Below are 57671 nucleotides of genomic sequence, written 5' to 3'. Positions count from 1 at the left end.
CAGTGGCATTTGTCACCGCGGTCGTCATCTGGATGATTGGCGTGCTGTACAACTGGCGGTTCAAGCGCGCGGGGGTGCTGGGCAACCTGATGGTCGCCGTCTCCGTGGGGATGACGTTCATCTTCGGCGGCATCACCGTCGGGCGGCCGTTGAGCGTGCACGCCTGGTGGTTCGGCGCGATCGCCTTCCTGATGGACCTCGGCGAGGAAATCGCGGCCGACGCAATGGACGCCGAGGGCGACACGCTGATTGGCTCCTCGTCGCTCGCGATTCTGTACGGCCGCGCCGTTGCGCTGCGGGTGAGCACCGGCATCTTCGGCGCGCTGGTGCTGGTCAGTGTGGTACCGTTCCTGCTGCGTTTGGCGGAACCCGTCTACCTGGCCCCCATCGCGATCATGGACGTGGTCACACTGTATGCGGCCATCCGGCTGCTCGATGCGCGCCTCGCGAATCCGCGCGGGCATATTCGGGCGATCTATTTAAGCGGATTGGCAGCGGTGGTGATTTTCCTCGTGATTCGTTTGACGCGCTGACCGTCTTCCTCAGTCCCTCACTTACCTCATCGGCCATCTCATGCGTATCGCATTGCTGCCGGCTCTCGGCGTTCTCGTCCTGTTCGGCTCCGCGTGTCACTTGACCGGTCGCCCGCGGACGACGACGGCGCCCTCCAAGGGTACGCCCGTCATCGTCTGGCAGCCGTCGCACCAGACGGATACCGGGAAGGACTTCAACGAGGCCGAGGTGAGCAACGGCATCGCAGAGGCGGCGATGAAGACGCCGCCGGCGCTGAATGAACACAAGGTGTGGAGCTACGGCATGGCGGGGCTGCACCACGCGAACGTCGGCAGCAACACGATGATCGAGCACACGTCGGCCGTGGTGGACGGCCAGCTCTCGGGCTACGCGTACGAGCTGCAGCAGGCCAACAAGCTCTCGCCCACCGTGTTCATCGCGCTCCACAACAATGGCGGCACCAATCGCCATGCCATCTGGGGCTACGTGCACGATGGCGATTCACTGGAGGTGGAGAACCGCGCGCTGGCGGCGCGCCTGGTGGCGGCGGTCGCGTCGGTGACCGACCTCGAGAATCGCGGGGTGCTGCTGGACAGTTCGACGGGGCGAAACAACTACCGCTGCGCGGTCACGGGACGGCTGGGGTTCTACAGCCTGGATGAGAACGTGAACAAGGCGCCGTACCGCGTGCTGCTCGAGATCGGCGACAACGGCGTGAGCCGCGCCTTGCTGCAGGACCCCGCCAAGCAGCAGGCGATGGGGGCTGCCATCAAGAAGGAGCTGGCGGCGTGGCTGGGGGAGCGGAGGTAGAGCCAGCCCCCAGTTCGCAACCGACGCATACACACCCTTGGCGATTATGCACATCTTGACAGATAGCGGCGAGTTTTGTACCGTGTGGCATCTCAGAGCCGGAGGGGTGAGAGATGGCGCGAGCGCGCGTGAAGCAGATGACGCTCCCGCAGTTTGAGGCGGCGTTTCCCGATGAGATTGCCTGTCGGGATTACCTGATTGCCCGACGCTGGCCGGATGGCCCGAAGTGTCCGCGCTGCGGAAATGCGTCCGTCTATGCATTGCCGTCGAGGGCGCACCATTGGCAATGCCACAAGTGCGCGCCCAAGGGCTACCGCTTCTCGGTGCTGGTCGGGACGATCTTCGAGAACACCAACTATCCCCTGACCGTCTGGTTCAAGGTCATTTACCTGATGATGACCAGCAAGAAGGGGATATCAGCACTGCAAATCCAGCGGATGCTCGGAATGGGTTCCTATCGCACCGCGTGGTCAATGTGCCATCGCATTAGGGCAGGGATGGCGGACGAGGGATTCCGGCAACTCGTCGGCTTCGTCGAAGTGGACGAGACATTCGTTGGCGGTAAGGAGCGCAACAAGCACCGCAACAAGCGCGACGGTGGCGGTGGCCCAATGTCAGGCGGCAAGGCAATTGTCGTTGGTGCGGTTCAGCGCGGCGGGAATGTCGTGGCGCGCGTGGTGGACAGCATAGACGGCAACGTGCTTGGCTCGTTCATCCGCGAAGTGATCTCCGACAGAGTGTCACTCTTGTCAACGGATGATGGGCGCGGGTATCCGAAACGCTGGCCATTCCCCTATGGCAAGGTCAATCACTCAAAGGGTCAATACGTGGTCGGCGCGGTCCACACGAACACGATTGAAGGCTTCTGGTCACAGTTCAAACGCGGGATTGTCGGCACCTTCCACAAGGTCACGCCGAAATATCTCCCGCTCTATGTGGCCGAGTTCGAGTTCCGGTACAACAATCGCCTAAACGCGGACATCTTCGGCGCGGCTGTGGGGACTGTGTAATGTGGTACTTCACTCGCCGTTCCGTTGTTGTCGCCTCACTCGCCGCCGTATCGCTGACCGCCTTCGCTCTTACTCCATACAGCCCACATCACGGAATACAGAAATCCACCCCCAAGAACGCCGAGCAAGAATCCCCAGAGATCGCGCTCGCTCGGTATACCCTCTGGTTGACGGTATTCACGGGGTTTTTGTCTCTGACTGGAGCCCTCCAGATCATTCTCTTGGTTCGGTCTGAACGAACCGCCAAGGAACAGCGGGACGTGATGGACTCTCAGCAAATCGCAATGGAAGTCCAGGCGGAAGCAATGGGGCAGATGGCGTCGGCCTTGTCCGCGAGCGCCGAAATTGCGCGGCGCGGACACGTCGAGGCCTATCCGCCGAAGCTTGTTCTCAGGCAGGCTTCCATTTCTTCCGGCGAGAAGGGAGAGGCCCCGATCATTACCTTTCGCATCTACAACGAGGGCGGCTCCGATGCGACGATACTGCATAGCCGGGTTAGCGATTGGGTTTTTGACCCCGACAAACCCCGGAGGCGCGGCCTTCTGAACTATGTGGGACCGAGAGATGATCAGCCCGACCTGACCAATATCTGCATCAAAAAGCTGGAATACGCCGAAGCTGCCCACCCGTGCGGAGACATTGAGAACGCCGACGTTCCCCCGGCCCGAACCTTGCGCGAGCTTATGGTCCCGATCCCGGTAGTACCACCCGCGTTCCCAGAAAAGCCCTCTGTCCGGTTCAATCTCTGGGTGGCAATCACCTATGAAGATGAGGTCGGCGCGGTCAACTCGGTGAGCCTCGAAGCAATCTGCAAGCCTCCGTCTCGCGTATTTGAAAGCAGTCCCGCCTAAAATACAATTAGGCGAGGCCCACAAAAGAGAAGGGGACGAGAGATCATCTCTCGTCCCCTTCTGGGCTTGATAAGCTCCACCGCCTACAATCACCCTCGGCCTATCCTGCGGGGGTGTCAGCCCCAGCCGCTGGTAACCATCGAACACTACGAACATAGGCCCCACTTCGCAACTGGCCAACGAACGGTGGAGCTTATCGGAGTCGAACCGATTCCTTCGGAGTGACAGTCCGACGTGCCAACCGTCAACACCTAAGCCCCTGCAACAGCCTGTCTTGCCTTCCAGAGTGTTGCAAGCAACGGCCGGTTCCCCGAACCGTTCCACCTTTCCCGAAATGCTATGATCGAGAGAGGTGAGGTGCAATGAGGCCAACAGAAGAAAGATCATTTCTCTGTCAAATTAGGCATAATCGCCACACCCTTGCACTTTCGGGTTTTATTCGGTAATTGTAAAGCCCGTCTCCCGTTGGTGTGCCTGTGTCCATTGCCGTCCTGCGCCAGCAACTCGCCGAAATCGTTGAAGGCGCGCGCCCGGCCATGCCGGGGTTGCCCACCGGGCTGGCCGCCCTCGACGCGGCGCTCCCGGGACACGGTCTGCCGCGCGGTCGGCTGACCGAAATCACCGGCACCCCGGGGAGCGGACGCACCACCTTTGCCCGCCAGCTCGTTGCCGCCACCCTGCAGGCGGGATGGTGGGTGGCGTACGTGGACGCGGCGCGCACCCTCGCCGCGCGCGACTGGGCCGCGCTCGGCGCGCCCGACGACAGCCTGTGGGTGGTGCGCCCCGAGGATCCCAACCGCGGCGCCTGGTGCGCCGACGTGCTGCTGCGCAGCGGCGCCTTTGGCCTCGTCATTCTCGACGGCGCCCCTGCCCTGTCACGCCCGGTGGCGGTGCGGCTGGGGCGCCTCGCGCGCGCGAGCGACGCGGCGTTCGTGCTGCTCACTCCCGACGGCCAGCACGCGGGAGTGGCCGGCGCGCTGCAACTGCGCGTGCAACGCGTGCGCGCCAAACGAAAAGCTGAACCGCTCGATTTGACCGCGCGGCTGGACGGGCAATCCCGTGCCAGTGCCCGTGCCCCGGCGCGGCCTGAGCCGCGCCGCTTGCTGATCTCGATTGAAAAAGGTGGCCCCCCAGAGCGGGTGGAGGTGGAGTGTGCCGGCGACGAGTCGCAGTACGTCACGCGAACGGCCGCGCATCGCGTGCGTGAGGATTCCCAGGTTCCCGATCGGCGCGGTGTGGCTCGACGCGATGCGCACCGGCGCAGCGCACGCGCCGGCGGCGGTGCCGCCGCATTGGGACGAGCAACTGCTCGCCCTGCGTGATGGGCAGCGGCTGCGCGCCGTCACGGCCGCGGCGGCGCGCCTGCACGTGCGTGCGGGGATGACGGTGGCCGCCGCGCGCGGACGGTGCGCGGCACTCGAGGTGCGCGACTGGGACGACGTCTGCGTAACCCGCGAGATCGCGCGCACGAGCGCGGCCTTTCTCTCGGCAAGTCCGCAGGTCGCGCCAGCCGTTGGCCTCCCCGGCACGTGGTGGGTGGGGGCCGCGGGATTCGATGCGCTCGGTGGGGAGCGCACGCTGGCGGAGACGCTGCAGAAGATGGCGAGGGTGTGGAATCCCGGTGCCCGAGTTTGCATTGCAGATTCTTGCGTTGCAGCGCGAGCGGGGACGTGGGTGGACGATAGTGATGGCAGATGGCCGATGGCCGATGGTGGATACAGCGTGCCGCCGGGGGGCGACGCGGCATTTCTCGCGCCGCTTCCGCTCGCGCTCATTCCTATGGACGCCGAGGTGCGTGAGGCGCTGGTGGCGCTGGGGCTGGGGACGTGCGGCGCGCTGGCCGCGCTGTCGAGCGGCGATGGCGAGCGGCGCTGGGGAGCGGCCGGACTGTCGGCGTGGCGGCTCGCGCAGGGCATCGATCCGCGGCGGCCGGTGCTCGCGCCCATCGCGGCGCCGCGTCAGGCGCACGCCGAGCTTGCGATGAGCACCACCAGCGCCGAGCCCGTGCTCTTTCTCGTGCGCGGCGCGCTCGAGCGATTGATGGCCGACCTGGTGCGCGACGGTCGCGCGGCCGCCGCCGTGTCGCTCACGCTGACGCTCGACGACGGACGCGGCGCGCTCCCGTCGGGCGGCGCCCCGCACACCATCACGCGCGAAGTGCGCGCGCCACGCGCACTGGCGCGCGTGGCGCCCTGGTTCGAGCGATGCCGTGCCCTGCTCGACACGTGGACGCTCACCGCCCCAGTGAGCGCGGTGACCGTCGCCATCACCGCCGTCGCCCCGCTCGGCGCCGAGCAGGGCGACCTGCTCGCCCCCGCCTGGCGCGATCCCGCCGCCGCCGAGGCCGCGTTCGAGCGGCTGCGCAGCACGCTGGGGGCGCAGGGTGTGGTGAGGCCGGTCGCGGTGGATGCGTACTGTCCCGAACGGGAGGGCGCTTGGACGGTGATGGCAGATGGCGGAGGGCGGATGGCAGACACAGCGCATGACCGCGCAAACCGTGCCTCATCCGCCATCTGCCCTCCGCCATCTGCCATCACTCTCCGTTTGCTCGAATTCCCAGAGCCGGTCAGCGTCATCGCCTCACCACAAGGCGACCCTCGCGCCCTCCACTGGCACGGCCGGCGCATCCCGATTGCGCGCTCGCACGGCCCGGAGCGGCTGTCCGGCGCGTGGTGGACCGCCGCGCCATTTGCGCGCGACTACTGGCGCTGCGAGAGTGACGACCTGGAGCAGGAGTTCCTGCTCTACCGTGATCCGCAGGGGTGGAAGTTGCAGGGGTGGTACGATTGAGATGGCAGATGGCGGAAGGCGGATGGCGGATGCCGCGCATCATCGGCCATCGGCCATCCGCCATCTGCCATCACGTCGAAGGGCGCGCGAATCCCTCTCGTTGCATCACCCCCCATCCCCGATCGCCGCGCATCACCTTCCAGAACGCGTGCAGCCGGTAGTACACGGTGAGCTGCCGGTAGCCGATCCCCTCGATGACCGCGAAGAAGAGCAGTCGCCAGAGGTCGCGGCGATGGTTGTAGCGGCGGAAGGTGACTTCCTCGAGGACAATCGCCCACATCGACAGCAGGATGCCGTAGCCGACGGCCACCGCGAGGAACGCCATCGCAAACGGCCGGTTCACCGCGCCGAACATCAGGCCCAGAACGAGGCCGATGTAGCCGAGCAGTTCGACGACCGGCGCCAGCATTTCGCCAAACGTGAAGAACGGCAGCGCCACCATCCCCACCGATCCGTAGCGTGGATTGAACAGCATCTTCCGGCGCTCCCACACCGTGCCAATGAGCCCGCGATGCCAGCGTTCGCGCTGCCGGTGCAGGATCTTCCGCGACGCCGGCACCTCGGTCCACGCCACGGGATCGGGAATGAACGGCATGGCCGCGTCGATCTGGTGCTCGCGCAGGTAGACGTGCAGGCGCACCGCGAGGTCCATGTCCTCGGTGACGTTGCCGGTCTGGTAGCCGCCGATGGCCAGCAGGTACTTGCGCGCAAACAGGCCGAAGGCGCCGCTGATGATCAGGTTGCCGCCGATGCGGTTCCAGCCGAGCCGGCCGAACAGGAAGGCGCGCAGGTATTCCACCGTCTGGCAACCGGGGAGCCAACGCGAGTCCACGCGCGCCTCCACCACGCGACCCAGGGCCACCTGGCATGCATTGACGACGCGGATGGTGCCGCCGATCGCCGCAATCTCGCGCCCCAGCAGGAACGGCCGCGCGAGTCGCAGCAGCGCGTCGGGTTCGATGAGCGTGTCGGCGTCACAGGCGATCACGTACGGAAAGCGCGCGGCGTTGATGGCCGCGTTCAGCGAGTCCGCCTTGCCGCCGTTCTCCTTGTCGATCACCAGCAGGCGCGAGTAGGTGCGCGACCGGTAGACGGCCCGGATGGGGGCGCTGGGGATGGTGCGCGGGATGGCCGGCGGGATCTCGTAGAGATCATACGCCCGGACCAGTTCGTCCATGGTCCGGTCCTTCGACCCATCGTTCACGAGCACGACCTCATGCCGCGGATACTGCAGCGTGAGGAACGAGAGCACGCTCGACGCGATGCTGACTTCCTCATTGTACGCGGGCACGAGGATCGAGATGGGCGGCAGCGCGTCGGTGGACAGGGCGCGCGCAAAGTACTCGTCGTCGGCGAGCTGGAAGTGCGTAAAGAGCTCGGGAAACGACAGCACCAGCAGCAGGGCGTAGAACGAGTTGAGCAGGATGAAGTAGACCAGGATCGCCCACTCGAGCGCCTGCAGCGATTGCATGACGGCATGGATCATACGTCGCCAAGCTCCAGCACGGCCCCTTCGGAGAGGCCTGACGTCATCACCGCCATGTCGCGCGCATAGCGGTCGGGCGACTGGCGGGCGCGGCGCAACGCGGCACGCCCGGGTTCGCCAAGCAGCGCCAGCGCGAGCGAACAGCGAAAGCGCACCCACCAGGCGCTGTCGGCGAGGCCGCGCTCGAGCCGCGCCTGCGCTTCGGTGGCCCGCAGCGCGCCGAGCGCCTGCGCGCTTGCGGCACGCACGAAGTCCTGCGGGTCGTCCAGCAACCCCATCACGGTCTCCACTGATTCCGCATGCGGATAACGCCGCAGCGCGCGGGCCGCGGCCGCGCGCACCTCAGGGTCCGCGTGCGCGGCGAGGGGCGTGATGGCCGTGCGCAGCGACGGCAACGCGAGCGACTCCGCGAGGGCGAGCCATGCGGCCACGTGCTTGCCGGGTGCCCGGCGGTCACCGAGGAGCTCTCGCAACGGCGACTCGGCGAGTTCCCACACGAGTCGCAGCGTGCTCGTGGTGAAGAGTCGCACGGCGAGCGGCTGGCTGGGATACTGTTCCACCGCGACGCGCACCAGCGTGGGATCCGCCACCGCGGCCAGCGCCTCGGCGGCGGCCAGACGCACCGCCGAGTGCTTGTCGGCCAGCAACGGTCGCAGGAGGGCCACATCGGCGGGCGTGCCCACGATCCCCAGGGCGCGGGCCGCGTCGAGCCGCCGCCACCAGCGCCGACTCGCGGCCCCGCTCATCGCCCATGCCGCCCACCGCTCACCGCGCATCGCCTGGCCAAGCGACGCCCGCTGCGCGACGGGAACGCGCACATCGTGCAGTTCGGAGGCAAAGGCCAGCGCCGCGTCCGGCGGCAGGGCGCGCATTCCCTGCACCAGGTCCTGCACGGAGCCCGCACCGACGAGCCAATGGGCCAGCGGGTGGCTCAGGCGCGCCCGGCCGCGCGCGACGCGGCGCTTCCGCTCCAGCAGCCGTTCGCGACGCACGACGACAAACACGCCGAGCATGACCACGAAGATGACCTGCGCCACGGCAATGACGCCGAGTACGAGCAGCAGGCTCACCGTTCGCTCCGCGACCTGCGGACCCAGCGGGGAAGCTTCGACAGCAGCACGCGCAGGCTAACGGGCTTCACCAGGTAGTCGGCCGCCCCGGCGCGCAGCGCGCGTATCTGGTCGGCATCGCCCGCGTGCGCGCTGAGAAAAACGGTGACGAAGTCGCGCGGCCGCTCAATCTGCAACTGTTCGTGGACGGCGTGCCCGTCGAGCCCCGGCAGGTCGAGATCGAGCAGGATCACCGGCCGCTGCGACGTCACCGGCATTGCCCGCAGCGCGTCGAGTGCGGCCGGCCCCGTGCGCAGCACGCGGTACGTGTACCCTTCCTGCCGGAGCGCATACTCCAGCAGGTCGGAGAACGCCGGATCGTCCTCGACGATCACCACATCCGGCGCGCGCGTCGAGTCCTCCGGGGTCCAGACGTGGTTGTCCTGCCGCAAGGCGATGGCGGCGGCCGCCGCATCGGCGGCGGCGTGCCAGAGGTCTTCGGCATTCGTGGCCTGCACCGCGGAGACTTCCGCCAGGCCGAGCACCCAGCTCGGCTCCACGCCCTCGAGATCGGAGGCGCGCAGCACGTTCAACGCGCGCAGCATCGGATAGTACCCATCACGCACGGTGGCCACGAGCGAGACGTTGTCGTAGTGCGCGAGGGCCGCGCCCGTGTCGCGCAGCGCGCGCGACACCGTGGCGCACAGGCGCGGCCAGCGCACCTCGTCGCTGGCGTCCCGCAAACGAATGATCGCGGCGCTCAGCGCCCCGCCCTCGCGGCGCAGCGCGCCGAACTGCTGCTCGGCCTCACGCAGGCCCACTTCGTGTTCGGGGAGCGCCGTGGCCGGATTCAGGCCCGCCGCCAGCCGCGTCTGCCGCACCTGCTCGATGCGGGCCAGCAGCTGCGTCCGCAGCTCCGCCGGCGCCACCGGCTTCGGCAGAAAGCCGTCGGCGCCGGCCACGATGGCGCTCTCGCGCGCCTGCTGGCTGGTGTCGGCCGAGAAGAGCACGACCGGCAGGTCGCTCCAGTCGGCGCTCGCGCGGATGCGGCGCGTCAGTTCGAAGCCCGTCGTGCCGGGCAGCTGCACGTCCATCAGCAGCACGCTGGGACGTTCGTCCTCGAGCGTCATGAAGAGCAGCCCCGGTTCCGCGATGGTGAGCGCGCGCAGGCCGGCGCTTTCGCAGATGGCGCGCACCAGAACGAGGATCATCGGATCGTCATCGAGGATGACCACGGAGCCGCCGGTGACGGCCGTGCGCTGGGCCACCTTCTCGATGATGACCGCCAGGTCATCGGTCGAGATGTCGTGATCCACCACCATCACGGAGCCGAACGAGCGCCCCGACGGCGCCACGGCCTGCGCGGACGACGCGAGCAGGACGAGCGGCATGCCGTCCGGCGCGTGCAACCGGCGCCCGACATCAATCGGCGCGATCGCCGCGTACGGTCGTTCCTTGCGCTGCACACGCTCGGCGAAATCCGCCATGGACATCGGCGTCAGCCGCATCGCGGTCGACGCAGTCAGCTTGCTCCACTCGGCCATCCGTCCCGCGGGCGGCTCGACGCACCAGACGTCGCGGACCTCCGTGTCGATGGGATGCGCGGGGGCGGTGCCGTAGGCCGTGTAGAGCGCATCGACCGCCCGGCGGAGGATCACGCCGCGGTTGGCGGCGTCGAGCGTCGAATCGAGCGCCCAGGTCCGGGCGCGCTGCTCCATCTCGGCCAGGCGCTCCCCGGCCTCGGCATAGCCGTAGGACCCCGATGAGCCGCGCAGGCGATGCAACTCGCGCCGCAGGGTGTCGAGCACGTTGCCGTCGCGCGGATCGATCTCGAGCAGCGCCGCATACTGGTGCATGCGCTCGAGCGCGGCGTGCGCCGAGCCAAGGAAGCGTTCGCGCAAGGCGTTGGGCGGCGTGGGCATTCGCCTAGAACTTGCGCCGGAGGCCCGCGGTCACCGTCACGCTTCGGCGGGTGTTGCCGGGTCCCAACTGCTCGGCGTCATGACCGACCAGCCACGTGGCGAGGAGGTTCGACGTGAGTCCCGTCGAGCCGGTGATGGCCACCGAGAAGGTCTTGTTCAGCGCCACGGCGTCGGGCGTGACGCGTTCCGTCGGACTGTTGCCGTAGGTCGCGGTGCCGCCCACCCAGTGGTCGCCATCGGCGAAGTAGCGGCGCGCCATCAGCGAGGTGGTGGCGGACGTCGTGCCATCCCGTGAGCGAATGTAGGGACGCAAGGAGAGCCAGTAGTTGCCGACATACTTGCCCAGCGCCCCGGTGAACATCGTCACCGGTATCCCATTGAAGCGCAGCTGCCGGTAGCCGATCGAGGCCTCCCACGCATCCGGGAGTGAGGAGAAGAGTTCAGCGCCCGACCGCCACGCCGGAAAGACCGATGCGCTCGAATACCCGGCGTCGAGGTACAGGTACAGCTTGTCGCTCACGCGCGGGTATGCTTCCACTTCGGCCTGCACGCCGTCGGTCGCGTAGCGATTCGCGTAGTTCACCTTGGCGATGAACGTGCCCGCCCGGGAGCGGCGCCAGAACGCAACCGTGCCGAGGCGCCAGGGATCCATGTCCCCCTGAAAGGACTGGAGGCTCGCCTCGGCCGCGATGAACACACCCGGCTTCACGCCGCCTTGCACGGCAGTTTCCTGGGTGCGTGCAACACGCGGCGCCGCGACGGCGGCCAGCGCGCCAAGTCCTGCCAGAAGAAGACGACGGTTGATGATCACGTTGTGAAAGTACCGGATGATGAAGAGGCCGGGTAGAGAGTGCGCTCCGCGGCGCGATTGCGTTCGCCTCAGGATGCCGGCGCGAAGCGCGCCATCAGTGCGTCCACGTCATCGCGGCCGAACAGCCGCCATCCGGCGGCGGTGAACTGCGCAACGTCGGCATCGGTGGGGAACGAGTAGTACGCGCCGGCGTTGGGATCCTGCGGCTTGGTCGGCAGCGCACGATCGGTTTCGAGGGCGAGCACCGCGCGTTCCATGGCGTGCATGCCGGGTGGATAGAGCGCCAGGATGTGCCAGAGCAGCGACTGCGACCGGTCGACCGTCACGCGCGGCATCTCGAGAATCGCGCCGGCATCGATGCTCGGCGAGTCGATCCAGTGCAGGGTGCAGCCGATCGTGTCGTCGCCGTTCAAGAGGGCGCGGAAGGTCGCGATCACGCCGCGATACTGTGGCAGCAGCCCCGAATGCAGGTTGAGCACGCCGCGCGGCGGGATGGCGATGGCGTCCTCGCCGAGGATGTGCCCGAACCGGATGGAGACAAAGAGGTCGGCGCGCGCGGTGCGCAGCGCGTCGAGCGCATCGGTGGTGCGGGCCGACGCCAGCGCGCGCACCGGAATGCCGTGCACGCGCTCAAACTCGGCGAACGTCAGGAAGCGCCCGGTCGTGGGCGTCCGCTCCACGGCGGGAAAGACGTGCCGCGTGAAGAAGTCCTGCTCGAGAAACGACAGCGGCTCGAGCGCGCGCGACACTGGCCCCTTGCCGCCGACGCGCTCGGAGAGGAAGACGGCGCCGATGCGGGCGCCGAGGGCGCGGTGCAGCAGGTTGAGCGCGACACAGGACTCGATGTCGCGATTGGTGAGGACGGCGAGGCGCAGCATGCGGATAGCATACGCGCGCCACGCCGCAAATGCCTATGGCGGCAGGGGCGGCACCCTTGTGCTTCGGTGTTTATTCGGTATTCTTTCATTAGATACGCCCCGCCCGGTCCGGCGTGCGGGTTGTCGCGGCGCACCCTGCCGTGCCTTCGTGCCCACGCCTGTACCCGTGCCCGTGCCTGTGCCCGCACCGCTGTACGCCGAGTTGCACTGCCATTCCACGTTCTCGCTGCTCGACGGCGCTTCGGATCCCGAGCGACTCGTGGAGCGCGCGGTGGAACTGGCCCTCCCCGCCCTCGCGCTCACCGACCACGACGATCTCGGCGGTGCGGTGCGGTTTGCCACTGCAGCGAAGGCGGCGGGGCTGCCGGGAATAATTGGCGCTGAGTTGACGATCGAAGTGATGGCGGATGGCAGACGGCCGATGGCGGATACGGCCGCCCCATCCGCCATCAGCCATCAGCCATCCGCCATCTCTCACTTGGTACTCCTGTCAGAGAGCGCCACCGGCTACTCCAACCTCAGCTCACTCATCACCCGCGCGCGTATGGACAACCCGCGGGGTTCGCCGTGCGTCTCGTTCGATACGCTCGCCCAGCACGCCGACGGGCTGTACGCCCTCACCGGTTGCGCGCGTGGCGCGGTGCCGCAGGCGCTGCGGCGCGGCGGACGCGATGCGGCGTGCGAAGCGCTCGCCACCCTGCTCGACATCTTCGGCCGACGCGTCGCGGTGGAAGTGTGGGACCACGCCGTTCCCGCGGAACGCGAACTCGCGCGCGAACTCATCGCCGTGGCGCGCGCCCTCGACGTGCCGTGGGTGGTCACCAATGACGTGCACTACGCGCGCCGCACGCAGCGCATCGCGCACGACGTGCTCTGCGCCCTGCGCCACGGCGAAACGCTCGCGTCGATGGGAACGCGCCTGCGCCCCAACGGCGAGTGGTACCTGAAGGGTCATGCGCAGATGCGCCGCCGCTGGCAGGACGACGAATCCGGCATCCGGCAGACGCTCGTCATCGCCGAGCGCTGCGCGTTCCGCCTGCAGGACCTCAAGCCGCGGCTGCCGCACTTCACGCTGCCGCCCGGCGTGAGCGAGGACGAATACCTGCAGTTGCTGGTGACGCAGGGCGCGGAGGAGCGGTGGGGGTGGCGGCGCACGGCGCGCCACGACAGGCAGCTCGAGCACGAACTCGCGCTCATCGCCAGGCTCGGGCTCGCCGGCTACTTCCTCATCGTCTGGGACATCGTGCGCTTCGCGCGCCGCGAGGGAATCCTCTGCCAGGGGCGCGGTTCGGCCGCCAACAGCGCCGTCTGCTACTGCCTCGGCATCACGGCGGTGGATCCCATCAAGCTCGAGTTGCTGTTCGAGCGGTTCCTGAGCGAGGAACGCACCGAGGCGCCCGACATCGACATCGACTTCGCCCACCGCGACCGCGAACGCGTGCTGCAGTACGTGTACGACCGCTACGGACGCGAGCATGCGGCGATGGTGTGCGAGCACATCACCTGGCGCGGGCGCAGCGCGGTGCGCGACGCGGCGCGCGTGCTCGGATACTCCGCCCAGCAGGCCGAGGAATTGGCGCTCACGGCGGATCGGTTTTCGGCGAAGCGGACGGCGGAGGCGCTCAGGCAGATGGCGGATGGCGGACGGCAGATGGCAGGTGCCGGCAGTGATCAGCCTTCCGCCATCGACCGTCCGCCATCTCCCGCCGACCCTTTCGCCCCTGAAGTCGTGGACGTGGCCGGCCCCGCCAACTACGCCAAGCAACTCGACGCGCGCGATGTCGCCGACCGGCTGGGACAGCAGTTCATGCCGGGGACGCAAGCCTACGCGCAAATGCGGCGAGAAAGAGAGGCGAGCCGGACGGTGATGGCAGATGGCGGACGGCGGATGGCGGAACAGCAGACGCCACCCTCATCTGCCATCTGCCATCCGCCCTCCGCCATCACCATCCTCGCCGACATTGTCGAGTCATTGCACCAGTCCCCCCGTCACCGCGGCATCCACGTGGGTGGCTTCGTTCTCACCGAGCAGCCGCTGCGCACCATCGTCCCCATCGAGCCGGCGGCGATGGAGGGGCGCACGGTGATCCAGTGGGAGAAGGACGACCTCGATCCGGTCGGGCTCGTGAAGATCGACCTGCTGGGCCTCGGCATGCTCACGCTGCTGCAGGACTGCATCAAGTACGTACGCGCCACGCGCGGCGTCACCATCGAGCTCTCGCAGCTCGACCTGCGCGACCAGGCGGTGTACGACGACCTCTGCAACGCCGACACGGTGGGCGTCTTCCAGGTGGAGAGCCGCGCGCAGATGAACACCCTGCCACGCCTCAAGCCGCGCTGCTTCTACGACCTCGTCGTCGAGGTCGCGCTCATTCGTCCGGGACCGATCCAGGGCGAGATGGTGCATCCGTACCTGCGGCGTCGCGCCGGCGACGAGGAGGTCACCTATCCGCATCCATCGCTCGAGCCGGTGCTCAAGCGCACGCTCGGCGTGCCGCTCTTTCAGGAGCAGGGGATGCAGGTGGCGATCGTCGCGGCGGGCTTCACCCCCGGCGAGGCCGATGTGCTGCGCAAGGCGATGGGGCACAAGCGCAGCCACGAGCGCATGGCGGCCATCTGCGAGAAGATGATCGCCGGGATGAAGGCCAACGGCATTCCCGAGGACATCGCGCAGCGGATCTACCAGCAGATCAACGCCTTCGCCGACTACGGCTTTCCCGAAAGCCACGCGGCGAGCTTCGCGCTCATCGTCTACGCCAGCGCCTACCTGCGGCACTATTACCCCGCCGAGTACCTGTGCGCGATCCTGAACGCGCAGCCAATGGGGTTCTACAGCGAGGGGACGCTGGTGGAGGACGCCAAGAGACACGGAGTGCGTGTACTGGGAGCCGACGTGACCAAGAGCGGATGGGATCACCAGATGGTCTGTGCGAACGGGACAATTGTGCGGCCCAAAGATGGTGTGGTTTTCACGTCGGCAGAGAAACAACAGAGAAACAACAGAGAAACAACAGAGAGACAACAGACGGCACATCTCCCGTCTCCCGTCTCCCGTCTCCCGTCTGCCCCCATCGTGCGCCTTGGCCTGCGCTCCATTCGGGGCTTGGGGCCCGACGCTCGCGACCGCATCGGGCGCGCGCGGGCGGGGGGCGCGTTCCGCTCCATCGATGACTTCGTGCAGCGCACGCGGCTCGACCGGCGGGCCTTGCGCCTGCTCGCCGAGTCGGGGGCGCTCGACGCGTTCGTGCGCGACGAGCCGCTGGCGCGGCGGCGGCGCGTGGCGCTGTGGAAGGTGCTCGAGGCGCAGCGCGGCACCGGCGGGCCGCTGGCGCTCTTCCCCGAAGCGGACGTTCCCATCGCCCTCCCCGCGTACACCGCCCCGGAACTGACCGAGGCCGACTACCGGCTCACCGGCGTGTCATTGCATGGCCATCCCATGCGCCACCTGCGCGCCGTGCTCAAGCTCAACGATCTCGCCACCGCCAAGGCGCTGCTCGAACAGGGCCGGGACGGCGAGCCCGTGGGCATGGCGGGTCTTGTCATCTGTCGCCAGCGGCCGGGGACGGCCAAGGGGTTCGTCTTCCTGACGCTCGAGGACGAAACGGGAATGGTCAACGTCGTCGTGACACCGCCGGCGTTCGAACGGCAGGCGCTGCTCATCTCCCGGACGCCGCTGCTGCTCGTGCGCGGCATCCTGCAGGTGGAACAGCGTGTCGTGAACATCCGGGCGCGCGAGTTCTTCCCGCTCGAGGGAACCATCGAGGCGCGATCGCACGACTATCACTGACCCGGGGTCGCTTCCAAAAGAGCGCGCCAGACTCCACATTTGAAAACACACTCTGCCGGTCCTTCCCATGACGATGCCCCCCGATGGATTGGCCCAGGCCACGCTGGCTGGTGGTTGCTTCTGGTGCCTGGAAGCGGCCTACGAACGCCTGCGTGGCGTCCACACGGTGAAGAGCGGCTATGCGGGCGGCCAGCGGCCGAACCCGACGTACGAGCAGGTCTGCACGGGCGTCACCGGACACGCCGAGGTGGTGCAGGTCTCGTATGATCCGCGCGAGATCTCGTACCGCGACCTGCTCGAGGTCTTCTTCACCATCCACGACCCCACGCAGCTCAACCGCCAGGGACCGGACGTCGGTTCGCAGTACCGGTCGGCCATCTTCCCGAACTCTCCGGAACAGGAAGCCGAGGCGCTCGCCGTCATCGCGGAACTCGACCGCGACGCGGTGTATGACCTGCCGATCGTCACCACCATCGAGCGCGACGCGACGTTCTGGCCGGCGGAATCCACCCACGACCGTTACTACCGCCGCCATCCCTTCCAGCCGTACTGCCTCGCGGTCATCTCGCCGAAGATCGCCAAGCTGCGCGCCAAGCACGCCGGCAAGCTGCGCGACTGAGCGGGTGGCGGTAGATTCGGCCGAGACACTCCGCACGGGAGACACCGACGATGTTCCGCACGATCGAAGATTTTGCCAACTCGTGGACGCAGCAGACGGAGGCCACGCTCAAGATCCTCCGGACGCTCACGGATGCGTCGCTGGCTCAGCCCGTGAGCCCCGGCGGCCGCACGCTCGGTTTCCTCGCGTGGCACATCACGTGCACCCTGACCGAGATGGGAGGACACGCCGGGCTGGCCATCGAGGGCCCCAAGGAACAAACCCCCGATGCGGTGCCAGCCCATGCCGCCGAGATCGCCGCGCAGTACGAGAAAACGGCGGCGCGGGTTGTCCCGGCCGTGCGGACCGCGTGGACCGATGCAATGCTCGGCGAGGTGGTGCCGATCTATGGCGAGCGGTGGCCGCGCGGACTCATCCTCGCCATCCTCATCGCCCACGAGACGCATCATCGCGGCCAGATGACGGTGCTGATGCGGCAGGCAGGACTGCCGGTCCCCGGCGTGATGGGTCCCTCGAAGGAAGAGTGGGCCGCGATGGGCATGCCGGCTCAGCCGTAACCCGCCGATGTACGAGCACCACACCGCCCCGCTGTTGCCGCGCCATCTTTTCTGGCGCCGCATGCTGAATCACGGCGGGGTCGCGCTCGCGGCGATCGCCGTCTCGCTGGCCGCCGGCACGGTGGGCTATCACGCACTGGGCCAGCTCGCGTGGATCGATGCGTTCGAGAACGCCTCGATGATCCTCGGCGGGATGGGACCCGTCGATCCCATCGCCGCGACATCCGGCAAGCTGTTCGCCTCGTTCTACGCGCTGTATTCGGGCGTCGTCTTCCTGGTCGTGGCGGGCCTGCTCTTCACGCCGGTCCTGCACCGCCTGCTCCACCACTTCCACCTCGATCGCAGCGAGCGGTCGCGGTGACCGAACCTCAGCCCACTCGCACCGCCCCGCTGCGCGTCCTTGCCGGCGCCGCCTTCCTGATGGCGACGTCGGCCATCGGCCCGGGCTTCCTCACGCAGACGGCGGCGTTCACCGCGCAGCTCGGGGCGAGCTTCGGCTTCGCCATCCTGCTGTCGGTGCTCTTTGACCTCGGCGCGCAACTCAACATCTGGCGCGTGCTGGTGGTGAGCGGACGCCGCGCGCAGGACGTGGCGAACCTCGTCGTGCCGGGACTCGGGCACCTGCTCGCTACGCTCGTCGTGCTCGGCGGCCTCGCCTTCAACGTGGGCAACGTGGCCGGCGCGGGACTCGGCCTCAACGTGATCTTCGGACTCGACGTGAAGGCCGGGGCCGTGCTGAGCGCGGCCATTGCCATCGCGATCTTCCTGGTGAAGGAAGCCGGGCGTGCCATGGATCGCTTCACGGTGGCGCTTGGCTTCGTGATGGTGGGCCTCGCCTGTTATGTGGCGATTGCCTCGGCGCCGCCGCTCGGCGAGGCCGTGCTGCGCAGTGTCGTTCCGGAACAGATCGCGCCCCTGAGCATCATCACCATCGTGGGCGGCACGGTGGGAGGGTACATCACGTTCGCCGGCGCGCATCGCCTGCTCGACGCCGGGTTGTCGGGACCGGGCTCGTTGCGCGCGGTGACGAACTCGGCCACCAGCGCCATCCTCATCGCCTCGCTCATGCGCGTCGTGCTCTTCCTCGGCGCGCTCGGTGTGGTGTCGCACGGCTTCCAGCTCGATCCGCAGAACCCGCCCGCGTCGGTCTTCCACCACGCCGCCGGCGAGATGGGGTTCAAGGTCTTCGGCGTGGTGATGTGGTCGGCGGCCATCACCTCGGTGGTGGGATCGGCCTACACCTCAGTGTCGTTCCTGCGCGGCTTGTTGCCGCGCGCCGACGAGCGCTGGTCCCGGCTGGTGATCGGGTTCATCGTCGTGTCGACCGCCGTCTTCGTGACCGTGGGCCGGCCGGTGAAGGTGCTGATCCTCGTCGGCGCGCTCAACGGACTGATTCTCCCACTGTCGCTGGGCACGATGCTCGTCGCCGCCTCGCGTCGCGCGGTGGTGGGCGACTACCGCCATCCCAAGGCCCTCACCATCGGTGGCACGCTCGTCACGCTCGCCATGGCGTGGCTCAGCGTGCAGACGCTGGCCAGGGAAATTCCGGCGCTCATGCGCTGATCGGGTCCCCCGTCTCCCTCACGCTTCGGAGTCATTCATGAGCGCTTCTCCCATTGCTGCCCACTTGCATGCCGTGATGCGCCGCGAGCTCCTCGCGCTGCGTCGTGAACTGGAAGCGTATCCGAGTGACGACGCCGTCTGGGCCACGCCGCCCGGCATCTCGAACTCGTGCGGCACGCTGGTCCTGCACCTGGCCGGCAACCTGCGCCTGTACGTCGGCCACGTGATCGGCGGCATCGCGTACGAACGCGATCGCCCGCGTGAATTCGCGGCGCGCGGGCTGCCGCGCGCCGAACTGCTTGCCGAGATCGACGCGGCGCTCGCGGCGGTCGACGGCGCATTGCCGGCCGTCACGGTCGAAACGCTGGCCACTGAATTCCCGCTGGCCATCGGCGCGGTGCGCGTCAACACGCAGGAGTTCCTCCTGCACTGCGCCGTGCACCTGGGGTACCACCTGGGCCAGGTCGATTATCATCGTCGGCTGACGACGTCGTCACCGACTACGGTGGCAACCGTGGCGCCGTCGGAATTGTCGAGCGCGCGGCCAGCCTAGCAATGCGCCTGCCACGCGTGACCCTCCGGCCGGTACGGGACTGGGCGCTATTCGGCCGGCCGATCGGCGAGTGGGTCTATCTCGCGCTGCTGGGCGTGAGTGGTGTGAACTCGCTGGCGGGCGCGCTGGGCGGCGACGTCGGGCGGCCGCTGGAGACCGCCATCGTCGTCGGCCAGTTGGTGATGGGGGTCGCCGCACTCGGTGTCGCGGCGTCGATGCTGCTGGCGCGGCTCCTTGGCCTGCGCCTGCTGTGGCTCTGGGCCGTGGCCACCACCGTCACCGTGCCGCTGGCGGCGCGGACCTACGGCGGCGCGCCAACTGGCGACGTGGCAATCGCCGGGTTCAGCGCGGCAGTGCTATGCGCGTTCGTAGTCTGGTACGGCCGCCGGCGGTTGCACGCGGCTATCACGCGGCGCGTCTGGCCGGAGGTGCTCGCCGAGCACTCCGCGGCCGCGGATGAGTTTGCGCGGACCATTGAAGGACTGACGCCGGCACAGTGGACGGCGCGCACGCGCGCCGAGTCGTGGACGGCGGCCGAAATCACCGACCACCTGGCGCGCACCTACTCGCAATTCGCCGGGGAGTCGCGGGGCAAGAACTCCCTGCGCGTCAGGTTGCGGTTGCCGCAGTTGGTGCTTGCGCGGGCATTCGTGAAGCCACGCCTGCTTCAGGGCGCGCCATTTCCCAAGGCGAGGGCGCCGCGCGCGCTGCGACCTGGCGCCGGCCCTGAATCACCGGCCGATGGCGTGGCGCTCTTTCGCGCGTCGGGCGCCGCCTGCGTGCGCGATCTCGGGATCCTGGTCGAACGCCGGCCGCATCGCCGGCTGGTGCATCCATACCTGGGCGCGCTGCCGCTCTACGAGATCGTGCGGTTTGCCGCACAGCACGTGCGGCATCACCACCGGCAACTCCTGACGACCATCGCCGCAACGCGGCAAGGGAACTCCGATGTCGACACGCCGTGATGTCCTGAAAACGCTGTCCGCTCTGGCCGCCGCGGGTTTGCTGCCGCGCTTGGCGCGTGCCGATCGGCGCCTTTCGCCGAGCGTCGATTCCATTGAGCGCATCGGCCTGCAGCTCTACACGGTGCGCACCGCGATGGCCAAGGACATGCCGGCGACGCTCGCCGCGGTGGCGGAGCTCGGGTACCGCGAGGTCGAGTTCGCCGGATACTTCGGCCGCTCGCCATCTGAGGTGAAGAGTCTGTTGCAGCTCAACGGCCTGGTCGCGCCGTCCACGCACCTCGGCCTTGACGATGTGCGCGGGAAGTTCGAATCGACTGCCGAGTCGGCACACACCATCGGCATTCGTTACCTCACCGTGGCGTCACTCGACATGCGCACACTCAAGACCGTGGATGACTGGAAGCGCATGGCCGACACCTTCAACGAGGTGGGCCGGCACGCCAAGACGGCCGGCCTGCGTTTCGGCTATCACAACCATTCCGTGGAGTTCGCGCCGGTGGATGGCCGGCTGCCGCTCGCAATACTGATCGAAGGCACCGATCCCGCGCTGGTGACGTACGAACTCGACCTGTATTGGGCGGTAAAGGCCGGACAGGCTCCCGTCGCATTGTTTACCAGGCATCCGGGGCGCTTCGAGATGGTGCACGTGAAGGACGCCACCGCCGCCCCGGCGCTGGCGATGGCCGACGTCGGTTCCGGCACCCTCGACTGGAAGGTGATCTTCGGAGCGCACGCGACAGCCGGGATCAAGCACTACTTCGTCGAGCACGACAACCCGGCGGACCCGATGGAGAGCATCCGCAACTCGGCGGCGTACCTCAAGGCGTTGCGATTCTAGTTGTTGGGCGCCACGCCGGTCTTCTTCACCACGGAGACACGGAGAACGACCGGAGGGCCACGGAGGACTGCAACTTCTTGGGGGAACAGCACGCGCCACGCAATGCTCTGCGTGGCGCGATGTCGTTACCCCAGCTATAGCAGTCCTCCGTGGCCCTCAGGCGTTCTCCGTGTCTCCGTGGTGAAGAAGCCGTCGTGCCACACTAGTCCAGCGCCTTCTCGATCCGCTCGCAGAGGGTCTTGAGCACCTTGATGCGCGCGTGGTACTTGTCGTTGGCCTCCACCATGGTCCACGGCGCCTTGCCGCTGGAGGTGCGCCCCACCATGTCGCAGACCGCGTCGGAATAGGCGTCCCACTTCTTGCGGTTGCGCCAGTCTTCCTCGGTGATCTTGAACGTCTTGAATGACACCTGCTCGCGCTCCTTGAAGCGCCGCAGCTGCTCCTGCTTGGAGATCGCCAGCCAGAACTTCGCCACGATGGTCCCGTGGTTGTGCATCTCCTCCTCGAAGTCGTTGATCTCCCCGTAGGCGCGCTCCCAGTCGTAGGGCGCGGCAAAGCCTTCCACGCGTTCCACCAGCACGCGCCCGTACCACGACCGGTCGAAGATCGTGATGCTGCCGCGGCGCGGCAGCTGACGCCAGAAGCGCCACAGGTACGGATGCGACCGCTCTTCGTCGGTCGGCGCGGCGATCGGCACGACGCGCACCACGCGCGCATCCACCGCTCCCGTGACACGCCGGATCGTGCCGCCCTTCCCCGCCGCATCATTGCCCTCGAAGACCACGACCACCGAGTGGTCGCGGAACCGCTTGTGCCGCGTGAGCAGCGCCAGCTTCCCCTGCCACTTCTCGAGTTCCTTCTCGTACTTGTTCTTCGTGAGCTTCTTCGTGAGGTCAAGCTCGGTCAGCAGCGTGCGCTTGGCATCGACCTCGGGGATGTCGCTCGGGCGCGCCGGCGTCGGCCGCGCCGCCTTCGGCGCGGCAAGGCGCGCCTTCATGGCGCGCAGCAGCTCCTCGGCGACGTACAGCTCGCGATAGCGCCGGTCCACGCCCTCGACCACCAGCCAGGGCGCGAGCGCCGAGGAGGTGTGGCGCAGCGTGTGTTCCGACACCTCGCGGAATCGGTCGTACTTCTTGAAGTAGTCCTCGTCGATGCCGGTGACGCGCCAGCGCGTGAGCGGATCCTTCTTCAGTTCCTTGATGCGCTTGCGCTGCGCGGCCTTGGAGAGGTGGAACCAGAATTTCAGGACGAGCGTCCCTTCTTCCGAGAGCATGCGCTCGAAACGCACGATCTCATCGATGTTCTTTTCGAGCGTCGCCCAGCGCGAGCGACCCTTGCCCAGCGAGGCGTCGAGGATGGGCGCGGTGTACCACGACCCGAAGAAGATCCCGATCTTCCCCTTCGGCGGGAGCGCGCGCCAGAAGCGCCACATGCGAGGGCGCTCCACTTCTTCATCCGACGGTTCGCCCATGCCGTTGACTTCGACGTGTCGCGGGTCGAGCCACGACGTGAGGGCGTTCACCGTCTCGCCACGCCCCCCGCCCTCGACACCGCCAACGAGCAGCACCACGGGAAAGGTTTTCTGGTCCTTGAGGGCGAACTGCGTATCGAGCAGTTCAGAGCGCAGCGTCGGAATGCGCGCGTCATATGTGGCCTTGTCTACGGTATGCCCCAGCTCGGCATCTTCGAACATGGCTCCTCCTGGGTACCAACCAACATGCTAGGCCCCGGTTGCGAGGCACAAGTCGACCCGACCGGTACCGGATGGCTGGCGAACGGGCGTTCCTCTGGACATTTTCGCCGTATGCAAACGCAACCGAAGCGCCTCGAATACGATGTCGTCATCGTCGGCTCCGGCGCGGGCGGCGGCATGGCCGCCTCTGTCCTCGTGGAAGCCGGCGCCAATGTCCTGATGCTCGAAGCCGGCGGCTGGTGGGACAACACCATGGATTCCACCATGCTCAAGATGCCGTACGACTCGCCACGGCGCGGCGCCGGCACGGCCGACCGTCCCTTTGGCGAGTTCGATGCCTGCATCGGCGGCTGGCAGATTCCCGACGAACCGTACACGGTGGCCGCCGGCCAGAAATTCGACTGGTGGCGCGCGCGCATGCTCGGCGGCCGCACCAACCATTGGGGACGCATCTCGCTGCGCTTCGGCCCGGACGACTTCCAGCGCAAGAGCATCGACGGACTGGGCGACAACTGGCCCATCACGTACAAGGACCTGGCGCCGTACTACGACAAGGTGGACCGCCTGGTCGGCATCTTCGGGTCGAAGGAGAACCTCCCCAACCATCCCGACAGCATTTTCCAGCCCGCCCCGCGGCCACGCTGCCATGAGTTGTATATCAAGCAGGCCGCCGACCGCCTGGGCATCTGGTGCATCCCGGCCCGCCTCTCGATCATCACCAAGCCGCTCAACAATCGCGCGCCGTGCCATTACTGCGCGCAATGCAATCGCGGCTGCATGACCAATTCCAACTTCACCTCCGGGAACGTGCTCATCTTCCCCGCGGCGAAGACGGGACGCCTCTCCATCATCACCAACGCAATGGCCCGCGAGGTGACCGTGGATGCCAAGGGCAATGCGACCGGCGTCAGCTACATCGACAAGGCGACAGGCAAGGACATGCACGTGAAGGGGCGCATCGTCGTCCTCGCCGCCAGCGCCTGCGAGAGCGCGCGCATCATGCTCAACAGCAAGTCGTCGCGCTTCCCCAACGGCATCGGCAACCAGGGCGGCGTGATCGGCAAGTACCTCACCGACAGCACCGGCACCGACGTGGGCGGCTTCATTCCAAAGCTGACCGAGCGCGTGCGGCACAACTGCGACGGCGTGGGCGGCGGCCACATCTACATGCCGTGGTGGCTGGACAACAAGAAGCTCGACTTCCCGCGCGGCTACCATATCGAGGTGTGGGGCGGCCTCGGTCAGCCCGGCTACGGATTCATGGGCGGCATCGAGAACTACCCGAACTTCTCCGGCTACGGCGCGGGGCTGAAGGAGGACTACCGCCGCTTCTGGGGCTCGACGATCGGCTTCTCGGGGCGCGGCGAGATGGTGCCCAACGCCGACAGCTACTGCGAACTGGATCCCACCAGGAAGGACAAGTGGGGCATCCCGGTGCTCAAGTTCCACTGGAAGTGGAGCGACTACGAGTTCAAGCAGGTGAAGCACATGCAGGAGACCTTCCGCAAGCTCATCGCCGAGATGGGAGGCGAGGTCTGGAGCGCGATGCCGGGCAAGGAGAAGGGATACGGCATCTCCAACGGCGGTCAGATCATCCACGAAGTCGGCACCGTGCGCATGGGCAATGACCCGAAGACGTCGGCAGTGGACGCGCATCAGGCCGCCTGGGGATGCAAGAACCTCTTCGTGGCGGACGGTGGCCCGATGGTGAGCCAGGCCGACAAGAACCCGACGTGGACCATCATGGCGATGGCGTGGCGCACCGCGGACTACATCACGCAGCAGCGGAAGGCGGGGGCGCTATGAAGCAGAGAACGACAGAGAACGACAGAGAACGACAGAAGCCGGCAGGCACGACAGCGCGAGTGCTTCCCGTCACGGCGGCGCACGACGATGCGCCACGGGGCGTTGATCGGCGCGACGTGGTGAAGATGCTCGGCGCGGCGTCGCTGGCGGCCATTGGCCTCGCGTCGCCCGACGTGGCGCGCGCCGCGGAGTATGCGCGGGCGGCGCTCGAGCAGGGGGCGCCGGCGTACAAGCCGATCTTCTTCACCAGGACCGAGTGGCCGATGGTGCGCGCGCTCGCCGACCTGGTGATTCCCCGGGATGCGCGGTCGGGCAGCGCCGCGGATGCGGGCGTTCCCGAGTTCATGGATTTCATCGTGAACGACTTCAAGTCCAACCAGAACTGGATGCGCGAAGGACTGGTCTGGCTCAACGGCGAATGCACGCGGCGCTTCAAGCGCGGCTTCGTGGCGTGCACGCCGGAGCAGCAGAAGCAGGTGCTCAACGACATCGCCTTCCCCAAGAAGGCCGCGCCGGCGCTCAAGCCGGGCGTCGACTTCTTCACCCGCTTCCGCGACCTGACGGCGAGCGGATTCTGGACCAGCCGCATCGGCTTCAAGGACATCGGCTACATGGGCAACACCATCGTCCCGGTCTGGGAAGGGTGCCCCGAGCCGCAACTGCAGAAGCTCGGAGTCTCGTACAAGATGTCCATGCGGGCGGTGCGCAGAAGGTAGACTCGGCGCGCGCTGCCGGACACCCGACGGCGGGGCATCCTGACGGGATGCTCCGCCGAGTTCGTTGTGGGCAGACCGGACCGCATACCACGGATTTCACGGAAGGCAGGGAGGGCCACGAAACTTCATTCACTGGGGTACTGACTTCATGCGTGGTCGGGGCTGGAACAGGATCGATGTTCCGCCACGAAGTCGCTGTTCTCCGTGACCCTACGTGCCTTCCGTGTCTTCGGTGGTGACAGACTCCCGTTCCCCGCACCGCTCGTATGGCGCACCCCCGGAACCCTGAGCGATAATTACCCCCCGCACCCTGCACCACACCCTGTTCCCCGCACCCTGCACACGACAATGTCCCGACTCGGCGTAGGTTTCATCGGCTCCGGCTTCAACGCCCGCTTTCACATGCAAGGCTGGGTCGGCGTGCGCGACGCCGACATCCTCGGCGTCTGGAGCCCCGACGACAAGGGCGCCAAGTCGGCCGCCGCGTACTGTCGCTCGCTGAACGTCGGCGACTGCAAGCCGCACCGCAGCATCGCGCAAATGGTCGCCGATCCGGCCATTGACGCCATCTGGCTGAGCGGCCCCAACCACGCGCGCATCGAGAACGTCGAGGAGATTGTTGACACGATCAAGCGCGGCAAGGGATCGCTCAAGGGCATCGCCTGCGAAAAGCCACTCGCGCGCAACGTCGCCGAGGCCAGGCGCGTGAAGCAGCTCGTCGACTCGGTGGGACTCAAGACGGGTTACCTCGAGAACCAGCTCTTCGCGCCGCACGTCGAGGCGGGCAAGAAGCTCATCTGGGCGCGCGGCGCGGCCACGACCGGCCGGCCATACCTCGCGCGCGCCGCTGAGGAGCACAGCGGCCCGCACAGCCCGTGGTTCTGGATGGGGCAGCTGCAGGGCGGAGGCGTGCTGAACGACATGATGTGCCACTCGGCGCTCGTCGTGCGGCACCTGCTCACCCGCCCCGGCGAGCCGCTCAGCACGGTGAAGCCCGTGCGCGTCACCGGGCACATTGCCTCGCTCAAGTGGTCGCGCCCGGCGTACGTGAAGAAGCTCAAGCAGAACATGGGCGCACAGGTGGACTACTCCAAGGCACCATCCGAGGACTTCGCGTCGGTCACCATCGAGTTCGAGACCGCCGAGGGCCATACGGTAATCGGCGAGGCTTCCACTTCGTGGAGCTTCGTTGGCGCGGGGCTGCGCCTCTCGGCCGAACTGCTGGGCCCCGAGTACTCCATGAAGTGGAACTCGCTCGACAGCGGGCTGCAGCTCTTCTTCAGCCGCGAGGTCACCGGACGCGCCGGCGAGGACCTGGTGGAGAAGCAGAACGCCGAGCAGGGCGTGATGCCGGTGGTGCCGCAGGAGCATCTGGCCTACGGCTACACCGACGAGGACCGGCATTTCGTGAACGCCTTCCTCGGCCGCGAGGAGCCGCTGCTCACGTTCGACGATGGTCTTGAGGTCGTGAAAATGCTCATGACGGCCTATCAGAGCGCCGAAAGCGGCAAGACTCTCGCCTTCCCGCCCAAGAACCTCAACACTTTCAAGCCGCAGGTCGCGCAGGGGACCTGGAAGCCGTGAGCCTCGGGCGGACGATCCTGCTGAAGATGGCCGATTCGCCGTTCCTGAATCGGCAGGCCACGCAGCGCGCGTTCGTGAAGCGGGCCACGCGGCGGTTCATGCCCGGCGAGGCGCCGGAGGATGCGCTGCACGCGGCGCAGATGCTCAAGGCCGAAGGGCGCGGCACGGTGTTCACCAAGCTCGGTGAGAACATCGTGGTGCCGGCCGACGCCGAGGCCGTGCGCGATCATTATTTGTGGTTCTTCGACCAGTTGGCCGCGTCGGGGCTCGACGGGCACGTGAGCGTGAAACCCACGCAGCTCGGGCTCGACCTGTCGTACGACAAGTGCCTCGAGCACCTGATGCTGCTCGCGGCGCGGAGCGAGGCTATCGGCAAGGTCTTCTGGATCGACATGGAGGGGTTCGTGTATGTGGACCCCACGCTGAAGCTGTACCGCGCGTTGAAGGAGAGGCACCCCAACGTTGGGCTCGCGATGCAGGCGTACCTGTATCGCACGCAGGCCGATCTCGAGGCGCTGATGGACCTGAACCCCATCATCCGCCTCGTGAAGGGGGCGTACGCCGAGCCGTCGAGCGTGGCGTATCCCGTGAAGGCCGACACCAACCGCAACTACTTCGACCTTGCCGACCGGATGCTGCAGGCCGCCGCGGCGGGCCAGTGCACGCCGATCTTCGGCACGCACGACATTCCGTTGCTCGACCGGCTGGTGGCGCGCGCCAAGGCGCATGGTACGCCGGACCGTGGGTACGAGATCCACATGCTGTACGGCATCCGCGACGCCGACCAGCGCCGCCTGCGCAGCGAGGGGCGCACGGTGAAGACGCTGATCAGCTACGGGAGCGCCTGGTACAAGTGGTACATGCGGCGGCTGGCGGAACGACCGGCGAATGTGTGGTTCGTGGTCAAGTCGATGGTGGGGTAGCAAGCAGAACGGCGCCGAGAGGCGCCGTTCTCATTGCACGAAGCGAGTGCGTTTACACCCCCTCCACCGCCTTCACCATTCCCGCGTACTCTCGCCCGTGCACCATCCGCACGCCGGTCGCCTCCACCAGCGCCGCGACGTTGGCCGGCGTCACCTTGCCGCCCGCGATGACGTTGATGCGATCGCCGGCGCGCTCCACCAGGCGCTTCAGGTTCTGGGCGCCCTCGGCCGCCGTCTTCGCCCCGCCGCTCGTCAGGATGCAGTCGAACTGCAGCGACACCAGCAGCTCGAGCGCCTCGTCCTGGTCCTTCACCGCGTCGAACGCGCGGTGGAAGCCCACGCGCATGGGGCTCGCGATGGCGTGCAGCTCGGCGAGCCGCGCCGCGTCCACTTCGCCGTCCGGCGTGAGGATCCCCACCACCACGCCGTCGGCGCCGAGTTCCTTGGCCACAGCGATGTCACGCTTCATGATCTCGAACTCGTCGTCCGTGTACACGAAGTCGCCGGCGCGCGGACGCACCAGCACGTGCACCGAGACGAGCAGCCGCTCGAGGCATCGTGCAATGAGCCCGGCGCTGGGCGTCGTGCCGCCGTCCACCAGCGGGCCGCACAGCTCGATGCGGTGCACGCCGGCCTGCTGCGCCGCCATGGCACCGGCAAACGAATCCACCGCCGCTTCAACGCGCACCGACATGGTCTTACCTGCCTCCGGAGGGCGGAAGGGTTGCCGCGAACTTCCACTGCGTCGTGAAATCCCGCGACAACGGCTGGTTCAGCATGAGCGCCCGCACCATCTCCACCGGCATGGTGCCGTGCGTGTAGATGAAATCGTGGAACTGGCGGTTGGTCATCTTGCCGCCGTCCACGACCTCGTGATGGAGCGCGCGGAACTGCAGCCCGCCCATCATGTACGCCACCTGGTACAGCGGCCCGTACGATCCGTTGAATGACCGGCGCACCTCGGCCGTGGCATTGGCGCGCTCGTGCCCCACGCGGTCCACGAGGAAATCAATGCACTGCTGGGGCGTCCAGTTGCCGAGGTGGAAATTGAGCGAGAAGATGATCCGCGCCGCGCGGTGCATGCGCCAGAAGAGCGCCCCGATGCGGTCCTCGGGACTCGCGTGGAAGCCGTTGTCCCAGAGGATCGTTTCCCAGTAGAACGCGCCTCCCTCGCTCCAGAACGGCGTGGCGAACTCGCGGCGGTACGGGTAGTACCGCGACGTCATGAACCCCTGCATGTGGTGGCCGGGGATCATCTCGTGGAACGCCGTCGCGTGCGAGAAGTGCGGATTGTTGCCGCGCATCGCCATTAGCTTGTCGTCGTCCGGCATGCTGTCGGTGGGATACGCCACCTGGAACACCTCGCCGCCCAGGAAGAACGGCGACGTCTTCTGCCGCTCCGGCGAGATCATCTCGATGCGCCACACATCCTGCGCCAGCGGCGGGATGGTGACCATGTCGTGCGCGTTGAGCCACTTCACCGCGTCGAACTCGAGGTCGCGCACCATGGTCACCTGCTCACCCGGCGGCACGTAGCTCTGCTTCACCTTCTCCATCGCCGCCTTCCAGTCGTCGCCGAACCCCATCGCGCGCGCCGCCTTCTTCATCTCGCTTTCGCCCCAGTCGAGCTCCTTCTGGGCGATGGCAATCAACTCCTCGGGCGAGTACGGCAGCAGCTCGTGATGAATGCTGGTCTCGATGGCGGCCCGGCCGATGGGCAAGCCGACAATGGGCTCGTCATCGCCGCGCTTCCAGCCGACGATCTTCTCGCGCAGCACGCGCTGGTAGTTGGTGAGCGCCGAGTCGGCGCTGCGGTGGGGCGCGCCGGTCCACCACGAGAAGAGCGGGTCATACCCATTGTAGAACTGGTGCCAGCTCCGCAGCGTCGTCCGCAGCGCCGCAGTCACCTCGGCGGCCCGATACGCCGCCACCTTGCTGATCTTCACCGCCGAGGAGTCGCCCTTGGGCGGGTTCTCGATCTTCGTGCGCAGCGCATTTACCGTCGCGCCGATGTACGCGAGCGTGCGCGCCGCGCGGGGGCCGTCCACCGCTTCCATGCGGCGGCGCGCGTCCTCGAGCGCGAAGACCGAATCGCCAAACGGCAGCAGCGCGGCGAGGTCGGCATAGACCTTGGTGTCACGCTTCAGTTCGTCCTGCGCCTCCTCGACGGAGTTGCGCAGCAGGATGTGATCGGCCCTGGCGTCGTGACTCAGCGCATTGAAGTCGATGGCCTTCAGCTGTCCAAGCCACGCATCGTAGAACTTGCCGAAGACCTCGCGTTGCGCCGGCGAATACTGCTGCGGGTAGCGGCGCTGCAGCACCATGCGGTCGGCGGTGTACCGTTCCACCACGCCGCGCATTTCGCTGCCGCGCTCGGCGATGAGCAGCTTCGCGTCGGGCGTGTAGACGGCGGGCTTGTCTTGCACATGCTGGTTCGTCGGGCCGGCGGTCGCCTTCTGTGCCCGTGCCTCTGCACCACACGGTGCCTGTGCCCCTGCACCACACCGTGACTGTGCCCCTGCACCCCCTGATGCGACGGCCATCAGGGCACAGACGCCAGCCGCCAGAACGAAGCCCGGCCGTCGCATCAGAGGCTGTACCCCGCCCGATACGGCGTCGAGATCCATTCGTCCGGAACTCCCTTCGTGAGCAGTTCGCCCGTCGTCGGGTTGAGCTCGATGGCGCGTCCGGCGCGCACGGCCAGGTTGCCGAGCACGATCATCTCGGTGAGTGGCCCGGCGTGGCCGGCGATGTTCGAACCGGGCTGCGTCCCGCCCTTGATGGCCTCGATGAACTCGCCGTAGACGCCCTTGGTGCGCGGGTACTTCGGCGGCAGCGGGTTCGCCTTGAGCTGCTTGTCGAGATCGGCGTCGAGCAGGCGCGGGTTCTCGCCGTACGTGCCGGCGATGGCCATGCCCTTCTCGCCCTTCCAGAGCTGGAAGCCGTCGTCCCACAGCGGCCAGTTGTCGATGGCCGTGATTCCTGCCGGCTTCGCGGGGAGGATGCCGCCGTCGCGCCACGTGCAGGTGAGCACGCCGTTCTTGCCGACCGCATTCATCGTCCCGGCCACCGGGAACTCGTACGTGATGCGGCTCATCTTGGGCGCCGTCTCGGGGAAGAGCTGCGACGTCTCGGGAATCACGCGACCGGGGAACTTGAGGCCGAGGATCCAGACGGCGCAGTCCATGATGTGGCAGGCCATGTCGCCCATCGCGCCCGTGCCGAAATCCCACCAGCCGCGCCAGTTGAACGGCGCATACGCCGGGTGGTACGGCCGGAACGCCGCCGGTCCAAGCCACAGCTCCCAGTCGAGCGTCGGCGGCACGTTGTGCGCCTCCGAGGGGCGTTTGATCCCCTGCGGCCAGATGGGGCGGTTGGTGTAAAAGTCCACCGACTCGACCTTGCCGATGAGGTCGGCCTCGATCCACTCGCGCAGGACGCGAATCCCCTCGGCGGCGTGGCCCTGGTTCCCCATCTGCGTCGCCTGCTTCGGGCGCTTGGCCGCTTCGGCCTTCATGGCGCGCACCTCGGCCACCGTCCGCGCCAGCGGCTTCTGGCAGTAGACGTGCTTGCCGGCGCGCAGCGCGAGCAGCGACGCCGCGGCGTGATGGTGGTCAGGCGTCGAGACCGTGATCACATCGATGTTCTTGTGCTCGCGGTCGATCAGTTCGCGGTAGTCCTTGTACTTCTTGGCCTGCGGCTGGGTGCGGTAGCTCCGTTCGGCGCTCACGTCATCCACGTCGCACAGCGCGTAGATGTTGCAGTCGGCCTGCGCGGCAAAGCCGCGCACGTCGCTGCCGCCCATCCCGCCCACGCCAATGCAGGCGACGTTCAGCTTGTCGCTGGGCGCCACGTAGCGTCCGCCCTGCGCGCCGAGGACGTGCGGCTTGACGATGGTGAACGCCATGCCAGCCATCGAGGTCTTCTCCACGAACTCGCGGCGCGAGACGCTCGGGCTCTCCGCGGGGGCGTTGGGGGCGGAAGCGGGATCCTTGGTCGTCATCGTGATTCTCCTCAGTTGGCGGCCGGCACAGCCGGGGTTTCCTTGGGACGGAACAGGAGGGCGAACAGCACCATCACCACGGCGGCGGCGATGGCCGGGTGCATCCAGATGGCCGACCAGTTGTGGGTCACGGCGGCCCCCGCCTGCGTGGCGGGAATCGTGTAGCGGTCGGCGACCGCGCCGCTCACCGACGCCCCGAGGTAATACCCCACCCCGTTGGTCACGAAGTTGATGAGTCCCTGGGCGGCGCCGCGGATCTTCTCGCCGGCGCGCTCGTCGGTGTAGATCTGTCCGGCGACGAAGAAGAAGTCGTAGCACACGCCGTGCAGGAGGATGCCGGCGTAGATCATCCACATGCCGGCGCCGGCGTTGCCGTGCGCGAAGGCGAAGTAGCGCAGCGCCCACGCCGCCATGCCGCCCACCATGATCCACTTGATCCCCGCCTTCCGCAGGAAGAACGGCAGGAGGAGCATGAAGAAGATCTCGCTCATCTGGCCGAACGTCTGGATGAACGCCGGCTCGGGGGCGCCGATCTCGTTGAGGAAGAGGTTGGCGAAGGTGTAATAGAACTGCAGCGGCACGCAGAGCAGGAACGAGCCGATGACGAAGAGCGCGAAGTCCCACTGCTTGAGCAGCTGGAGCGCGTCGAAGCCGATGGCGTCGTGCCAGTTGAACGGCGTGCCCGCGGCCTTGGGCGGGGTGTGCGGCAGGATGAGCGCGAACGCCGCCATCGCCACCGAGGCATACGCCGCGAGCTGCATTGGCAGCGCCTGCGCATCGGCCTTGAGAACGCGCCCCACGATGATGCCCGCCACGATCCAGCCGATGGTGCCGAGCACGCGGATGGCCGGGAACTCGCGCCCCGGATCCTTCACGTGGTGGAACGAGATGCTGTTGGTCAGCGACAGCGTCGGCATGTAGCAGAGCGCGTAGCCGATGAGCAGCGGATAGAACGTGGCGAAGGTCGTCTGCGACGACGCCATCCACATGAACGCCGCGCCGGCGAGGTGCAGGATGGCGAGCAGCTTCTCCGACGAGAAGAAGCGGTCGGCGATCATCCCGACGAAGAACGGCGAGACGAGCGCGGCGATGGCGGTGGCGCCGTACGCCGAGCCGATCTGCGTCCCCGAGAACTTGAGCGTGGCACCGAGGTAGGTGCCCATCGTCACGAACCAGACCCCCCAGATGAAGTACTGGAGGAACATCATCGTCATCAGTTTCAGGCGCGTCGCGTTCATCGAGGCTCCGTGGCGGGTGGAACGCCGGGGTCAGTCGAGCGGGCGGATGCGGATGTTGCGGAGCGAGAGCGCGCCGTTGTGGTCGCCCTGGATGCCGATCGCGCCGCGCTTGGCGAGTCCGTAGTTCGGGTACCGCGAGAACTTCGACTTCTTCACCTTGGCCTTCCAGTCGTCGCTCCACAGCTCGTACTCGGTCACCTTGGTGCCGTTGAGCCAGTGCTCGACGTGGTTCTTCTTCATCACGATGCGCGTCTTCTGCCACTCGCCGGCCGGCTTGAGCGCCCCTTCGGCCGCGGGATAGAGGCCGTAGGCCGCGCCGGCGGAGGTCAACCGGGTGCGTCCATCCGGCGCGTTGGCATCGTCGAGCAGCTGATACTCGGTGCCGCTCCAGTAGATCTTGTCGTACTCCTCGGTGGCCCGGTAGAAGACGCCGGCGTTGCCGCCCTTCTCGAGCTTCCACTCCATCTCGAGCTCGAAGTCGCCAAAGATGTCGCGCGTCATGATGTCGCCCGCGGTCCCCTTCTTCACGAGCACGCCGTTCTCGATGCTCCACCCCTTGGGCATTTCCTGGCTGTGATAGCCGCGCCAGGCGGAGAGGGAGGTGCCGTCGAACAGGGGCTTCCAGCCGCCCCCCTGGAACGGGAAGTGCATCGAGGCGCAGGAAGCCATGAGCAGGACGCCGACCGGGGCGGTGCGTCGCGCGAATGCGAGGAGGCGGGTCATGGGTCGATTCGGTGGGTTGGGTAACCGCGAAAACGTACCGTCGTGGCTGAGGTTTCGACAGGTTCTCGTGTGCTTCTCTATGGTAGTGGGGAGCGCGGGTTTTACGACGACTGATACCACGGATTGCACGGAAATCACGGATGAACACGGAGCAGTTCGTCGTCCAGCCCGGCCTGGAGGATTAGACTTGAGCAGTCACTCAAGCGAGCCCGGCGAATGCCCATAATCATCGAACCCGCCCGCGACGACGCCGACCGCGCCGCCTGCGCGCGCATGATGTGCGAATCGGACCCGTGGATCACGCTCGGTCGCAGCTACGACCGCTGTCTCACCGCCGTGTCGGACCCCGCTCGCGAGCTGTATGTGGCGCGCGACGGCACGGAGGTGGCCGGGTTCATCCTGCTGACCATGAAGGGGCAGTTTCCGGGGTACATCACCTCCGTTTGCGTGGCCGCGTCGGCGCGTGGCACCGGCATGGGCACCCAGCTCGTGGCGTTCGCCGAGGAACGCATTCATCGCGAGTCGCCGAACGTCTTCCTGTGCGTCTCGTCGTTCAACCCCGGCGCGCGCCGGCTCTATGAACGGCTCGGCTTCGAGTTCGTCGGCACGCTCAAGAACTTCCTGGTCGCCGGGCACGACGAGCTGCTGTACCGGAAGTCCATCGGACCGTGGACGGAGTTTCAGGAGAAACAACCGACGCGGTAACCGCCGGGCGCGGGACCGTGTAGGTTAAAGGGATGCATGGACGCCCTGCCTCCATGCGCCCAGATACTCCACCGCGGCATTGCGCCTGCGCCAGGAACCTATCGTGTCCAAGACTCCGCATCTGGCTGATCCCGACAAGAATCCGTCATTCACCAAGGCCGTCTTCTCCGGCGAGATCCGCGAGGATCTGGTCTTTCCGTTCCCCGTGCCGTCGGAGTCCGATCGCGAGGCAGCCGCCGCGATCCTCGATTCGTTCCGCGGCTGGGCCAAGGAGACCGTCGACGCACGCCAGCACGACCACGACGGAAAGTTCACCGACGCGACGCGCGCCGGCATGGCCGAACTCGGCCTGATGGGCCTCAATATCCCCGAGGAGTACGGCGGCTTCGGGGCGAGCGCGATGGTCTTCAACCGCGTGTTCGGCGAAGTCGGCGCCACCGATGCGGCGCTGGCCGTCTACTTCGGCGCCCATCAGTCCATCGGCTGCAAGGGGATCACGCTCTTCGGCACGGAAGAGCAGAAGCAGAAGTATCTCCCCAAGTGCGCAAGCGGCGAGCTGATCGCCGCCTTCTGCCTCACCGAGCCGGGCTCGGGATCGGACGCGCAGGCGATGCTCTCGACGGCCATTCCAAGCGCGGACGGCACGCACTACGTGCTCAACGGCACCAAGATCTGGATCTCCAACGCCGGCTACGCGGGGCTCCTCACCGTCTTCGCCAAGGTGCCGGTGGAAGTGGACGGCAAGCAGAAGCAGCGCGTGACGGCGTTCATCGTGGACGCGCACGCACCGGGCGTCTCGATGGGCCAGCCCGAACAGAAGATGGGAATCAAGGCGTCGGACACGCGCACGTTCACCTTCGAGGACGTGAAGGTCCCGGTCGACGACCGGCTGGGCGATGTGGGAGCCGGCTTCAAGATTGCGCTGGAGATCCTGAATTCCGGGCGCCTCGGCCTCGCCGCTGGTTCGTCGCGCGGGACGCGCGAGATGATGCGCCACGCGCTCGAATATGCCAGGCAGCGCGAGCAGTTCGGGCGCCCCATCGGGTCGTTCGAGATGATCCAGCGCAAGTTCGCGGCGGCCGCGGCCGACTGTTACGCGATGGACGCCGCGTGGATGGTGACGTCGGCGATGGTCGACCGCGGCGGCGTGGACTTCTCGCTCGAAACCGCCTGCTGCAAGATCTTCGCCTCTGAACTCTCCAACCGCACGGCGCACGAGGCAATGCAGATCGCGGGCGGCATCGGGTATTCCAAGGAGTATCCGTACGAGCAGTTCGTGCGCGACGCGCGCATCAACATGATCTTCGAGGGGACCAACGAGATCCTGCGCGCGCTCATCGCGCTGAGCGCGCTGCAGCAGCCGGGCGAACGGCTCAAGGAGATCGGCAAGGCCTTCAAGGATCCGCTGCGCTCCCTCGGCGCCATCAGCGGGTACATCGCCGGCCGCGCCGTGCGACAGTTGACGAAGCCCGAGTTCACCAAGGTGCACCCGGCGTTGCGTGACGAGGCCGAGCTGGTGACCGACGTCATTCACGCGCTGGCCACGGGCGTCGAGTCGCTGCTGACGAGCGAAGGCAAGAAGATCATTGAGAAGCAGTTTCATCAGGAACGGCTCGCCAACGCGGCCATCGACATCTATCTGGCGGTCTGTGCGCTCTCGCGCGCGACGGCGGCGCTCGAGGCAGCCGGTGGCGACCAGGCGAAGGCCGCGCCCGATCTCGATTGCGCCAAGTTGTTCGTCGGCTCGGCCATGCGCCGCGCCCGTCGGTCGGTGCGCGGCCTATCGCGCAACCAGGACGAGCGGCAGAAGGCCGTGGCGGAGCGCGCGCTGGAGAGTGGGCAGCTCGCGCCGGAAGTACCGCTAGGATAGCCTAGGCTGCAGAGGCACAGGCACGGTGTGGTGCACGGTGAAGGGGGCGGGCCGATTAATCGGCTCGCCCCCTAATCCCGTCTGTCCCAAGCACCGTGCACTCCACTGTGCCCGTGCCCCTGCACCCCACCCTGCCCGTGCCGGTGCACCTAGCGTGTAATAGTGACCGTCCCCGCCACCGCGTCATAGCTGGCCGGCAGGCTCCGCATGTTCGTCGTCGGCTGCCCGCCCTGCCAGACGCCGGTGCCCGAGAAGCGAGCGCCGTGGTTGGGGCACAGGAAGCCGCCACCGTTGACGTTTACCGTGGCGTGCTCGTGCGGACAGACCAGCGAGAGGGCCGTGAACGACTGCGCACCCGTGCGCACCAGCGCCACCGGCGTGCCGCTTCCACCGTCCACACGGGCGACACCGCCGACGTTCGTCAGCACCGCATACTGCGCGAGTGTGACCACGAGATTCCCGCCACTCGGGCCGCTGGGGCCGCTCGGCCCGATCTGTCCGTCACCGCACGCCGACTCGAGCAGCGCCAGCGCCGTCAGCGCCGCCGCGCCGAGGAAGTCGCGCCGTCCAAGCGGACAAGAACCTTCGCAGGGATGATCGGCCATCGTCGGCCTCGCAGTCAGAGGGTGATGACGGCGGCGGCCCACTGCGTGGGCTCCGCGTCGGATTCGAACCACTTGTCCACGTCCACCACGGCGTTGTTCCCGTCGCGTCGGATCACCAGGCGATCCATGTTGCGGGTGGCGCGCCCCGAGATGAACTCGCCGGTCGGCCGGTAGCGCGACTCGTGCTTGGTGCAGTAGAAGCCGCCCGAGCCGGCCGGGTCAAGCTTGAGCGCCGTGCTCTGGTGCGGACAGGAGAGCGAGAAGGCGTACACCTTGCCCGCATTGCGGACGAGGATCACCTCGTTCTTGTCATCGAACTGCACGCCGTCCTTGGCGGGAATCGGATACCGCACCTCGGTGCGTTCGCGCGAGAGGGCGCGCACCGAGCCGACGGCCGCCATCGCGCCGCGAGGCGCGAGTCCTGACGCAACCAGCGCGGCGGTGAAGACGGACACGTCCTTGAGGAAGACGCGGCGGGCAATCGGGCAGTCGCCCGAACAGTCGTTGGCACTCATTTCAATCGGGGGACGTGAGGGGTCAGGCGTTCAGCAACAGCACGCCGCCCAGCACGACGGCGAACCACAGGACGTAACTGAATCGGGAGGCGCGGGCGAGCCGCGGCCACGCCGACGAGAAGGTGGCGGGAGCGTGCTGCGCCTTCTGCTCGATGGACTGCAGCCACGCGCCGTTCATCAGCAACAGCGCCAACGCGAACATCTTCCCCCAGAACACCGGCGAGGGAAGGTACGTCTCGATATCGGCGGCGAGCATCAGCACGCCGGACACCGCGGCCATGGCCAGTCCGATGATCACCGGGCGGTGCGTCGCGGACACCTCGGCGAGCAACCGCGCGCGCACCTCGTCCGACGCCGCGCGTGCCTTCCACACCGCGCGATCCGCCGCAATGGCGAGCCCACCACCGCCCAGCACGCCCGCGAGATGCGTGAACACCACGACCGCCTGCGTCGCGTGGGACTTGGAGTAGAACCGGGCCCACGGCTTCGCGAACTCGGCGAGGGTCTCGACCAGCGGCATGTCAGTCTCTCCGCAAGGGCTTGAGCATCATCAGGTACGACACGGTGGCCACGGACATCGAGGAGATGGCCACCGTGCGGTGCAGCTTGCGTTTGTCGAACGACTCCTCAGCCTCGTCGGCCAGCACGCCGGTCGCCACAAATCCCGCCTCGGCGAGCATCATCAGCGCCGCGTGGGTCGTTCGCCATTTCCGGCCGCCTTCCTGATGGCGTGTCTCCCACCAGTTCATCCCGCCGGTCACCGTGTTCACGGCGAAGAGGCCGGCGATGCCGCCGGCGACGACGCCGTGGTAGTCGCGCGCCCACTGCGGCGCGGCGGCGCTCTTCTTGAACAGCTGGTCGCCGGCGGCGTACTGGAAGGCGAACATCGGCAACATCGTGTACGAGCTGTATCGATGGATCTTGAGCCGCACCTTGTACGCGTCGCTCAGGCGCACCGCGCGTCGACGCACCCGCACGGTGTCATCCACGGGAACATCAACGCCGACGCGCGCCGATTCAAAGCGCGGCCCGGCGCCGCGAACGCCTGGATCATCGACGGCCTGCGTGCCAAGACCCAGCGAGAGCACCAGCGACACTGCCGCGTGCATCACCATGTTTGTCTCCGCTCCGCGAGATTGCCTGCACGAGCCGGGTCATCCATTGGTACCATACCGCCACGGTGGTGTTCCGGCGGGACGTGGCGGACCGTGCCCTCAAGATAACAATGAACGATACCCACTCGGCGCTGACTTGGTCACAGAGGTAAATTCCCGATGTGACCCAGATCACCATGACCGGCGTGCGCGTCGAATTCGGCGCCACCACACTCTTCCGCGATGTCTCCTTTACAGTCACGGAGGGAGAACGTTGGGGAATCATCGGGCGCAACGGCTCGGGGAAGACGACACTCTTCCGACTGATCACCGGTGACCAGCGTCCGACGGCCGGCGCCGTGGCGCGGCCGGGCAACCTGCGACTGGCCCTCCTCGACCAGCACCGCGATTTCGGCGATGCCGTCACCGTCTGGGAAGCTGCGGCGCAGCCCTTCGCGCCGTTGATCGCGCGCGAGGCATCCCTCGCCGAGCAGGCAAACCGGCTTGCCGACATGGGGGAGGATCCCGATCCCGCGGCGCTCGATCGCTACGGGCATGACATGGAGCGTTTCGCCCACGAAGGCGGCTACGATTTCCATGCTCGCGTGGATGCCGTGCTGCAGGGACTGGGCTTCGATGCGGAGGAATCCAAGGTCAAGCGCCTCGCGGTGCTGTCGGGCGGCGAACGCGGACGCGTGGGACTCGCGGCGCAGCTCGTCGCCCCCGCGGATGTCCTGCTGCTCGACGAACCCACCAACCACCTCGACCTCGAGACCACGGCGTGGCTGCAGCAATACCTGCTGGACCGCCGCGGCACGTCGCTCATCATCAGCCACGATCGCGCCTTCCTCGACGAGACCGTGGATCACGTCCTCCACATCGAGGGTGGCACGGCCACGACGTACCGTGGCGGATACTCGGCGTTCGTCACGCAGCGCGCCGAGCGCCGGCTGGCGCTCGAACGGCAGGTGGATCAGCAGCGGAAGTTCATCGCGAAGGAAGAGGAGTTCATCCGCCGCAACATCGCCGGCCAGAACACCAAGCAGGCGCAGGGTCGGCGCAAGCTGCTCTCCCGGCTGCCGCGCCTCACGCCGCCGCCGGGCGAGGACGACGCGATGGCGTTCCGGCTCGAAGTGCGGGAACGCGGCGGCGACCGGGTGGTCTATTGCGACCAGCTTGACGTCGCCGTCGAGGGACGGACGCTGGTGAAGGGATTTCACGCGACGGCCATGCGCGGCGATGTGGTGGCCATCGTCGGCCCCAACGGCGCCGGGAAGTCCACGCTGCTCCGCACGATCCTCGGCGAGCGCAGCCCCACCGCGGGTGAGGCGCGGTTGGGCGGGTCCATCTCGGCGGCGCATTTCCGGCAGGATCTCGCCCAGGTGCCAATGGGCACCACCATCTACGACTGCATCAACGACCTGCGCCCGCTCTGGACGCGAGGGCAGATCCAGGGGCTGCTGGGGGCGTTCGGCTTCTCGGGCGACACGGTGCAGCGACGCACCGACGTCTGCTCCGGCGGCGAACGCTCGCGCCTCGCGCTTGCGATGATCACGCTCTCGCGCGCCAACCTGCTGGTGCTCGACGAGCCGACGAATCATCTCGACGTCGAGTCCATCGAGTCCATCGAGGACGCCCTCGACGACTACGAGGGGACGGTGCTGCTCGTCAGCCACGATCGCGCCTTCCTGCGCGAACTCGCCACGCGCGTCTGGGCCTTCGATGGCGTGCGCGTGGAGGATTTCGCCGGCACGTTCGTGGAGTGGGAGCAGCGGCAGCAGGCGCGCGCTGTCGCGTCGTCGGCCGATGCGGCGCGCGCTGCCACCACCAGGCGCCAGGCTGAGCGCAGGCAGGCACAACGGAGCGCCGACTCGCAGAAAGAGGACCGGGCCTCACGCCGCGACCGGCGGGAAGCCGTGGCCCGCGCTGAGCGCGCGGTGGCTGAGGCGGAAGCACGGATCGAGGCGTTGCGCGCGGAGTTGCACGACCCGTCGCTCTACGATGGCGGCGCGGCCGGCGCGCGGCGCGCCGCGGAGCTCACGCGCGCACTCAAGGACGCCGAGGCGGCGCTTGACGGGGCACTGGACGGCTGGCTGCGCCTGACGTCGGACTGACCGACTCGAACAACGAGGCGGCCGGCACCCACGCGAGTGCCGGCCGCCAGTCGCTGGAGCCACGGCCTACCAGTTGTACGTCAGGCGTGTGTAAATGAAGCGCCCGTTGTAGCCGAAGGGCGTGATGCCGCCGTACGGGAAGATGCCGTTGTTGTCCGTGTTGATCCGGTTCTGCGTCGGGTACTTGTCGAGCACGTTGTCCGCGCCGATGGACCATCGCACCTTCCACGGGGTCTGCCAGCTGAGGCTGAGGTCGGTGATCCACGTCGGCTTGTAGGTGTTGTCGAGCGAACCGTTCGTCGCCGTGCCGCGCGAGACAACTTCGCCGAAACGCTGGGCCCGCAGCAGCGCGCTCCACGACTTCCGCGACCAGTCGAACGATGTGAGGATGTTGTTCTTCGGCTGGCCCACTTCGATGCGGCCGCGCTCGACGCGCCCGAAGAGCGCCTCCGACTGCGTCGACAGCTCGGGCGGCGTCGGCGTCACGCGTGTCACTTCGTTGTTGGTGCCGTTGTACCCGCCCGTCACGCGCAGCGTGCCCGCGCCGCCCAGATCGAGTCCGTAGTTCACGACGACGTCGATGCCGTGCGTCCGCGTGTCAATGGCATTCGTGAAGTAACGCCCACCCGACACTCCCGTCAGCCCCTTCGACGCCAGCAACGCGTTCACCTGCGCGCCGGTGAAGTTCTCGGAGAAGACGATGCGATCGGTGATGGTGATCTGATAGTAGTCCACCGTGAACGACAGGTTCTTCGTCGGCTCGGCGGCGAAGCCCGCGCTGAGGTTGGTGGACTTCTCCGGCGTCAGGTCCTTGGCGCCGAGTACCCGGGCAATCGGGTCGTTCACCGGGAACGTGCGCACCTCGAAGGGCACGCCGTTGATGAAGTTGGTGGCCGTGGAGGAGAAGAATGACTGGTGCAGCGACGGCGCCCGGAAGCCTGTGCTCACCGCGCCACGCAGGTTCAGACCTTTCGCCACCTTCACGCGCGTAGCCAGCTTGCCCGTCGCCGTCGAACCGAAGTCGCTGTAGTGCTCCACGCGCGCCGCGCCAGATAGGAGCCAACCAGCCGTCACGTCGCTTTCAATGTCCGTGTACGCCGCGACGTTCGAGCGGGAGTGCGTGCCGGCGTCGCTGGGACGGAAGCCCGGGAAAACCTGCGAACCGATGGCCGGCTGCTTGCCGGCATTCGGGCCATCGAGGATCTTCACGCCGCCGTCCTTGTACGAATTCGGCTCGCCCGCCGTGATCTCGAACGCGTCGTTGCGGAACTCCGCCCCGATGCCGACGCGCACGGGCCGGCCGGGATTGTATTCCCGGTTCAGGTCCAGGTTGGAGGTGAACTGGCGGAACTCCAGCGCCCCCGCGTCAAAGGACCTCGGGCTCTGGGCGCCCATCGAGGTGTTGAGCGAGTTCTTCACATTGAACCCGAAGCGGTTGCCACCGTACACCGCGCTCAGGTCGTATTTCCACCCCTTGGCGTCGCCCTTGACACCCACGGTGCCGGAAAGGTCGGCAATCTCGGATGCGATGATGGGAAGGAACCCGTTCGGGGCGATGGCGCGCACCGTTCGGTCGTCGAGCGCACGCCGCCAGAAGCCGGCCGCCTCGCCGCGACGCGAACCATAGCCGCCGAAGGCGTAGATCTCGCCGTTCACCGCATCCCATGGCCGCCCGAAGTTGGCAAAGACCGTCGCGTTGTTCGTCGCCGCGTCGCCCAGGCGATGGTTGATCTGGTTGGTATGACCCGGATCTGAGTTCCTCGGGTCACCGCTGAGATACTGCGTACGGGTGTCGGGAAGCGAGCGGTTGGTCCAGCCATGCTGGTTCGCCTCGGCGCCCAGGGTCAGGTAGCCCGTCTGCAGCGGCGCATTCCACGTCACGTTGCCCTTCCACAGCTTCCCGTCCCACAGGGTCTTGCTCACGTGGATGGCCGGGCTTTGACGCCCCGGCTCGAAGTGCGTCATGTTCGTGCCGGCCGTGAACTGCGCCTCATTGGGGGACTTGGCCTTCAGCACGATGTTGATCACGCCGGCGATCGCGTCCGAGCCGTACTGGGCCGAGGCGCCGTCACGCAGCACTTCGATGCGCTCGATCATCGAGGCGGGAATCGCATTGAGATCCACCGCCGCTTGGCCTCGACCGATCGATCCGTTCACGTTGACGAGCGCGCTGGTGTGCCGGCGTTTGCCGTTGATGAGCACGAGCACCTGGTCGGCACCCAGCCCGCGGAGCGTGGCCGGACGCACGTGATCCGTGCCGTCGCCGATGCTCATGCGCGGAAAATTGAATGACGGCGCCACCGCCTGGATCATCTGGGCCGTCTCCGCGCGTCCCGTGGCCGAGATGTCGGTTGCCGGCAGGACGTCGATCGGCGCCGGAGCATCCACAACCGTTCGCTCCTCGGATCGCGAGCCAATCACGGCCACCGCCGACAGTGCCGCCGCGGCCCGAGTCAGCGTGAAATTCATCGTCACCGTCTGGCCGGCGCGAATCGTCACCGAGTCCCGGGCCAAGCCGTAGCCAATGAGCCGGGCGCGCAGCTCGTATCGACCGGGACGCAGGTTGATGCGATACATGCCGTCGCCCCTGGCGATGGCGCCGAACTGCGTGCCGGCGACAGCTACTGACGCCCCTGCCACGGGCTCTCCGCTGGCCGACAGGACCTTGCCGGTGACGGTACCAAGGGTAGTCTGCGCCGCGAGCATTCCGCCGAACCCGGAGATGAGAACCACCGACATCACCAACCGGGACAGAAAATGCCTCATGTCTGACCTCCTGTTTGGGGGGATTGGGAGGAAATGACGACGCGGATCGCGCCGTAGCCTGCCGGCGCGGCATCCTTCCGGAGGCCGCGCAGTCAGTTTGCCGTCAGTTGCCTAATGCGCGTCAGGCCGAAGCTTCTGGTACTGCTCCACCGCATAGCGCAACGCGAGAACCGCCGACGCCTTGAGTTCGTACTCGATGGCCAGCTCACCCAGTTGCGCGGCTGAGTGGCGGCTCATTTTCGCCGATTTCACGTTGCAGGACAGGTGCCGCCGGGCGTATTCACGGCTGGCGTGCCATAGCGTGTTCGCGGCGTGCCACGTGGGCTCGTCAAGGCCGTCACGCGACCCGGATCCAAGCGCCCAATAGCGTTCACATGACTCGCCAAGAATGCGGACACAGAGCACCGAGACTTCGATCACGGCCTCGAGTTCGTCCTCGCCGCATTGCAGGTCCAGGATGCGCCCGATGCGCGCCTGCTGGCGGCAGCACTCGGCTGCAGAGCGGCACAGGTTGTCGGCCGCGCACAGCAGCGTCTGCGATTCCTTGACGACAAGGGCGGCACCGCCCTTCGCATGATTGGCTTTCGCGCTCGGCATACGACGCCTGGTCCGGGGTGGGAGGGGGCCTTTGAACAATTGTTTGAATGCGCGCCCCGAAACAAGCTCCCTAGCGCAAGTCGCCGGCCCGGACATGGAGGGGGAAGGTGACCCGGCGCATCGTCTGCGGGAGCCCCCAGCGCTCCCCCACCGACCGGGCGAACGCTTCCAGGCTGTCCCGGCCCCGTACCGCCAGGCAGCGCTGCACCGCCGACCAGGTCTCGACGTAGCCGAGAAAGGTGGGGAGCGTCATGTCCGCCACCAGGTCGAACGGCGGCACGTCGAGTTCGTCGATGGGCAGCGCGATGGACCGATACCCGTCGTCCACGTGACGGCGCTCGGGTGGCCAGAACGCGCCGATCGTGACCCGGTAGAAGAACTCGACGAGTTCGTCGATCGGGGGCGCGATGGTGCAGAGGGAGTAGCACCAGACCGCCAGCAACCCGCCCGGCTGCAGCACCCGCCGCGCCTCGCCGACGAACGCCTCGACGTTCATCCAGTGCAGCGCCTGCGCCGCGGTCACCAGCTGGGCGCTGCCGCTGTCGAGGCCGCTGTCGTAGGTCGCCACGCGATAGGTGACGCGTGGATGCGGTCGCGCCCGCGCGATCTGCGCCGCACTGGGGTCGGTCGCGACCACGTGGGCAAAGCGCTCCGCGAGCCCGGTGGCCGCCTGGCCATTGCCGGTACCGCAGTCCCACGCCTGCGTCGTGCCCGGCGCGCGCAGCGCGAGGTAGTGGAACAGCACGGCCGGATAACGCGGCCGGAATTTGGCGTACGCCTGCGCCTGCGCCGAGAAATGGTCGGCAAACCCGTCCGGAGCGCGTCCGTCAGGGGCTGGCACGGTCTTCCGCCACGAAGGCCAGTCGATCACCCGTCGGACTGATCGCCAGTCGCGAGATCGCGCGGACCCCGTCTGCCGCCAGGTCGGCAACGACGTCCCAGCGGCCATCCACCCAGGCCAGCAGACGCGACCCGCTGCCGGTGAGCAGCACGCCATCCGGGGTCCAGACGTGGTAGTCGGATCGCGCCGGAGCGAGGGCAATGCGCGATGAATTTCCCGTGTGCAGGTCGAGCGCGGTGATCCAGGCGCCGTCCTTCCCCTGCTGCAGGTAGCTGATGGCATCGCGTCCGGGAATCTTCTGCAGCGCGCGGCCGATGTCGCGCGCCACTACCTCGCTGCTTCCCGTGCGAACATCGGCGATCTGCAGCGTGGCGGGTGGTCCGCCCGGTGTGCCGAGCGGTGCGCCGAGCACGTACAGCCCGAGCGTGACGTCACTCGCCCAGACGTGATATCCCACGGGCTTGATCTGTGCGAACATCAGTACCGGCGCTTCGTCCCCGCGCAGCGCGAACCGCCAGAGCCGCTGCGAGCTGTCGGCTTCGACCCGCACCGTGGAGAAGTGCACGCCGTCGGGCATCGGGGTGGCCGAGTATTCGCTCTCGACCGCCGTCTGCGTCCGGTTGGCGCGCTCTCGGGTGGCGAGATCGACCCGCCAGATGTCGGACGGTCCGTCGCCTTCGATGCGCGTATAGAGGATCGCCTGTCCATCAGGCGTGAACGACGGCTGGTTGTCGTACCCGATGCGCGCGGTGAGGTTTTCCGCGCGCCCCACCCGTGGCACGCCGCGCCCTTCGAGCGACACCAGCCAGATGTCCGTGGACGGACGTCCCTGCGCCAGCGGCGCGGCAAGCGGGACGGCCACGGAACACGCGATCAGAAGGGAACGCCGGATCATGGGGAGACTCCCGTAACGGGGACCTTGGTCAATTCGCGCTACCGCGTGCCATCACGCAAGCGCCGGGCGCACTTCGCCGGCGCATTCGCCAAAACCGATGCGGCGAAATCCGTCGCGCTCGCACCACCCGCGCAGGGTGATCTCATCGCCGTCGTGCAGGAAGCTGCGCGTCTCCCCGGTGGAGAGCGTCACCGGCGACTGTCCGCGAGCCGCCAATTCGAGCAGGCATCCGCGGGAGCCGCGGTCCGGACCGGAAACGGTGCCGCTGGCCATCAAGTCGCCCGGCTGCAGGTTGCAGCCGGCGCTGGCGTGGTGCGTGAGCATCTGCGCGAGCGTCCAGTACATCCCGCTGAAATCACCGCGGCTCAGCCGCTCGGCTGGCGTTCCGGCCGATCGCATGGCCGCGGTGCGGATCCAGACCTCGAGCGTGATCCCGAACCCGCCCGCGGCCTGGTTCGTCGCGTCGTTGAGGTGCGGGAGTGGCGCGGGATCCGCCGGCGCTCGCGCATACGCCGGCGTGCGGAACGGCGCGAGCGCGTCCAGTGTCACCACCCAGGGCGAGACGCTGGTTGCGAAACTCTTCGAAAGGAACGGGCCGAGAGGCTGGTACTCCCACTGCTGGAGATCGCGCGCCGACCAGTCATTCACGAGGCAGAGGCCAAAGAGATGCGCTTCGGCGTCAGCGATCGGAATCACGTCGCCCTGGCGGCTGCCGCGCGCGACGAAGGCGCCCACTTCGAGTTCGTAGTCCAGGCGCGCACTCGGGGCGAACGTCGGCGGCCCGTCCGGGCCGGCCACGACCTGGCCGCGCGGGCGGCGCACCGGCGTGCCGCTGGCGACGATGCTCGAGGCGCGCCCGTGGTAGCCGATGGGAATCCACTTGTAGTTCGGCAGCAGCGGGTTGTCCGGGCGGAACATCGCGCCGACGTTGGTGGCGTGATGCACCGACGCATAGAAGTCGGTGTAGTCGCCGATCTCGGCCGGCACGCGCATGCCGATCACGTCCATTGCCACGAGGATGTCCTGCTGCGCCGCGCGCGCGCGGTTCCCCTCGGCGGTGTCGGCGCGAAGCAGCCGGTGCGCAAGGCGCCGCACGGCGCGCGCATCCTCGCGTCCGAGGGCCATCAGCGAATTCAGCGACCATGACATGAGCGCGGCACGCACCGACGGGTCCACATCGGCGAAGTATCCCGCGTGCGCGGCGGCCAGGCAGTCGAGCACCCGATCGCCGATGGCGATCCCGACGCGCGGCCGCTCCTCGAAGTCATGCCGGAAGACACCGAACGGCAGGTTCGCCAGCGGAAAGTCGGTGTCCGGCGCGTTGGCGCTCTCCACCCACGAGGTCGCCGACGGGTCGTGCGTTTCGTCGAGCTGGGGCTTGGTCACGAGAGGGGCAGGGCCAGAAGGTCGTCCAGCGGTTCGCGGAAGGAACAGGAACCAAAGCTCACGGCGAAATCGGTGCGGACGCGTGCCAGCGCCGCCGTGTCGAGCGTGTGGCCGCGCCAGGTGATACCCGCGTCGCTTACGCGGAAGGCGGTGGCCGTGCGCTCCTCCAGCAAGGCAACCAGCTCCGACGCCGGTACGCCCTGGAAAGCGCACGTTGCCGCCAGGAGCACGTTCAGGTAGCCGAACATCGTGCCTCTGATCGCCGTGGCATCGTACGTCAGGGCGTACTCCCCGCGCAGCGGATGGTGCAGCCCCGCGGTCGCCTTCATCATGACGCCCTGCTGCGCACAGGCCGTGAGGAAGCGGGCGACCTGCGACGCTGTCGGAAACGACTCGGCAGTCACGCCGCCGGTGCGCATCTTCGCTCGCATGCCGTGCGCGGCAAGCGCGGCGATCAGCAGCGCCGGATCGTCCTGCACGGGTATTTCGACGTAGAGCGTCGCGACGGCCGTCAGCGGCGCGAGCGCCCGAACGTCATCCACGGTTGCCGCCCGCGATTCGACAGTGTCGGCGCACGCGAGTCCATCCATGCGCTCATTGAACGCCCGGATGACGTCGGCGTCGGACGCCTGGGCCAGCACCGACAGCCGCCACGGTGAGCCACGAAAGTGCAGTGCCCCCGCATCCTCTAACTCCTCGAGCCGGACCACGGGGACGACGAAGCGCGCGAGCGCCCAGGCGTCGGCCCCGTCCCGATAGGCCGCGTAGTTCGCGACAGCCTCCGACATCGGCAGCGCGGCCGGGGGAAAGAGCCCCGCGTAGTCGATGCGCTCGGTGAGCACCTCACGAAGCGCGCTATTCACCGGCCATCCGCCATCTGCTATTGCCGTGATCCATCACATCTTCGGCCGAGCGTCCAGATACTTGCCTAACCAGCCGTGAACTTCTTTATACCAGAGCTGGCTGTTCTGCGGCTTCAGGATCCAGTGCCCTTCGTCCGGATAGACGACGATGCGCGCGTCGACGCCCTGGCGCCGCAGCGAGGTGAACATTGACAGCCCCTCGGTATAGGGGACGCGGTAGTCGAGCTCGCCATGGATGACCAGCGTCGGCGTCTTGAAGTTCTGCGCGAAGAGGTGCGGCGAGAACTTGCGATATTGCGTGGCCATCGCCGTCGGGTTCCAGAACGGGCCGCCGTATTCCCACTCGGGGAACCAGAGCTCCTCGGTGGCCGCGTACATGTTCTCCAGGTTGAACGGACCGGCGTGCGACACCAGCGCCTTGAAGCGGTGCGTGTGCCCCGCAATCCAGTTCACCATGTAGCCGCCGTACGACCCGCCGGCGGCCGCCATGCGCGTGCTGTCCATCCAGGGGTTCGCCTTGAGCGCCGCGTCGAGCCCCTTCATCAGGTCCACATAGGTCTTGCCGCCCCAGTCCTTGCTCACGCCGTCGGTCAGTTTCTGGCCGTACCCGGTGGAGCCGGTGGGATTGAGGATCACGAGGCCGTAGCCGCCGGTGGCGAACATCTGGTAGTTCCAGCGCGTGCTCCATGCGTCCAGCCATGCCCCCTGCGGCCCGCCGTGGACGAGCAGCAGCACGGGGAATTTCTTCCCTGCCGCGAACTGCGGCGGCTTCATCACGAAGCCGTGCATCTTCACGTTGTTCGACCCGGTGAACCAGAAATCCTCGAGCGGCGGCAGCGTGAGCTGCGCGAGCAGCGCGTCATTCTCGTGCGTGAACTGGCGCTGGTGGCTCACCCCGCTCGCGTCGAGGGTGCCGACCCACACCTCAGCCGGCGCGGCGCCCGACTCGCGGATCCAGGCGACCGTGCCGTTCTGTGCGATCGACAGCTGCGTATTGTTGTGCTCGGTGATGACCGGCTGCGGCGCGCTCGCCTTCCCCGTCGCATCCAGCGTGACGCGGAAGTACTTGTCGCGGCCCACATCACCCGAGAGCACCAGCAGCGACTTGCTGTCCGGCGCGACCACGATGCCGTCGGCGTTGCGATCCCAGGTGGGCAGCACCTCGCGCGTCGTGCCGGTGGCGACGTCCATCGCCATCAGCCGCCAGCGATCAGCCTCGAAGCCAGCGCGGGCCTGCGACGCGTAGTAACCGGTCTTGCCATCCGGCGACGCGACGGGATTCTGGTCGGCCCCCTTGTTCTTGACGGTCGCCAGCCGCGCTTCACCGCCCTCGGCGCTGATCCCGTACAGGTTGATGTCGGTCGACCACGCGTCCTTCGCCCCCTGATCCTTGGCGGTGAAGGCCAGCTGCCGACCGTCCGCGCTGAAGGTGTAACCTTCGCTCCCGCCAAACGGCCCCGGCGGCACATCGTACGTTGCACCGGGAATCAGGTCGCGCAGGTCGCTGCCGTTGGGCTTCACGACGAAAAGGTGCGAACGCGTCCCCTCGTCATACGCGTTCCAGTGCCGGAAGAGCAGGTTGTCGGCGGCATGCGCCTTGACCTTGCTTTCGCTCTTCGACTTGTCCTTGGCCGCGTTGCAGGCGTCATCGCGGCACTCGGGGTAGACCGCGGACACGAAGGCGATTCGGTCGCCGATCGGCGACCAGACGGGGCCGCTGGCGCCGCCCGCGAGACTCGTCAGCTGCTTGCGTCCCGACCCCTCCGAGATAACCCACAGTTGGCCGCCGCTGATGTACGCGATGGATTTCCCGTCGGGTGACCAGCGGGCCTCGCTCGTGTTGGTCTGCGCGTCCGGAAACTGTTCCGCCTTGCCGCCTGCCACTGCTGTCTTGAACGTGCGTGTCGTCCGTCGGTTGGCGGCCAGATCGGTGCTGCGCACCGCGTAGAGCAGCCACTTGCCGTCTGGCGAGAGCTGCGGATCGGACACGATCTTCGCCAAAGCGAAGTCCTCGAACGTGATCGGTCGGCGCGACTGCGCGACGGCCACCGGTGCAACCACGGCGACGGTCAACAGCGCGAACGTCAGGCGACGAAGCAAGGACATGCGAAGCTCCTGCGGCCCAGGCGGCCGCCGAGATCAGAGGTGCGTCAGGAATTCGGGAAACGACTCTTTCAGGCGCGCCGCCAGGTCGGGCATGTCGCGCAGCAGGCGGAAATCCGAGAACTCGAACCCGGGGGCCACCGTGCATCCGGCCAGCGTGTATTCGCCGGTGCAGCGCACCGCCTGCCAGCAGCTGGCGGGGACGACCCGCACCGGCGCACTGTCCGCGCCGACGGGTCCCACGACTTCGTGGCGCGACCGGGTGACCGGCGGATCGAGCAGGAGCAGCTCGAGCGGCGCCCCCTCGTACCAGTGCCAGATCTCGTCCGAGGCGACTCGGTGCCACTTGTTCAGGTCATCGCCGCGCAGCAGGTAATAGATGGTCGTCGCCGCCCAGCGCTCCGACCGGCCGTCGTCGGTGCGCACCATCCGGCGCGACCGGAACAGCTCGCGGTAGAAGCCGCCCTCGGGATGCGGCGCGAGCCCCAGCTCGCGCACCAGGTCGTCGGCGCGGCTCATGGCGTGCTCTGGTGAAGGCGCACCGCGGTGGCCCGCGCGCGCACCTTGATGTTGATGAACTCGACGGCCACCGAGAAGGCCATCGCGAAGTACGTGTACCCCTTCGGCACGTGATACCCGAAGCCCTCGATGATCAGGTTGCCGCCGATCATCACGAGAAACGCCAGCGCCAGCACCTTGATGGTCGGGTGCTTGTCCACGAACTCGGAGATGGGCGTCGAGGCCCACAGCATCACCATCAGCGCGATCACATTGGCCGCGATCATGATGCTGACGTTCTGCACCATCCCCACGGCGGTGATCACCGAGTCGACCGAGAAGACGATGTCCACCACCATGATCTGCGCCACCACGGCCCAGAGCACCGCCTTCACCCTGGCCTCGTGCTGGTGCTCGACCCCTTCGAGCTTCGAGTGGATCTCGAACGTCGCCTTGCCGATCAGGAACAGGCCGCCGACGATCAGGATCAGGTCACGGCCCGTGAAGGCGCGGCCCATCGCCGTGAACAGGCTCCCCGTCAGCCCCATGATCCACGTGATGCTCAGCAGGAAGGCGATGCGGGTGACCAGCGCGCCCGTGAGGCCGAGCCGGCGTGCCTTGGCTTGCTCGCCCTTCGGCAGCTTGCCCGCGAGAATCGCGATGAAGATGACGTTGTCGATGCCGAGGACGAGTTCGAGCGCCGTCAGCGTGAGGAGCCCAATCCACACGTTCGGATCAGCAAGCCAGTCAAGCATGGTGTTGGAAGATGTAGTGAATGGTGGTGGCGCTGCCGTCCGCAGGCGGCTCGCCGGTCTCTAAGCTACCGCGACTCCGCGGGTGGCGGGACGTCGCCGCCCGACCACGTGACCGTCCAGCGACGGGTGGCCCCGGCCTCGATCCAATGTGCCCCTTCCCAGGCGCCGAGCGCATCGCTCAGCGTGCCGGGCGCGCCAATGGCGGGCTCGAAGCCGAGGTTCAGGTATGGCGCGGGCTTCCGCCACGGCAGCCACGAGGTGCGCGGCAGCGGATTCCAGCCGCCGTGGTTGATCCACAATCCCAGGTGCGGCACGTCTTCCGCCTGCACGCTCGCGGTCAGCTGTTCATTCCCCTCGAGCACGCGCAACGCGCGCGCCCCCGGCGGCAGGTCCATGTGCAGCATGCAGGCGAACGGCTTCTTCCACGCCCGCCCCGGCGCCGAGAGGTCGAGCAACTGCCCGCCGCTGCGCAGGCGCGGCCATCGGTGTTCGGCGGCCGCGCCCCCAAGGTCGATGCCGTGCTGCGCCGAGACGCGCACGCGCGCGCCCTCCGGCAGCTCGAGGCGCGTGCGCGGTCCGAGATGCAGCAGCGGATGCGCCGCCCAGAGGAACGGGATCTTCTGGTCGCCGAGATTCACCGCGGCGTACTCGCACCGCACGTCGCCCTGCGGCGTGACGATGACCGTCCGCTCGAAGCGGTAGGGCAGGCACTCCCCCTGCCAGACGATGTGCGCGCGGTGACCGTCCGCGCCGGTGGTGAGCGTCAGCGTCGGCCGCTGCGACCAGAGCTCGCCATGGTCCGGCAGTTCACGCCCACCGGCGCCGCGCACCAGCGACGGCAGCGCGCACGCCCCGGTGGTCGGAAAGCACTCGTCAAGACCGCCGCTGTCGGCGGTCAGCACGTATGACGCGCCGGCAACAGGCGCACGGAACGGCAGTTGGGGATTGCGCCACAGCCATTGCCGGTCGCCGAACCAGAGCTCGGCGATCTTGCCACCGAGCGCGGGGATGATCACGACCCGCGCATGTCCGCCGCGCAGTTCGACGCTGCCAAACGAGGGCGGGGACGCGGGAGCCGTCACCGGCTTACGTGAGCGTGCTGAGGTCGATGCCCCGCGTCGCGAAGACGCGGGCCACGGCATCGCCGATCTTGTTGTTCGGCGTGCTCGCGCCCGCCGTGAGTCCCACGGTCACCGGCCCCGTGCCGAGCCAGGCCGCCGCCTCGAACTTCTCGCCCGTCACGGGGTCGCGCGCCTGGATGGTGCCGCGCTCCGGATCGATGCAGAGCGCGTCCTCCACGTGGTACGTCCGCACGCGCTCCGAGCAGAGCGCGGCCAGCGAGATCGTGTTGCTCGAGTTGTAGCCGCCGATCACCAGCATCACGTCGGGCGGGTCCTGCAGCATGGCGTTCACCGCATCCTGGCGGTCCTGCGTGGCGCTGCAGATGGTGTCGAAGGTCCGGAAGTTCGCCGCGCGGAATGCCTCGCCCTTGGCGTCCGCCATCGCCCGCCCCACCACCTCGCCAATCGCCAGCGACTCGCGCGCCAGCATCGTCGTCTGGTTGGCCACGCCGAGGCGGGCCAGGTGCACGTCGGGATCGAAGTGGGCGCTGGCCGCCTTGCCGTACTTGGCCAGGAAGGCCGTCCGGTCGCCTCGCCCCGCGATGTACTCCGTGACGTCGTACGCCTCGTCCATGTTGCGCACCACCAGGTACGTCCCGCCTGGGAACTTCTCCACCTGCGACGCGGTCGCCCGCGTCTCCTCGTGGTAGTACTTGCCGTGAATCAGCGACGTGAAGCCGTCGCGGGCATACGATTCGACGCGCTTCCAGACATTGAGCACCGAGCCGCACGTGGTGTCGACCACCACGCACCCCTTCCCGCGCAGCGTCTGGAAGTCGGTGATCGTGACGCCGAACGCGGGGAGGATCACGACATCGGCCGCGGTGATGCCGGAGTAATCGAAGCCGTCGGGACCGGGCATCAGGATCTCGATCCCCATGTCCCTCAGCCGGTGGTTGACGTGCGGATTGTGGATGATCTCGCCGACCAGGAAAACCCGCCGGTCGGGGAACTTGTGGCGCGTCTGATACGCGTACTCCACCGCCCGCTCCACGCCGTAGCAGAACCCGAACTCGTGCGCCAGCCGCACGGTCACGTCGCCGGCGGTGAGCCGGTACTCCCGCGCTCGCAGCAGATCCACGATGTGGCCGGCATAGTCGGCCGAGAGCGTTGCCTCGACGTCCTGCTTGAGGCCGAAGCCCTTGCGGAAGTAGGTGGCGTCGGGGGCGTTCATGCCCGAAATCTAGTGGACACCAAGCGGTTCCGGGGGCTAGTCTCTAGGGGATGACAGAGCACTTCGATCTCGTCGTGGTGGGCGCCGGCCCCGCTGGAGAGAAAGGGGCCGCGCAAGCCGCGTACTTCGGCAAGAAAGTCTGCCTCATAGAGCGCGCGCCCAAGCCGGGTGGCACCGCCGTGAACAACGGCACCATCCCGGCCAACACGCTCCGCGAATCGGCGGTCCTGCTCTCGGGACTCCGCCGCAAGGGACTCTACGGCGTGGAGTTCCACGTCCAGCCCGACCTCTCGGTCGCCGACTTCATGCAGCGCGAGCGTCAGGTGATCGAGACGGCGTGGCGCGAGATCGAGGAGAACCTCGCCCGCCACGAGATCACCGCCGTCCAGGGCAGCGCGCGCTTTACGAGCCCGCAGGCGCTCGAGGTCACGCGGCATGGCAGTCCCGCGCGCAGCATCTCGGGCGATGTCTTCCTCATCGCCTCCGGCTCGCGACCGTGGCGCCCGGCGGACGTTCCGTTTGACGAGTCCGTCATCCTCGACAGCAGCGGCATCCTCACGATGCCCACCATTCCGCCGCGACTGCTCGTCGTCGGCGGCGGCACCGTCGGCTGCACCTACGCCTGCATCTTCGCCGCGCTCGGCGCGCAGGTGACCATCGTCACGTCGCGGGAGCGCCTGCTCGCGCAGTTCGAGCACGAGGTGGGCGACGCGCTGCGCCAGGAGATGACGCGCCGGCTCGGCGTGCACGTCCACCTGGGCGTGGATGTCACGCGCATCGACGCGCAGGGCGGACTGGGTTACGTGACCATCGCCGACGGCACGACGCTCGTTGCCGAGGCCGTGCTGTACTGCGCGGGACGGGAGGGCGCGACGGCCAATCTTGGGCTCGAGAACGCCGGCGTCTCCGCGAATGCCCGCGGGTTCATCGTGGTCGACGACAAGTACCGGACGAGCACCACGCACATCTACGCCGCCGGTGACGTCATCGGGTATCCCGGGCGCGCGTCGGTGGCGATGGAGCAGGCACGGGTGGCCATGTGTCACGCGTTTGGCCTGCGATTCAAGCAGGCCGTGTCGTCCATCATTCCCTACGGCGTCTGGACGATTCCCGAGGTGGCGAGCGTTGGCCTGTCCGAGTCGGAGGCCCGCGCGCGCGGGCTTGCCTGCGAGATTGGACGGGCCGAGCTGGCGCACAACGCGCGCGGCTCGATCCTCGGCGAGTCCACCGGCTTCGTGAAGCTCGTCTTCAATCCGGAGGACCAGCAACTGCTCGGCGCCACGATCGTGGGCGAGGGCGCGTGCGAGCTCATTCACGTGCCCAGCGCGGTGCTCGCGCACGGCGGCTCGCTCGACTACTTCATCCAGGCCGTCTTCAGCTATCCCTCGCTGACGGAGGCGTTCAAGTACGCGGCGTACGACGGGCTGCAGCGCGTGCAGAAGAGCATTCGACGGTCGGGCGGGCTTCCGAGGGAACGCGCGTAGGGACCGCGCTCAACCCTCGCTTACGTACTTCGCGATCTTCGACCGCACCTCGGCCGGGATCGGATACTTCATCATCGTGTCCTTGTGGACGCAGACGACCGTGAGCGTCCCCGAGGCGCGGTGGGCACGGTCGCCGTCGCGATAGACCTCGAAGCGCATCGTCAAGGACGTCTCGCCGACACGCGAGAACCACGCCTCGATCTCCACCACCTCGTCCATCTGCGCCGGCGAGTGGAACTCCACCTGCAGCGCCTTGCGTGGCAACCAGACACCGCCAGTCTTGCGCAGCGTCTCATACGGCAGCTCGCACGCCCGGAACATCTCGTGCTCAGCCACCTCGAACAGCCGCAGATAGGTGCTGTAGTGGATGATGCCGAGCGGGTCGCAGTCGGACCAGCGGACGCGGTCGGTGATGCTGAAACGGGACATGAGCAGTAAAGGGGATGGGGTAGGGGCGAAGGAACGGGGAGGAGTGCAGGAACGAGATGGGACGTGGGGGAGGTGGCTTCTCGTCACTCGTTACCACCCTCCTCTCTCGTCCCTAAGCCCCTACCCCCTCCACCGTTCCGCTGTCGTAAAGCCTCGGCCCAAGTATCGGCGCCAGCGCATACGCCAGGATGGTCTCGTATGCCTCCTGCCGGTTCACCAGGCCCTCCGTCAGGATCCCCACCGCACCGGCGCCGTGCTTGATGTTCCGCGTGCCGATGAGTTGGTCGATGGCGTGACCCAGTTCCACGCCGTCGCGAATCAGCACCGCTACCGCGTCGGGGAGCGGCATCGAGAGCGAACCGCCTACGTGCGGCACTCCGGCGCGCGGCACGACGACGGCCCAGGCGCAGGTGCGCATGCCGTCCGGCGCGTCCACCACGCCGCCTTCGATGCCGACCCCCAGGTCCGCGTCGAGGGCCGCGCGCGCCGCGCGCGCGCGGTTCGCGGCGCCCTCGATGGTCTGGGCATCGCCCATCGGCTGGTCGGGGACGCCCGACGCGACGGCGATCCCGTCCACGTGCACGCGCGGTTCGAGCCGTTGGAAGACGGCCCGGACGGCGGCGAGTTTCACCGGATTGGTGGACCCGACCGCCACACGATGGATGTTGGAGAGAGGCACGAGATGTAACTTAGGCGCACGATGCCTCGCGCGAGAGCTCCGTTCACCGCCGGCCGGCTATGGCTCGACTTCGTCAATACCGACGAGGCCCCGCGCCATCGGCAGCCGGATGCCCTGAACTCGTTTGACGGCTACCTCGCCTGGCTCGAAGCGACGGGTCTCGTGGATCCGGCGCGCCGCGCCGCGCTGCAGCGACGCGCACTCGAGCAGCCGGCCAGCGCCACCGCCGCGTTGCACGAAGCCCGGCGCATCCGCGGCGCGCTGCGTCCGCTCGCCGAGCGCGGGCGGCAGGCGTCGGAGCGCGTGACGCAGGCGGCCGTACTCGAAATCAACCGTGTCCTTGGTCGGTCGACCGGCGTGCGCCGCATCGCGTACGATCCCCGCGATGCCTCCTTCTCGCGCGCGTTCGTGCCGGCGGGCGATGCCTTTGCGGTGCTCGTCATTCCTGTCGTGGAGAGCGCGGCCGACACGCTCGTCACCGGCGAACTGGACCGCGTGCGCCGCTGCGCCGCGGAGCCGCCCTGTCCGCGCGTCTTCCTCGACACCAGCCGCAGCGGACGTCGCCGCTGGTGCGACATGCGCACGTGCGGCAATCGAGCAAAAGCCGCCCGTCACCGGGCGGCCTCCAGAAGCGATCGGCGGACGCCACCGACGGCGTGAATCCCGTGCCGGCCGCTGCGGCGCGTGCCGATCCGTGTCTGTGCCGTAGCGCGTGCCGTTCCGTTACCGTGCCTGTGCCCCAGCGCTACGCGCTGATATACCCCATCTCCCGCGCGTAGTCGCGCAGCCGGTTCTGCAGCAGACGGCGTCCGCGAAAGAGGCGCGACTTCACCGTCCCCTCCGGCACGCCGAGCACCCGCGCGATCTCGGCATAGCGCAGGCCGTGCACGTCGCTCATCACGAGCGCGCTGCGGTACTCCTCGGGGAGTTCGCCGATGGCGCGCACCACGGTCTCGTCGATGAAGGAGTCGTAGAACGTCGCCTCCGGATTCTCGTCGGACGCCGGCTCCAGGCGGTTGAAGCCGTCCTCGGACTCCGGCATTGGCACTTCCCGCGCGTCGAGGCGGCGCTTGCGGCTGACGAACGCGTGGTAGAGGATCGTGAAGAGCCAGGCGCGAATGTTCGAGCCCAGCTCGAACTGCCGCCACCGCTGGAACGCCCGCAGCATGGTGTCGCTGACCAGATCTTCGGCTTCCTCGCGAACCTTGGTCAGCTTGAACGCAAAGCTGTAGAGCGCATCCAGCTGCGCCATCGCTTCGATGTCGAAGCGCTCCGGCCGCTCATCGAGCGAGGTGGTCCTGGTGTCGCCGCCGAGAACTGCACTAGCCATCATCGTCGCCACGATCTCTCCCAAGCGAATCGTTAGGGGAGAAATTGCGTCGATTTGGCTCTTACGTCAATGGTTTGTCCAGATATTTATGAAGATTTCTTGGACAATACGCTGACAGAAACTGCTACAGCCTGCGTAAGTCTATTTACCCCTTCGCTT

At 67.5% G+C, this 57671-nt stretch carries 53 protein-coding genes and 1 tRNA gene (2 of these 54 cut by a window edge); 23 read left to right on the top strand and 31 right to left on the bottom strand.

Annotation, left to right across the window (positions count from 1 at the left end):
- From VGJ96_12665 to VGJ96_12650, 4 genes are all read left to right on the top strand, one after another.
- Positions 1-533, top strand: the 3' portion of a protein-coding gene (locus VGJ96_12665) for a UbiA family prenyltransferase (protein ID HEY3287962.1). 337 nt of this gene lie to the left of the window's left edge; only the last 533 of its 870 coding nucleotides appear in the window; its start codon lies off the left edge, out of view; it ends in the stop codon at positions 531-533.
- Between the two features lie 40 nt (positions 534-573).
- The gene (locus tag VGJ96_12660; GenBank protein HEY3287961.1) at positions 574-1323 is read left to right on the top strand and encodes a hypothetical protein; all 750 of its coding nucleotides are present in this window, start codon (positions 574-576) and stop codon (positions 1321-1323) included.
- 137 nt (positions 1324-1460) lie between these two features.
- Entirely contained in the window at positions 1461-2333 is an 873-nt protein-coding gene (locus VGJ96_12655; GenBank protein ID HEY3287960.1) for an IS1595 family transposase, read from the top strand.
- Entirely contained in the window at positions 2333-3184 is an 852-nt protein-coding gene (locus tag VGJ96_12650) for a hypothetical protein (protein HEY3287959.1), read from the top strand. Before VGJ96_12655 ends, VGJ96_12650 begins: the two co-directional genes overlap by 1 nt.
- Before the next feature lie 187 nt (positions 3185-3371).
- Here VGJ96_12650 and VGJ96_12645 read toward each other — a convergent pair.
- Positions 3372-3444: transfer RNA gene (locus VGJ96_12645), tRNA-Asp, on the bottom strand.
- 216 nt (positions 3445-3660) lie between these two features.
- Between VGJ96_12645 and VGJ96_12640 the strand changes: the two genes are divergently transcribed.
- Together VGJ96_12640 and VGJ96_12635 are read left to right on the top strand one after the other, a co-directional pair.
- Positions 3661-4506 (top strand): ATPase domain-containing protein, encoded by an 846-nt coding sequence (locus VGJ96_12640; protein HEY3287958.1) that lies wholly within the window; start codon positions 3661-3663, stop codon positions 4504-4506.
- A complete protein-coding gene (locus tag VGJ96_12635) occupies positions 4433-5974 on the top strand; it encodes a hypothetical protein (protein ID HEY3287957.1) in 1542 nt (513 codons plus the stop codon). The genes VGJ96_12640 and VGJ96_12635 overlap by 74 nt, the downstream gene beginning before the upstream one ends.
- A gap of 70 nt (positions 5975-6044) precedes the next feature.
- On the opposite strand, the gene VGJ96_12630 is transcribed toward VGJ96_12635, so the two are convergent.
- From VGJ96_12630 to VGJ96_12610, 5 genes are all read right to left on the bottom strand, one after another.
- Positions 6045-7460, bottom strand: a complete 1416-nt coding sequence (locus VGJ96_12630) for a glycosyltransferase (protein HEY3287956.1) — start codon at positions 7458-7460, stop codon at positions 6045-6047.
- Complete coding sequence (locus tag VGJ96_12625) at positions 7457-8530, bottom strand: HEAT repeat domain-containing protein (GenBank protein ID HEY3287955.1); 1074 nt, start codon at positions 8528-8530, stop codon at positions 7457-7459. Before VGJ96_12625 ends, VGJ96_12630 begins: the two co-directional genes overlap by 4 nt.
- On the bottom strand, positions 8527-10431 hold the full coding sequence (locus tag VGJ96_12620; GenBank protein HEY3287954.1) for a response regulator: 1905 nt from the start codon (positions 10429-10431) through the stop codon (positions 8527-8529). Before VGJ96_12620 ends, VGJ96_12625 begins: the two co-directional genes overlap by 4 nt.
- A 4-nt stretch (positions 10432-10435) precedes the next feature.
- Positions 10436-11242, bottom strand: coding sequence for a YaiO family outer membrane beta-barrel protein (locus tag VGJ96_12615; GenBank protein HEY3287953.1), 807 nt, complete (start codon positions 11240-11242; stop codon positions 10436-10438).
- A 68-nt stretch (positions 11243-11310) separates the two neighbouring features.
- Positions 11311-12120, bottom strand: a complete 810-nt coding sequence (locus VGJ96_12610; protein ID HEY3287952.1) for a formyltransferase family protein — start codon at positions 12118-12120, stop codon at positions 11311-11313.
- Positions 12121-12298: 178 nt separating this feature from the next.
- Between VGJ96_12610 and VGJ96_12605 the strand changes: the two genes are divergently transcribed.
- The 8 genes from VGJ96_12605 (at position 12299) to VGJ96_12570 (ending at position 21002) form a co-directional block, all read left to right on the top strand.
- Positions 12299-15907 carry a PHP domain-containing protein gene (locus VGJ96_12605; GenBank protein ID HEY3287951.1) on the top strand — a complete coding sequence of 1203 codons (3609 nt, stop codon included), beginning with the start codon at positions 12299-12301 and terminating at the stop codon, positions 15905-15907.
- 67 nt (positions 15908-15974) lie between these two features.
- A complete protein-coding gene (msrA, locus tag VGJ96_12600) occupies positions 15975-16526 on the top strand; it encodes a peptide-methionine (S)-S-oxide reductase MsrA (protein ID HEY3287950.1) in 552 nt (183 codons plus the stop codon).
- A gap of 50 nt (positions 16527-16576) precedes the next feature.
- On the top strand, positions 16577-17083 hold the full coding sequence (locus VGJ96_12595) for a DinB family protein (protein HEY3287949.1): 507 nt from the start codon (positions 16577-16579) through the stop codon (positions 17081-17083).
- A 34-nt stretch (positions 17084-17117) separates the two neighbouring features.
- Positions 17118-17444: a hypothetical protein gene (locus VGJ96_12590; protein HEY3287948.1), complete on the top strand. Its 327-nt coding sequence runs from the start codon at positions 17118-17120 to the stop codon at positions 17442-17444.
- The gene (locus tag VGJ96_12585) at positions 17441-18646 is read left to right on the top strand and encodes an NRAMP family divalent metal transporter (GenBank protein ID HEY3287947.1); all 1206 of its coding nucleotides are present in this window, start codon (positions 17441-17443) and stop codon (positions 18644-18646) included. The genes VGJ96_12590 and VGJ96_12585 overlap by 4 nt, the downstream gene beginning before the upstream one ends.
- A 37-nt stretch (positions 18647-18683) precedes the next feature.
- Positions 18684-19199 carry a DinB family protein gene (locus VGJ96_12580; GenBank protein ID HEY3287946.1) on the top strand — a complete coding sequence of 172 codons (516 nt, stop codon included), beginning with the start codon at positions 18684-18686 and terminating at the stop codon, positions 19197-19199.
- Positions 19200-19201: 2 nt separating this feature from the next.
- Positions 19202-20164, top strand: coding sequence for a DinB family protein (locus tag VGJ96_12575; protein HEY3287945.1), 963 nt, complete (start codon positions 19202-19204; stop codon positions 20162-20164).
- On the top strand, positions 20148-21002 hold the full coding sequence (locus VGJ96_12570) for a sugar phosphate isomerase/epimerase (GenBank protein HEY3287944.1): 855 nt from the start codon (positions 20148-20150) through the stop codon (positions 21000-21002). Before VGJ96_12575 ends, VGJ96_12570 begins: the two co-directional genes overlap by 17 nt.
- Positions 21003-21204: 202 nt before the next feature.
- Here VGJ96_12570 and pap read toward each other — a convergent pair whose 3' ends face one another.
- Positions 21205-22695 carry a polyphosphate:AMP phosphotransferase gene (gene pap, locus VGJ96_12565; GenBank protein HEY3287943.1) on the bottom strand — a complete coding sequence of 497 codons (1491 nt, stop codon included), beginning with the start codon at positions 22693-22695 and terminating at the stop codon, positions 21205-21207.
- Positions 22696-22806: 111 nt separating this feature from the next.
- Here pap and VGJ96_12560 point away from each other — a divergent pair, with 111 nt between their 5' ends.
- The 4 genes from VGJ96_12560 (at position 22807) to VGJ96_12545 (ending at position 27724) form a co-directional block, all read left to right on the top strand.
- Positions 22807-24501, top strand: coding sequence for a GMC family oxidoreductase (locus VGJ96_12560; GenBank protein HEY3287942.1), 1695 nt, complete (start codon positions 22807-22809; stop codon positions 24499-24501).
- Positions 24502-24560: 59 nt separating this feature from the next.
- The gene (locus VGJ96_12555) at positions 24561-25217 is read left to right on the top strand and encodes a gluconate 2-dehydrogenase subunit 3 family protein (GenBank protein HEY3287941.1); all 657 of its coding nucleotides are present in this window, start codon (positions 24561-24563) and stop codon (positions 25215-25217) included.
- 348 nt (positions 25218-25565) lie between these two features.
- Positions 25566-26801, top strand: coding sequence for a Gfo/Idh/MocA family oxidoreductase (locus tag VGJ96_12550; GenBank protein HEY3287940.1), 1236 nt, complete (start codon positions 25566-25568; stop codon positions 26799-26801).
- Positions 26798-27724, top strand: coding sequence for a proline dehydrogenase family protein (locus VGJ96_12545; protein HEY3287939.1), 927 nt, complete (start codon positions 26798-26800; stop codon positions 27722-27724). The genes VGJ96_12550 and VGJ96_12545 overlap by 4 nt, the downstream gene beginning before the upstream one ends.
- 52 nt (positions 27725-27776) lie before the next feature.
- Here VGJ96_12545 and VGJ96_12540 read toward each other — a convergent pair whose 3' ends face one another.
- From VGJ96_12540 to VGJ96_12520, 5 genes are all read right to left on the bottom strand, one after another.
- Entirely contained in the window at positions 27777-28418 is a 642-nt protein-coding gene (locus VGJ96_12540; GenBank protein HEY3287938.1) for a copper homeostasis protein CutC, read from the bottom strand.
- A gap of 4 nt (positions 28419-28422) precedes the next feature.
- Positions 28423-30150 carry a DUF885 family protein gene (locus VGJ96_12535; GenBank protein HEY3287937.1) on the bottom strand — a complete coding sequence of 576 codons (1728 nt, stop codon included), beginning with the start codon at positions 30148-30150 and terminating at the stop codon, positions 28423-28425.
- A gap of 161 nt (positions 30151-30311) precedes the next feature.
- Positions 30312-31727, bottom strand: coding sequence for a Gfo/Idh/MocA family oxidoreductase (locus VGJ96_12530; GenBank protein HEY3287936.1), 1416 nt, complete (start codon positions 31725-31727; stop codon positions 30312-30314).
- A gap of 11 nt (positions 31728-31738) precedes the next feature.
- The gene (locus tag VGJ96_12525) at positions 31739-32965 is read right to left on the bottom strand and encodes a nucleoside permease (protein ID HEY3287935.1); all 1227 of its coding nucleotides are present in this window, start codon (positions 32963-32965) and stop codon (positions 31739-31741) included.
- Between the two features lie 30 nt (positions 32966-32995).
- Positions 32996-33688, bottom strand: coding sequence for a DUF1080 domain-containing protein (locus VGJ96_12520; protein HEY3287934.1), 693 nt, complete (start codon positions 33686-33688; stop codon positions 32996-32998).
- A 216-nt stretch (positions 33689-33904) separates the two neighbouring features.
- Between VGJ96_12520 and VGJ96_12515 the strand changes: the two genes are divergently transcribed.
- Positions 33905-34393: a GNAT family N-acetyltransferase gene (locus VGJ96_12515; protein HEY3287933.1), complete on the top strand. Its 489-nt coding sequence runs from the start codon at positions 33905-33907 to the stop codon at positions 34391-34393.
- Positions 34394-34496: 103 nt separating this feature from the next.
- On the top strand, positions 34497-36263 hold the full coding sequence (locus tag VGJ96_12510; protein ID HEY3287932.1) for an acyl-CoA dehydrogenase family protein: 1767 nt from the start codon (positions 34497-34499) through the stop codon (positions 36261-36263).
- A 149-nt stretch (positions 36264-36412) separates the two neighbouring features.
- Here the strand turns inward: VGJ96_12510 and VGJ96_12505 are convergent, their stop codons facing one another.
- Genes VGJ96_12505 through VGJ96_12490 form a run of 4 tightly spaced genes read right to left on the bottom strand, consistent with a single transcriptional unit; the run spans position 36413 to position 38498 of the window.
- A complete protein-coding gene (locus VGJ96_12505; GenBank protein HEY3287931.1) occupies positions 36413-36868 on the bottom strand; it encodes a Rieske 2Fe-2S domain-containing protein in 456 nt (151 codons plus the stop codon).
- Between the two features lie 14 nt (positions 36869-36882).
- Positions 36883-37383, bottom strand: a complete 501-nt coding sequence (locus tag VGJ96_12500) for a Rieske (2Fe-2S) protein (protein ID HEY3287930.1) — start codon at positions 37381-37383, stop codon at positions 36883-36885.
- Between the two features lie 22 nt (positions 37384-37405).
- Positions 37406-37903 carry a hypothetical protein gene (locus VGJ96_12495; GenBank protein HEY3287929.1) on the bottom strand — a complete coding sequence of 166 codons (498 nt, stop codon included), beginning with the start codon at positions 37901-37903 and terminating at the stop codon, positions 37406-37408.
- A 1-nt stretch (position 37904) separates the two neighbouring features.
- Positions 37905-38498, bottom strand: coding sequence for a hypothetical protein (locus VGJ96_12490; GenBank protein ID HEY3287928.1), 594 nt, complete (start codon positions 38496-38498; stop codon positions 37905-37907).
- Positions 38499-38659: 161 nt separating this feature from the next.
- Between VGJ96_12490 and VGJ96_12485 the strand changes: the two genes are divergently transcribed.
- Entirely contained in the window at positions 38660-40591 is a 1932-nt protein-coding gene (locus VGJ96_12485; GenBank protein ID HEY3287927.1) for an ABC-F family ATP-binding cassette domain-containing protein, read from the top strand.
- 66 nt (positions 40592-40657) lie between these two features.
- Here the strand turns inward: VGJ96_12485 and VGJ96_12480 are convergent, their stop codons facing one another.
- The 11 genes from VGJ96_12480 to VGJ96_12430 form a co-directional block, all read right to left on the bottom strand.
- Positions 40658-43357: a TonB-dependent receptor gene (locus VGJ96_12480; protein HEY3287926.1), complete on the bottom strand. Its 2700-nt coding sequence runs from the start codon at positions 43355-43357 to the stop codon at positions 40658-40660.
- 111 nt (positions 43358-43468) lie between these two features.
- Complete coding sequence (locus VGJ96_12475; GenBank protein HEY3287925.1) at positions 43469-43954, bottom strand: hypothetical protein; 486 nt, start codon at positions 43952-43954, stop codon at positions 43469-43471.
- A 70-nt stretch (positions 43955-44024) separates the two neighbouring features.
- A complete protein-coding gene (locus VGJ96_12470) occupies positions 44025-44795 on the bottom strand; it encodes a class I SAM-dependent methyltransferase (protein HEY3287924.1) in 771 nt (256 codons plus the stop codon).
- Positions 44782-45657, bottom strand: a complete 876-nt coding sequence (locus VGJ96_12465) for a hypothetical protein (GenBank protein ID HEY3287923.1) — start codon at positions 45655-45657, stop codon at positions 44782-44784. Before VGJ96_12465 ends, VGJ96_12470 begins: the two co-directional genes overlap by 14 nt.
- 84 nt (positions 45658-45741) lie before the next feature.
- Positions 45742-47076, bottom strand: a complete 1335-nt coding sequence (fahA, locus tag VGJ96_12460; GenBank protein HEY3287922.1) for a fumarylacetoacetase — start codon at positions 47074-47076, stop codon at positions 45742-45744.
- A complete protein-coding gene (locus VGJ96_12455) occupies positions 47073-47939 on the bottom strand; it encodes a hypothetical protein (GenBank protein HEY3287921.1) in 867 nt (288 codons plus the stop codon). Before VGJ96_12455 ends, fahA begins: the two co-directional genes overlap by 4 nt.
- A gap of 33 nt (positions 47940-47972) precedes the next feature.
- Complete coding sequence (locus VGJ96_12450) at positions 47973-50045, bottom strand: S9 family peptidase (protein HEY3287920.1); 2073 nt, start codon at positions 50043-50045, stop codon at positions 47973-47975.
- Positions 50046-50078: 33 nt separating this feature from the next.
- Positions 50079-50561, bottom strand: coding sequence for a cupin domain-containing protein (locus VGJ96_12445; protein HEY3287919.1), 483 nt, complete (start codon positions 50559-50561; stop codon positions 50079-50081).
- Complete coding sequence (locus tag VGJ96_12440) at positions 50558-51295, bottom strand: TerC family protein (protein ID HEY3287918.1); 738 nt, start codon at positions 51293-51295, stop codon at positions 50558-50560. The genes VGJ96_12445 and VGJ96_12440 overlap by 4 nt, the downstream gene beginning before the upstream one ends.
- Positions 51296-51360: 65 nt before the next feature.
- Positions 51361-52377 carry a hypothetical protein gene (locus VGJ96_12435; GenBank protein HEY3287917.1) on the bottom strand — a complete coding sequence of 339 codons (1017 nt, stop codon included), beginning with the start codon at positions 52375-52377 and terminating at the stop codon, positions 51361-51363.
- Positions 52378-52381: 4 nt separating this feature from the next.
- Positions 52382-53590, bottom strand: coding sequence for a 4-hydroxy-3-methylbut-2-enyl diphosphate reductase (locus tag VGJ96_12430; GenBank protein HEY3287916.1), 1209 nt, complete (start codon positions 53588-53590; stop codon positions 52382-52384).
- Between the two features lie 50 nt (positions 53591-53640).
- On the opposite strand from VGJ96_12430, the gene sthA reads away from it, so the two are divergent.
- A complete protein-coding gene (gene sthA, locus VGJ96_12425; GenBank protein ID HEY3287915.1) occupies positions 53641-55074 on the top strand; it encodes a Si-specific NAD(P)(+) transhydrogenase in 1434 nt (477 codons plus the stop codon).
- Positions 55075-55083: 9 nt separating this feature from the next.
- On the opposite strand, the gene VGJ96_12420 is transcribed toward sthA, so the two are convergent.
- Together VGJ96_12420 and yjjX are read right to left on the bottom strand one after the other, a co-directional pair.
- On the bottom strand, positions 55084-55503 hold the full coding sequence (locus VGJ96_12420; protein ID HEY3287914.1) for a thioesterase family protein: 420 nt from the start codon (positions 55501-55503) through the stop codon (positions 55084-55086).
- 112 nt (positions 55504-55615) lie between these two features.
- Positions 55616-56182, bottom strand: a complete 567-nt coding sequence (yjjX, locus tag VGJ96_12415) for an inosine/xanthosine triphosphatase (protein ID HEY3287913.1) — start codon at positions 56180-56182, stop codon at positions 55616-55618.
- Between the two features lie 21 nt (positions 56183-56203).
- Between yjjX and VGJ96_12410 the strand changes: the two genes are divergently transcribed.
- On the top strand, positions 56204-56842 hold the full coding sequence (locus VGJ96_12410) for a CGNR zinc finger domain-containing protein (protein ID HEY3287912.1): 639 nt from the start codon (positions 56204-56206) through the stop codon (positions 56840-56842).
- An 85-nt stretch (positions 56843-56927) separates the two neighbouring features.
- Here VGJ96_12410 and VGJ96_12405 read toward each other — a convergent pair whose 3' ends face one another.
- Both VGJ96_12405 and VGJ96_12400 read right to left on the bottom strand, forming a co-directional pair.
- Positions 56928-57512, bottom strand: coding sequence for a sigma-70 family RNA polymerase sigma factor (locus VGJ96_12405; protein ID HEY3287911.1), 585 nt, complete (start codon positions 57510-57512; stop codon positions 56928-56930).
- 141 nt (positions 57513-57653) lie between these two features.
- Positions 57654-57671, bottom strand: the final stretch of a protein-coding gene (locus tag VGJ96_12400) for a DEAD/DEAH box helicase (protein HEY3287910.1). It continues 2622 nt past the right edge of the window; 18 of the gene's 2640 nt are visible here — the last part of the coding sequence; the start codon falls outside the window, past its right edge — the gene reads right to left on this strand; its stop codon occupies positions 57654-57656.

This window comes from Gemmatimonadaceae bacterium, assembly GCA_036504815.1.
Classification (GTDB): Bacteria; Gemmatimonadota; Gemmatimonadetes; order Gemmatimonadales; family Gemmatimonadaceae; genus PNKL01.
This window is presented reverse-complemented; position numbering and strand designations above follow the sequence as displayed.

Bases quoted from the DNA above. Each gene is read 5' to 3' on its own strand.
- VGJ96_12660 (HEY3287961.1), top strand. From the start codon at position 574: ATGCGTATCGCATTGCTGCCGGCTCTCGGCGTTCTCGTCCTGTTCGGC.
- VGJ96_12655 (HEY3287960.1), top strand. From the start codon at position 1,461: ATGACGCTCCCGCAGTTTGAGGCGGCGTTTCCCGATGAGATTGCCTGT.
- VGJ96_12650 (HEY3287959.1), top strand. From the start codon at position 2,333: ATGTGGTACTTCACTCGCCGTTCCGTTGTTGTCGCCTCACTCGCCGCC.
- VGJ96_12635 (HEY3287957.1), top strand. From the start codon at position 4,433: ATGCGCACCGGCGCAGCGCACGCGCCGGCGGCGGTGCCGCCGCATTGG.
- VGJ96_12630 (HEY3287956.1), bottom strand. From the start codon at position 7,460: ATGATCCATGCCGTCATGCAATCGCTGCAGGCGCTCGAGTGGGCGATC.
- VGJ96_12620 (HEY3287954.1), bottom strand. From the start codon at position 10,431: ATGCCCACGCCGCCCAACGCCTTGCGCGAACGCTTCCTTGGCTCGGCG.
- VGJ96_12610 (HEY3287952.1), bottom strand. From the start codon at position 12,120: ATGCTGCGCCTCGCCGTCCTCACCAATCGCGACATCGAGTCCTGTGTC.
- msrA (HEY3287950.1), top strand. From the start codon at position 15,975: ATGACGATGCCCCCCGATGGATTGGCCCAGGCCACGCTGGCTGGTGGT.
- VGJ96_12595 (HEY3287949.1), top strand. From the start codon at position 16,577: ATGTTCCGCACGATCGAAGATTTTGCCAACTCGTGGACGCAGCAGACG.
- VGJ96_12580 (HEY3287946.1), top strand. From the start codon at position 18,684: ATGAGCGCTTCTCCCATTGCTGCCCACTTGCATGCCGTGATGCGCCGC.
- VGJ96_12575 (HEY3287945.1), top strand. From the start codon at position 19,202: ATGCGCCTGCCACGCGTGACCCTCCGGCCGGTACGGGACTGGGCGCTA.
- VGJ96_12570 (HEY3287944.1), top strand. From the start codon at position 20,148: ATGTCGACACGCCGTGATGTCCTGAAAACGCTGTCCGCTCTGGCCGCC.
- pap (HEY3287943.1), bottom strand. From the start codon at position 22,695: ATGTTCGAAGATGCCGAGCTGGGGCATACCGTAGACAAGGCCACATAT.
- VGJ96_12560 (HEY3287942.1), top strand. From the start codon at position 22,807: ATGCAAACGCAACCGAAGCGCCTCGAATACGATGTCGTCATCGTCGGC.
- VGJ96_12550 (HEY3287940.1), top strand. From the start codon at position 25,566: ATGTCCCGACTCGGCGTAGGTTTCATCGGCTCCGGCTTCAACGCCCGC.
- VGJ96_12540 (HEY3287938.1), bottom strand. From the start codon at position 28,418: ATGTCGGTGCGCGTTGAAGCGGCGGTGGATTCGTTTGCCGGTGCCATG.
- VGJ96_12530 (HEY3287936.1), bottom strand. From the start codon at position 31,727: ATGACGACCAAGGATCCCGCTTCCGCCCCCAACGCCCCCGCGGAGAGC.
- VGJ96_12525 (HEY3287935.1), bottom strand. From the start codon at position 32,965: ATGAACGCGACGCGCCTGAAACTGATGACGATGATGTTCCTCCAGTAC.
- VGJ96_12520 (HEY3287934.1), bottom strand. From the start codon at position 33,688: ATGACCCGCCTCCTCGCATTCGCGCGACGCACCGCCCCGGTCGGCGTC.
- VGJ96_12515 (HEY3287933.1), top strand. From the start codon at position 33,905: ATGCCCATAATCATCGAACCCGCCCGCGACGACGCCGACCGCGCCGCC.
- VGJ96_12505 (HEY3287931.1), bottom strand. From the start codon at position 36,868: ATGGCCGATCATCCCTGCGAAGGTTCTTGTCCGCTTGGACGGCGCGAC.
- VGJ96_12500 (HEY3287930.1), bottom strand. From the start codon at position 37,383: ATGAGTGCCAACGACTGTTCGGGCGACTGCCCGATTGCCCGCCGCGTC.
- VGJ96_12495 (HEY3287929.1), bottom strand. From the start codon at position 37,903: ATGCCGCTGGTCGAGACCCTCGCCGAGTTCGCGAAGCCGTGGGCCCGG.
- VGJ96_12490 (HEY3287928.1), bottom strand. From the start codon at position 38,498: ATGGTGATGCACGCGGCAGTGTCGCTGGTGCTCTCGCTGGGTCTTGGC.
- VGJ96_12480 (HEY3287926.1), bottom strand. From the start codon at position 43,357: ATGAGGCATTTTCTGTCCCGGTTGGTGATGTCGGTGGTTCTCATCTCC.
- VGJ96_12475 (HEY3287925.1), bottom strand. From the start codon at position 43,954: ATGCCGAGCGCGAAAGCCAATCATGCGAAGGGCGGTGCCGCCCTTGTC.
- VGJ96_12450 (HEY3287920.1), bottom strand. From the start codon at position 50,045: ATGTCCTTGCTTCGTCGCCTGACGTTCGCGCTGTTGACCGTCGCCGTG.
- VGJ96_12445 (HEY3287919.1), bottom strand. From the start codon at position 50,561: ATGAGCCGCGCCGACGACCTGGTGCGCGAGCTGGGGCTCGCGCCGCAT.
- VGJ96_12440 (HEY3287918.1), bottom strand. From the start codon at position 51,295: ATGCTTGACTGGCTTGCTGATCCGAACGTGTGGATTGGGCTCCTCACG.
- VGJ96_12430 (HEY3287916.1), bottom strand. From the start codon at position 53,590: ATGAACGCCCCCGACGCCACCTACTTCCGCAAGGGCTTCGGCCTCAAG.
- sthA (HEY3287915.1), top strand. From the start codon at position 53,641: ATGACAGAGCACTTCGATCTCGTCGTGGTGGGCGCCGGCCCCGCTGGA.
- VGJ96_12420 (HEY3287914.1), bottom strand. From the start codon at position 55,503: ATGTCCCGTTTCAGCATCACCGACCGCGTCCGCTGGTCCGACTGCGAC.
- VGJ96_12410 (HEY3287912.1), top strand. From the start codon at position 56,204: ATGCCTCGCGCGAGAGCTCCGTTCACCGCCGGCCGGCTATGGCTCGAC.
- VGJ96_12405 (HEY3287911.1), bottom strand. From the start codon at position 57,512: ATGGCTAGTGCAGTTCTCGGCGGCGACACCAGGACCACCTCGCTCGAT.